This window comes from Clostridium sp. OM02-18AC (assembly GCF_003481825.1).
GTDB lineage: Bacteria > Bacillota > Clostridia > Lachnospirales > Lachnospiraceae > Brotaphodocola.
Genome location: NZ_QULW01000004.1, coordinates 115343 through 173013, shown reverse-complemented (window position 1 = coordinate 173013; position 57671 = coordinate 115343). Strand labels below are relative to the sequence as shown.

Annotated in this window: 48 protein-coding genes and 2 tRNA genes (2 of these 50 running past the window's edge); 43 read left to right on the top strand and 7 right to left on the bottom strand. The window is 50.1% G+C overall.

Annotated elements, in window-relative coordinates; genetic code table 11:
- The 7 genes from DXB18_RS04635 to DXB18_RS04605 all read left to right on the top strand — a co-directional run.
- On the top strand, positions 1-117 hold the 3' portion of the coding sequence (locus DXB18_RS04635; RefSeq protein WP_118541793.1) for an ABC-F family ATP-binding cassette domain-containing protein. The gene continues 1806 nt to the left of window position 1, outside the view; the window shows 117 of its 1923 coding nt (coding positions 1807-1923); the start codon falls outside the window, past its left edge; it ends in the stop codon at positions 115-117.
- A gap of 53 nt (positions 118-170) precedes the next feature.
- A complete protein-coding gene (locus DXB18_RS04630) occupies positions 171-944 on the top strand; it encodes a hypothetical protein (RefSeq protein WP_118706271.1) in 774 nt (257 codons plus the stop codon).
- A gap of 39 nt (positions 945-983) precedes the next feature.
- A complete protein-coding gene (hisH, locus tag DXB18_RS04625; protein ID WP_118706269.1) occupies positions 984-1589 on the top strand; it encodes an imidazole glycerol phosphate synthase subunit HisH in 606 nt (201 codons plus the stop codon).
- A 25-nt stretch (positions 1590-1614) separates the two neighbouring features.
- Positions 1615-2376 carry an imidazole glycerol phosphate synthase subunit HisF gene (gene hisF, locus DXB18_RS04620; protein ID WP_118706267.1) on the top strand — a complete coding sequence of 254 codons (762 nt, stop codon included), beginning with the start codon at positions 1615-1617 and terminating at the stop codon, positions 2374-2376.
- Positions 2377-2511: 135 nt separating this feature from the next.
- Positions 2512-3192, top strand: a complete 681-nt coding sequence (locus tag DXB18_RS04615) for a uracil-DNA glycosylase (protein WP_118706265.1) — start codon at positions 2512-2514, stop codon at positions 3190-3192.
- Between the two features lie 88 nt (positions 3193-3280).
- Positions 3281-4114: an undecaprenyl-diphosphate phosphatase gene (locus tag DXB18_RS04610; RefSeq protein WP_118541803.1), complete on the top strand. Its 834-nt coding sequence runs from the start codon at positions 3281-3283 to the stop codon at positions 4112-4114.
- Between the two features lie 11 nt (positions 4115-4125).
- Positions 4126-5412: a DUF1576 domain-containing protein gene (locus tag DXB18_RS04605; protein WP_118706263.1), complete on the top strand. Its 1287-nt coding sequence runs from the start codon at positions 4126-4128 to the stop codon at positions 5410-5412.
- A gap of 17 nt (positions 5413-5429) precedes the next feature.
- Here DXB18_RS04605 and DXB18_RS04600 read toward each other — a convergent pair whose 3' ends face one another.
- Together DXB18_RS04600 and DXB18_RS04595 are read right to left on the bottom strand one after the other, a co-directional pair.
- Positions 5430-5912 carry a GNAT family N-acetyltransferase gene (locus DXB18_RS04600; RefSeq protein WP_118541807.1) on the bottom strand — a complete coding sequence of 161 codons (483 nt, stop codon included), beginning with the start codon at positions 5910-5912 and terminating at the stop codon, positions 5430-5432.
- 92 nt (positions 5913-6004) lie between these two features.
- Positions 6005-6076 (bottom strand) — tRNA-Arg (locus tag DXB18_RS04595).
- Positions 6077-6179: 103 nt separating this feature from the next.
- On the opposite strand from DXB18_RS04595, the gene DXB18_RS04590 reads away from it, so the two are divergent.
- From DXB18_RS04590 to DXB18_RS04560, 8 genes are all read left to right on the top strand, one after another.
- A complete protein-coding gene (locus tag DXB18_RS04590; protein ID WP_118541809.1) occupies positions 6180-7196 on the top strand; it encodes a hypothetical protein in 1017 nt (338 codons plus the stop codon).
- 128 nt (positions 7197-7324) lie between these two features.
- A complete protein-coding gene (gene queA, locus DXB18_RS04585) occupies positions 7325-8353 on the top strand; it encodes a tRNA preQ1(34) S-adenosylmethionine ribosyltransferase-isomerase QueA (RefSeq protein WP_118706317.1) in 1029 nt (342 codons plus the stop codon).
- A 209-nt stretch (positions 8354-8562) separates the two neighbouring features.
- The gene (locus DXB18_RS04580; protein ID WP_118706261.1) at positions 8563-9330 is read left to right on the top strand and encodes a pseudouridine synthase; all 768 of its coding nucleotides are present in this window, start codon (positions 8563-8565) and stop codon (positions 9328-9330) included.
- 38 nt (positions 9331-9368) lie between these two features.
- Positions 9369-11432: an NAD-dependent DNA ligase LigA gene (gene ligA / locus DXB18_RS04575; protein WP_118706259.1), complete on the top strand. Its 2064-nt coding sequence runs from the start codon at positions 9369-9371 to the stop codon at positions 11430-11432.
- Positions 11422-12342: a homoserine O-succinyltransferase gene (gene metA / locus DXB18_RS04570; RefSeq protein ID WP_118541815.1), complete on the top strand. Its 921-nt coding sequence runs from the start codon at positions 11422-11424 to the stop codon at positions 12340-12342. The genes ligA and metA overlap by 11 nt, the downstream gene beginning before the upstream one ends.
- Before the next feature lie 77 nt (positions 12343-12419).
- Entirely contained in the window at positions 12420-12605 is a 186-nt protein-coding gene (locus DXB18_RS16040; protein WP_147355221.1) for a hypothetical protein, read from the top strand.
- Between the two features lie 13 nt (positions 12606-12618).
- Positions 12619-13245: a Maf family protein gene (locus tag DXB18_RS04565; protein WP_243103156.1), complete on the top strand. Its 627-nt coding sequence runs from the start codon at positions 12619-12621 to the stop codon at positions 13243-13245.
- Positions 13246-13259: 14 nt separating this feature from the next.
- Entirely contained in the window at positions 13260-14096 is an 837-nt protein-coding gene (locus tag DXB18_RS04560; protein WP_118706257.1) for a GTP pyrophosphokinase, read from the top strand.
- A 136-nt stretch (positions 14097-14232) separates the two neighbouring features.
- Here the strand turns inward: DXB18_RS04560 and DXB18_RS04555 are convergent, their stop codons facing one another.
- Both DXB18_RS04555 and DXB18_RS04550 read right to left on the bottom strand, forming a co-directional pair.
- A complete protein-coding gene (locus DXB18_RS04555) occupies positions 14233-15864 on the bottom strand; it encodes an oligosaccharide flippase family protein (protein ID WP_118706255.1) in 1632 nt (543 codons plus the stop codon).
- Between the two features lie 122 nt (positions 15865-15986).
- On the bottom strand, positions 15987-17975 hold the full coding sequence (locus tag DXB18_RS04550; protein WP_118541820.1) for a fructose-1,6-bisphosphatase: 1989 nt from the start codon (positions 17973-17975) through the stop codon (positions 15987-15989).
- Between the two features lie 237 nt (positions 17976-18212).
- On the opposite strand from DXB18_RS04550, the gene nifS reads away from it, so the two are divergent.
- From nifS to DXB18_RS04410, 28 genes are all read left to right on the top strand, one after another.
- Complete coding sequence (nifS, locus tag DXB18_RS04545; RefSeq protein WP_118541822.1) at positions 18213-19397, top strand: cysteine desulfurase NifS; 1185 nt, start codon at positions 18213-18215, stop codon at positions 19395-19397.
- Positions 19398-19491: 94 nt separating this feature from the next.
- A complete protein-coding gene (gene nifU / locus DXB18_RS04540; protein WP_118706253.1) occupies positions 19492-19929 on the top strand; it encodes a Fe-S cluster assembly scaffold protein NifU in 438 nt (145 codons plus the stop codon).
- Positions 19926-21020 carry a tRNA 2-thiouridine(34) synthase MnmA gene (gene mnmA, locus DXB18_RS04535; RefSeq protein ID WP_347560851.1) on the top strand — a complete coding sequence of 365 codons (1095 nt, stop codon included), beginning with the start codon at positions 19926-19928 and terminating at the stop codon, positions 21018-21020. The genes nifU and mnmA overlap by 4 nt, the downstream gene beginning before the upstream one ends.
- The gene (locus tag DXB18_RS04530) at positions 21017-22369 is read left to right on the top strand and encodes an N-acetylmuramoyl-L-alanine amidase (protein ID WP_182430473.1); all 1353 of its coding nucleotides are present in this window, start codon (positions 21017-21019) and stop codon (positions 22367-22369) included. Before mnmA ends, DXB18_RS04530 begins: the two co-directional genes overlap by 4 nt.
- A gap of 204 nt (positions 22370-22573) precedes the next feature.
- Positions 22574-23614: a M42 family metallopeptidase gene (locus DXB18_RS04525; RefSeq protein ID WP_118706251.1), complete on the top strand. Its 1041-nt coding sequence runs from the start codon at positions 22574-22576 to the stop codon at positions 23612-23614.
- 61 nt (positions 23615-23675) lie between these two features.
- The gene (locus tag DXB18_RS04520; RefSeq protein ID WP_118541828.1) at positions 23676-25262 is read left to right on the top strand and encodes an ABC transporter substrate-binding protein; all 1587 of its coding nucleotides are present in this window, start codon (positions 23676-23678) and stop codon (positions 25260-25262) included.
- A gap of 190 nt (positions 25263-25452) precedes the next feature.
- Positions 25453-26379 (top strand): nickel ABC transporter permease, encoded by a 927-nt coding sequence (gene nikB / locus DXB18_RS04515; protein ID WP_118541830.1) that lies wholly within the window; start codon positions 25453-25455, stop codon positions 26377-26379.
- A 12-nt stretch (positions 26380-26391) separates the two neighbouring features.
- Positions 26392-27267 (top strand): ABC transporter permease, encoded by an 876-nt coding sequence (locus DXB18_RS04510; RefSeq protein WP_118541832.1) that lies wholly within the window; start codon positions 26392-26394, stop codon positions 27265-27267.
- Positions 27268-27277: 10 nt separating this feature from the next.
- Positions 27278-28288: an ABC transporter ATP-binding protein gene (locus tag DXB18_RS04505; RefSeq protein ID WP_118541834.1), complete on the top strand. Its 1011-nt coding sequence runs from the start codon at positions 27278-27280 to the stop codon at positions 28286-28288.
- Positions 28281-29246 carry an ABC transporter ATP-binding protein gene (locus DXB18_RS04500; RefSeq protein WP_118541836.1) on the top strand — a complete coding sequence of 322 codons (966 nt, stop codon included), beginning with the start codon at positions 28281-28283 and terminating at the stop codon, positions 29244-29246. The genes DXB18_RS04505 and DXB18_RS04500 overlap by 8 nt, the downstream gene beginning before the upstream one ends.
- Positions 29247-29283: 37 nt before the next feature.
- Positions 29284-30327, top strand: coding sequence for a M42 family metallopeptidase (locus DXB18_RS04495; RefSeq protein ID WP_118706249.1), 1044 nt, complete (start codon positions 29284-29286; stop codon positions 30325-30327).
- A 188-nt stretch (positions 30328-30515) separates the two neighbouring features.
- A tRNA-Ser gene (locus tag DXB18_RS04490) sits at positions 30516-30603 on the top strand.
- A 144-nt stretch (positions 30604-30747) separates the two neighbouring features.
- Positions 30748-31734: a diaminopimelate dehydrogenase gene (locus DXB18_RS04485; RefSeq protein ID WP_118541840.1), complete on the top strand. Its 987-nt coding sequence runs from the start codon at positions 30748-30750 to the stop codon at positions 31732-31734.
- A gap of 643 nt (positions 31735-32377) precedes the next feature.
- Positions 32378-33160 (top strand): HAD family hydrolase, encoded by a 783-nt coding sequence (locus DXB18_RS04480; RefSeq protein ID WP_118706247.1) that lies wholly within the window; start codon positions 32378-32380, stop codon positions 33158-33160.
- A gap of 136 nt (positions 33161-33296) precedes the next feature.
- On the top strand, positions 33297-34835 hold the full coding sequence (locus DXB18_RS04475) for a DUF2130 domain-containing protein (protein WP_118706245.1): 1539 nt from the start codon (positions 33297-33299) through the stop codon (positions 34833-34835).
- Positions 34836-35040: 205 nt separating this feature from the next.
- Complete coding sequence (locus DXB18_RS04470) at positions 35041-35970, top strand: peptidylprolyl isomerase (protein ID WP_182430472.1); 930 nt, start codon at positions 35041-35043, stop codon at positions 35968-35970.
- A gap of 165 nt (positions 35971-36135) precedes the next feature.
- Positions 36136-36636 (top strand): DUF5721 family protein, encoded by a 501-nt coding sequence (locus tag DXB18_RS04465; RefSeq protein ID WP_118706241.1) that lies wholly within the window; start codon positions 36136-36138, stop codon positions 36634-36636.
- Between the two features lie 100 nt (positions 36637-36736).
- On the top strand, positions 36737-37864 hold the full coding sequence (locus DXB18_RS04460; protein ID WP_118706239.1) for a response regulator: 1128 nt from the start codon (positions 36737-36739) through the stop codon (positions 37862-37864).
- Positions 37861-39381, top strand: a complete 1521-nt coding sequence (locus DXB18_RS04455) for a sensor histidine kinase (protein ID WP_118706237.1) — start codon at positions 37861-37863, stop codon at positions 39379-39381. The genes DXB18_RS04460 and DXB18_RS04455 overlap by 4 nt, the downstream gene beginning before the upstream one ends.
- A 255-nt stretch (positions 39382-39636) precedes the next feature.
- Positions 39637-40716: an ABC transporter substrate-binding protein gene (locus DXB18_RS04450; RefSeq protein WP_118541854.1), complete on the top strand. Its 1080-nt coding sequence runs from the start codon at positions 39637-39639 to the stop codon at positions 40714-40716.
- Between the two features lie 205 nt (positions 40717-40921).
- On the top strand, positions 40922-42439 hold the full coding sequence (locus DXB18_RS04445) for a sugar ABC transporter ATP-binding protein (RefSeq protein WP_118541856.1): 1518 nt from the start codon (positions 40922-40924) through the stop codon (positions 42437-42439).
- Between the two features lie 2 nt (positions 42440-42441).
- Positions 42442-43503 (top strand): ABC transporter permease, encoded by a 1062-nt coding sequence (locus tag DXB18_RS04440; RefSeq protein ID WP_118541858.1) that lies wholly within the window; start codon positions 42442-42444, stop codon positions 43501-43503.
- On the top strand, positions 43503-44516 hold the full coding sequence (locus DXB18_RS04435; RefSeq protein ID WP_118541860.1) for a sugar ABC transporter permease YjfF: 1014 nt from the start codon (positions 43503-43505) through the stop codon (positions 44514-44516). Before DXB18_RS04440 ends, DXB18_RS04435 begins: the two co-directional genes overlap by 1 nt.
- Before the next feature lie 361 nt (positions 44517-44877).
- The gene (gene htpG, locus DXB18_RS04430) at positions 44878-46878 is read left to right on the top strand and encodes a molecular chaperone HtpG (protein ID WP_118706235.1); all 2001 of its coding nucleotides are present in this window, start codon (positions 44878-44880) and stop codon (positions 46876-46878) included.
- Positions 46879-47490: 612 nt separating this feature from the next.
- The gene (locus DXB18_RS04425; RefSeq protein ID WP_118706233.1) at positions 47491-49002 is read left to right on the top strand and encodes an SPFH domain-containing protein; all 1512 of its coding nucleotides are present in this window, start codon (positions 47491-47493) and stop codon (positions 49000-49002) included.
- Between the two features lie 13 nt (positions 49003-49015).
- Positions 49016-50107 carry a hypothetical protein gene (locus DXB18_RS04420; protein WP_118706231.1) on the top strand — a complete coding sequence of 364 codons (1092 nt, stop codon included), beginning with the start codon at positions 49016-49018 and terminating at the stop codon, positions 50105-50107.
- A gap of 16 nt (positions 50108-50123) precedes the next feature.
- The gene (locus tag DXB18_RS04415; protein WP_118706229.1) at positions 50124-50957 is read left to right on the top strand and encodes a TPM domain-containing protein; all 834 of its coding nucleotides are present in this window, start codon (positions 50124-50126) and stop codon (positions 50955-50957) included.
- 218 nt (positions 50958-51175) lie between these two features.
- Positions 51176-51604 carry a hypothetical protein gene (locus tag DXB18_RS04410; RefSeq protein WP_118706227.1) on the top strand — a complete coding sequence of 143 codons (429 nt, stop codon included), beginning with the start codon at positions 51176-51178 and terminating at the stop codon, positions 51602-51604.
- 136 nt (positions 51605-51740) lie between these two features.
- On the opposite strand, the gene DXB18_RS04405 is transcribed toward DXB18_RS04410, so the two are convergent.
- The 3 genes from DXB18_RS04405 to DXB18_RS04390 all read right to left on the bottom strand — a co-directional run.
- A complete protein-coding gene (locus DXB18_RS04405) occupies positions 51741-53318 on the bottom strand; it encodes a helix-turn-helix domain-containing protein (protein WP_118706225.1) in 1578 nt (525 codons plus the stop codon).
- 248 nt (positions 53319-53566) lie between these two features.
- Positions 53567-55978 carry a pyruvate formate lyase family protein gene (locus tag DXB18_RS04400; protein ID WP_182430471.1) on the bottom strand — a complete coding sequence of 804 codons (2412 nt, stop codon included), beginning with the start codon at positions 55976-55978 and terminating at the stop codon, positions 53567-53569.
- 258 nt (positions 55979-56236) lie between these two features.
- A protein-coding gene (locus DXB18_RS04390; RefSeq protein ID WP_118706219.1) for a helix-turn-helix domain-containing protein crosses the window boundary here: on the bottom strand, positions 56237-57671 show its 3' portion. 155 nt of this gene lie beyond the right edge of the window; the window shows 1435 of its 1590 coding nt (coding positions 156-1590); its start codon lies beyond the right edge, outside the window; the stop codon is at positions 56237-56239.

The following is a 57671-nucleotide window of genomic DNA, read 5'->3' as shown; positions in this document are numbered from 1 at the left end:
GCGGTGGCAGCTGCGAAAGCCCGGCAGGATGAGGCCTTTAGACGGTGGCATGAACAGTGCATGGCATGGCTAGGGGTGTATGAAGAAGTACACGGTGAGACAGATTTGAATGTGTGAGGGACTGCAGAAAAAGCAGCAGGATAAAACAGAAGATTTCAGGAGGATACAGGATGGATACAGAGATGATACGTGCGCGCCTTGCAGGCTGTCAGAAGCTTTTGATCGGACTGGGCGAGGAGTGGAAATGGAAACGCGGTGATGAAGCGCAGGAGGCGCAGCTGCGGGCGGCTTATGCAAATCTGTATGAGCTGGTGAAGGATAAGGATTATTTTATCATCACCATGGCCACAGACGCGCTGATTTTTGACACAAAGCTCGGAAGCGGGACTGAGACTGCGGTGACAGAAAAAATCCAGATGGAGGAGGTCTCCTGCCCGGCAGCGGATGAGCAGACCCAGGTTCTTATGGACCGTCTGTTCCCGGTACAGGAAAGGCCGAAGGACAAACGGATCCAGAGGATTGTAGCGCCCTGCGGCAACGAGACCTGGAAACAGTGCTCTGCGGGATGCACCAAAGACATCTGGGAACCGGATGAAATTCCGTCCGGTATCTGCCCGCACTGCGGTGCGCCGCTGACCGGGAATACGATCGAGGCGCATCCGTACATTGAGGAAGGGTATCTCCCGCAGTGGAACCATTATACCCAGTGGCTGGCCGGAACCTTCCGCAAGGATCTGGTGATCCTGGAGCTGGGCGTGGGCTTTGCAAATCCCGGCGTGATCCGATTCCCGTTCGAGAAGACTGCATTTTTTCATCAGGACTCGTTGCTTTTGCGGGTGAACCAGACCTTCCCGCAGACAACCGAAGAACTGAAGGACCGGGCACGGGGAGTGCATAAAAATTCAGTAGACTGGATGATAAAAAGTGATTATAATGTAGAATAAAAAAGAATCTGATAACCAGTAACTGCATGGAGGACACCAATGATTGCGATAATTGACTACGATGCCGGAAATATTCGAAGTGTGGAAAAAGCGCTGATCGCTCTGGGTGAGCAGCCGGTTGTGACGAGAGACAAAGACGCCATTCTTGCTGCAGATAAGCTGATCCTGCCGGGCGTGGGCGCCTTTGGAGACGCCATGGAGCGCCTGCACCAGTACGGCCTGGTGGATGTGATCCGGGAGGCAGTCAAGAACGGTACGCCGCTTCTTGGGATTTGTCTTGGACTGCAGCTGTTATTTGAGCGCAGTGATGAGAGCGACGGAGTGAAGGGACTTGGTATCTTAAAGGGCCAGATCTTAAAGATTCCGGACAGTCCGTGTCTGAAGATCCCGCATATGGGATGGAATTCCCTGGAGATAAAACCGGATACAAGGCTGTTTGCGGGAATCTCCAATGGAGCCTATGTATATTTTGTACATTCTTATTATTTAAAAGCAGAGGATCCAAAAATCGTGGCGGCCACCACGGAGTACAGCACTCATATTCATGCTGCAGTAGAGCAGGGCAATGTGTTTGCCTGCCAGTTCCACCCGGAAAAGAGCAGTGAGGTGGGACTTCAGATCTTGAAAAATTTCATCAGCCTGTAGCGGATAGGGCAGTTTGGAGGAGCATATGTTTACAAAGAGAATCATTCCCTGCCTGGATGTTCACAATGGCCGGGTAGTAAAAGGTGTTAATTTTGTAAATCTGCGGGATGCAGGTGATCCGGTGGAGATTGCGGCAGCATATGATAAGGCCGGTGCCGATGAACTGGTATTTCTGGATATTACGGCATCTTCCGATGCGCGAGAGACTGTGGTGGATATGGTACGCCGGGTGGCAGAAACCGTGTTTATTCCGTTTACTGTGGGCGGAGGCATCCGCACCGTGGAGGACTTCCGACGCCTTCTCCGTGAGGGTGCGGATAAGATTTCCATCAATTCTTCTGCCATCAATACGCCGGAGCTGATCAGTGATGCAGCAGACAAGTTTGGCCGTCAGTGTGTAGTCGTGGCCATTGATGCGCGACGGCGGGAAGATGGCTCCGGCTGGAATGTATACAAGAACGGCGGACGCATTGACACCGGCCTGGATGCGGTCGAGTGGGCCATGAAGGCAGACTCCCTGGGAGCCGGCGAGATCCTGCTTACCAGCATGGACTGCGATGGAACCAAGGCAGGTTACGATAATGAACTGACCTCCCTGATTGCGGAACATGTTTCGGTTCCGGTCATTGCTTCCGGCGGTGCGGGAACGAAAGAGCATTTTTATGATGCCCTGACGAAAGGAAAAGCGGATGCGGCATTGGCTGCATCTCTGTTCCATTATAAAGAACTGGAAATCCGCGATCTGAAAGCATACCTGCGGGAGCGGGGCATTTCCGTGCGGTTGTAAGGAAGAAACGCGTTTAGCAGCACGAAAAAAATGATGTTGTCAGAAAGTGCTTGGCAGCATCGAAAGAAATACAGATGAGAAAACCTGCTTTTGTGGAAGGCAGGAAAGAAACATCGAAAGGTGGAGGATGGAATAATGGGTGCCATCGCAAATGACTGGCTTGCCCCGTTAAGTGGGGAATTTAAAAAGCCATATTATAAGAAACTGTACGAGACGGTAAAGCATGAATATGAGACCAGACAGGTCTTTCCGGATCCAAACGATATTTTTAATGCGTTTGAATTTACCCCGTTATCTGAGGTAAAAGTGGTGATTCTGGGGCAGGATCCCTACCATAATGTTGGGCAGGCGCACGGGCTTTGCTTCTCGGTGAAGCCAGATGTGGAGATCCCGCCGTCCCTGGTGAATATTTACCAGGAGCTTCACGATGATCTGGGTTGTTACATACCAAACAATGGTTATCTGGTGAAATGGGCGAAGCAGGGTGTCATGATGTTAAACACCGTACTGACCGTGCGGGCACATGCAGCAAACTCCCATCACGGGATCGGCTGGGAAGAGTTTACGGATGCCGCCATCAAGATTTTAAATGAGCAGGACCGGCCAATCGTCTTTATTCTTTGGGGACGTCCGGCGCAGGCGAAAAAGGCGATGCTGAACAATCCGAAGCATCTGATCTTGGAGGCACCGCATCCGAGTCCGCTTTCTGCGTACCGGGGATTTTTTGGCAGCAGGCCATTCAGCAAGACCAATGCATTTTTGGAGGAGCATGGACTTAGTCCGATCGACTGGCAGATTGAAAATGTGGAGAAATAATGGTTTAAAGTCCGAGACTGCAGACAGTCCTGTTTGGCAGAAACGGGGCAGGATGCAGCGAAAAGACAAATAGAAATGAGGCAGAAATATGGATTTTATTGAATTTTTAAAGGTTCTGGTGCTTGGCATCGTGGAAGGCTTTACCGAATGGCTTCCGATCAGCAGCACCGGACACATGATTCTGGTGGACGAGATCATCCACTTAAATGTAACCGAGGCATTTATGTCGATGTTCCGCGTGGTGATCCAGCTTGGTGCGATCCTGGCGGTTGTGGTTTTGTATTTCAGGCGGCTGAATCCGTTTGATCCGGGAAAGACAAAAGCGCAGAAGATCGGAACGGTCAGACTGTGGATGAAGATCATCGTAGCCTGTGTGCCGGCTGCTGTGTTTGGACTTTTGCTGGATGACTGGATGGACGCGCATCTCTATAACGGTTATGTGGTAGCTGCTACGCTGATCATTTACGGTGTGCTGTTTATCATACTGGAGAATCACAATCAGTATACGGATTTTCCAATCCAGCGTACCAGCCAGATTTCTTACCAGACTGCACTGTTTATCGGACTTTTCCAGGTACTTTCCCTGGTTCCGGGAACTTCCCGCTCTGGTTCTACCATCTTAGGAGCTATGATCTTAGGATGCTCCCGCAGTGCGGCCGCAGAATTTTCCTTCTTTTTGGGAATTCCGGTCATGTTTGGTGCAAGCCTGTTAAAACTGGTGAAGTTTGGGTTCCATTTTACCGGACTGGAGCTGTTTTACCTGATCGCCGGTATGGTGATCGCGTTTGTAGTATCCGTGTATTCCATCAAATTCCTGATGGGTTACATCAGAAAAAACAACTTTAAGGTATTTGGTTATTACCGGATCGTGCTGGGCGTCATCGTGCTGTTCTATTTCGGGGTAACTGCATTTCTTGGATAATGGAGGAATCGATGAACCGATTTGGAATACAGAGACCACTTTCAAAAAACAAATGCTTTTTGATCCTGTCCCTGCTTCCGGCATATTTTATTGTGGCCGGACTGTTTATGCAGCCCATAGATGAGATTTTTCGGGGCATTGTGGAGATCATACGGGAGCCGGACTTTCTGATCACGGATTATTTCGTGATCGGAGGAGTCGGTGCGGCTTTTATCAATGCCGGTGTGCTGACGCTGATTTGTATCGGGATCATGTATGCACTGGATATGAATTTTGACGGACATACCATTACATCAACCTGCCTGATGTTCGGCTTTTCCCTGTTTGGAAAAAACCTGCTGAACATCTGGATGATCTTGCTTGGTGTATTTCTCTATGCAAAATACCATAAGACTACAGTAAAACGATACCTTTACGTGGGCTTTTATGGGACAAGCCTGTCTCCGATCGTGAGCCAGGTCATGCATATTGTGAATCTGCCGCTGCCTTTGAGATTTCTTCTTTGTGCAGCTACCGGTATCATCATTGGGTTCGTGTTGCCGCCTCTTAGTACCCATGTCCATTACTCCCACAAGGGATATTCCCTTTACAACGTGGGATTTGCAGGGGGAATCATTGCGACGGTGATCGTGTCGGTCCTGAAATCCTTTGGCGTCACCATTGAGTCCCGCCTGATCTGGTTTACCGGACAGAACCAGACCTTTATCATTTTGCTGTCGATCCTGTTTGGTGCCATGATCCTCTACGGCATTGTGACTGATCCGATGGCGTTGGAAGATTATCGCAGCATCCTGCGGTCCTACGGACTGGGAGGAACCGACTACTATGAGTCTGAGGGTGGTGCCGCTGTTATGATCAACATGGGTGTGAATGGTCTGGCGTCGATGCTGTTTGTTGTCATGGTAGGTGCGGACCTAAACGGTCCGACCATTGGCGGTATTTTTACGGTGGTCGGCTTTAGTGCGACCGGTAAGCATCTGCGCAATATTCTTCCGGTCATGGCCGGAGTGCTGATTGCCAGCGAGGCAAAAAGCTGGAACATCACCGACCCATCGGCGATCCTTGCACTGCTTCTTTCTACCACCCTGGCACCGATCGCCGGGGAGTTTGGAATCATCGCCGGTGTGATCGCAGGATTTTTACATTCCTCCGTAGCACTGAATGTGGGAATCGTATATGGAGGTATGAATCTTTATAACAACGGATTCGCAGGCGGCCTTGTGGCTATGTTCCTGGTTCCGGTGATCCAGTCGATCCGCGACCGGAGGGCGCGGGCACGGGGCGGACTGTCGCTGTAACAGCGTATTGTTTATTTTCAGAAGGTCAGCCGCATCTGATACCACGTCACATTGCCGTGCACGGATGCGGAAACACCTTCATTTTGAAAGCCGAATCTGGCGTAATAATGGATCAGTTTGTCTTTGCAGGTAAGTACCAGCCCTTTGCGGCCCTGGTCTCTGGCGTCGGCAATGGCGCGTCGGATGAGTTCTCCGGCATAACCATGATTGCGGTATTGCGGAATGGTGTTTACACCGAAAATCATCTGCCAGGCACCTTTTTCATCGTGCAGATCGGCACACTCATACATTTCATCGGTGAGGTCGGCGGCATCTGTCACCATACCGTCTACAAAAGCAATTAGTTTGTCCTCATCGAACATCAGCCAGAAATGGTTGGCGTAGTGGGAGAGACGTTTGGCAAATTCAGCGCGGGTAGCTGCTTCTGCTGCAGGAAAGCATTCGGATTCGACTGCTGTGACTGCGTCAAGATCGTTCATGGATGCGGTTCTGATCAACATGGGAAAATCCTCCTGAATTTTATGAAAAATGTGAAAAATCCAGTATTCAGACAAAGCGTAACAACTAGCCTGAATACTGGATTTTTAAATAATGCGTCTGATAGGAATCGAACCTACGCACGCGGCTCCGGAGGCCACTGCTCTATCCACTGAGCTACAGACGCATCTCTATCATGATACTATACTTTTTTCTAATTTGCAAGGGGATTTGTTGATTTTTTATTCCTCATTTGATATGATGTTAGTACTGATTGGAGGTCCTATTTTATGAAAGATAACTGGAATTCTTTTGGGAAAAAAGATACAGATACAGAGAAAAAGGCATTGCTTCCGGTTCTGGTTGTTCCGCTCGTAGTCATTGTACTCATGATCATCATTGTGCTTGCAGACTACGGGAAAAAGCGGGCAGCAGAACCGGCAGCAGCGACGGAAACGGTGGAAACAGAACCGTCAGAAACAGAGACAATGGCTGCAGAGCCGGAGAGCGATTCTACGGAGTTAGACACTGCGGATGAGTCTGCAGCAGAAGAGGAAACTTCCGGGGATGAAAACGGAGATCCTTATGCGACAGAGACCCTGATGCACGACAGTGTTCCGGAAGTACTGGATCTGATGAAAAAATACTTTGCAGCACGGGCCAGTGCGGATGCGGATACCATGAATGAGATTTATGGTATCTCTGGTCTTTCCTTTACGGAGCTGGAGCACGAGAAAACCCGCCTGCGCAGCAATTCCAAGTATGTGCAGGAGTTTGACAATATTACAACCTATGTGCGCGATGGCGCGACGGCAGACAGCTGGCTGGTCTATGCACTGGCAGATATTAAGTTTCATTCCGTAAAAACTGCGGCACCTATGATTATGTGGTGCTACGTGGAGAAAGACAGTGAGGGCAATTACCATATCATCCAGGATGAAAACCTTTCGGAAGAGGTTCTGCAGCTGATCGATGTTTCCAATCACTCGGAAGAGGTGAGAAAGCTTGCTTCCAGTGTGAATGTGAAATTGAAAGAAGCGTTGAATTCAGACGAGGATTTAAACAGCGTTTACGGTGTGCTGCGTGACGGCTCTCCGGTTTACGACAATGGGGACGAGCCGGAGGTAGTGATTGGAGACGGGGAAACCTCTGAGAGCGGGGAAGATGGTGCAGCAGCTTCTTCGGAATCGAGTGAAGGAAGCGTGCAGGAGACAGGTGCAGAAACAGCCGTGGAAACAACCGCAGGTTCCGAGGTAAGCATCGGTGCGGAGTCTGGTGACAGCACAGCAGCGGATACCGCAAATTAGAATGAAAGATAAGCAAAGCAAGAGCAAGGCGTAAAGCAAGAGCAAGGCACAAAGCGAGAGCAAAGAGCCAGGCAAGAAAAAACAAACAAAAAGTGAAGAAAAGAAAGAAGATAAGATAAATGGAAACCATGAATGTAAAAGACTTTGATTTTGACCTCCCACAGGAGCTGATCGCCCAGGATCCGCTGGAGGATCGTTCTGCCTCCAGACTCCTGGTGCTGGACAAGAACACCGGAGAGATGGAGCACCGCCATTTCCGTGACATTACGGAGTATTTAAGACCGGGTGACTGTCTGGTCATCAACAACACCAAGGTAATCCCGGCGCGTCTGTTTGGCGTGAAGGAGGATACACAGGCGAAAATCGAGGTGCTTTTGTTAAAGCGCCGTGAGAACGATATCTGGGAGACTCTGGTAAAGCCGGGCAAAAAGTGCAAGCCGGGCACGGTGATCGTGTTTGGCGAAGGTCTGTTAAAGGGTACCGTCATCGATGTTGTGGAGGAGGGCAACCGCCTGATCCAGTTTTCTTATGAGGGCATTTTTGAGGAAATCCTGGACCAGTTAGGACAGATGCCGCTTCCGCCATACATTACCCATCAGTTAAAGGATAAGAACCGTTATCAGACCGTGTACGCGGAGCATGACGGCTCTGCTGCTGCGCCGACCGCAGGTCTGCATTTTACGAAGGAGCTGCTCGCGCAGATCGAGGCAATGGGCGTGAAAATTGCCCATGTAACGCTGCACGTTGGTCTTGGCACGTTCCGTCCGGTTAAGGTGGAGAATGTGCTGGAGCACCACATGCACTCGGAGTTTTATATGGTAGAAGAATCCGAGGCGAAGAAGATCAACGACACGAAAGCAGCGGGCGGACGCGTGATCTGCGTTGGTACGACCAGCTGCCGTACCATCGAGTCTGCAGCCGGGGAAGATGGAATCTTAAAGGCTGGAAGCGGCTGGACGGAGATTTTTATTTACCCGGGTTATAAATTCAAGATCCTGGATTGCCTGATTACAAACTTCCATCTGCCGGAGTCGACTCTGGTGATGCTGGTTTCTGCGCTGGCAGGACGGGAACATATTCTGAATGCGTATAACGAAGCAATTAAGGAACGGTACCGTTTCTTTAGTTTTGGGGATGCCATGTTCATCCACGACTAAGGACGCGGGGAAGCAATACAGGCTATCTCCATGGTTTGGGGATAGCCATTTTCGGCTTATAAAAGGAGCCGGTGCATGATAAAAGAGACCTGTGCAAAAAAGGGATTGAAAAAGCCTGTGCATGCAAAGAAACCTGTGCAGAAGGTACGGAAAGGGTTACTGTATACTGTTTGGGCAACGCGTGAACAGTAACCGGAAAGGAAGCAAACATGGAAGAAATCCGTTTAAACAAATATTTGAGTGAGCAGGGAATCTGCTCCCGCCGTGAGGCAGACCGCCTGATCGAGGCAGGAAAGGTGACCATCAACGGCCGGAAGGCCCAGATGGGAGAAAAAGTAACAGGTCAGGAAGTGATCGTCTGTGATGGAAAGCCGGTTGGAAAGGCGGCGGGCGGCAAAAAAGTAAAACCGGTGCTTCTGGTTGTGAATAAGCCGCGTGGAGTGGTATGCACCACTTCCGATAAGGACCGTGCGATGAACGTTGTGGATCTGATCCAGTATCCGGCGCGTGTGTATCCGGTGGGACGTCTGGATAAGGATTCCGAGGGACTTCTCCTTATGACGAATCAGGGAGAACTGGCTAACGAGATCATGCATGCAGGCAATTTCCATGAGAAAGAGTATCTGGTCACGGTAGATCAGCCGTTCAATGCCGCATTTTTAAAGAAGATGCGTGAGGGTGTGGAATTAAAGGAGCTTGGAGTGACCACAAGACCATGTCAGGTGGAAGCAACCGGCTTGAAATCGTTTAAGATCATCCTGACACAGGGATTAAACCGCCAGATCCGCCGCATGTGCGCGGAGCTCGGCTACCGTGTGGTGACTTTAAAGCGGATCCGTATCATGAACATTCATCTGGGCAAATTAAATACTGGGGATTTCCGCCGGGTAACACTGCAGGAGATGGAAGAATTGGAATGGCAGTTGGAGCAGGCGCGTCTGGAGCGTGAGGAACTTCTGGAAGGCGGAGACGAGTAGAAAATGAATCCAAGACAGGAAAATGGCAGGTGACGAGAATGGATCAGAGAAAGAATGATGATAAGATCATGCGCATGAAAGAGCTGCACCGGCAGCTTTTGGCGGCATCCAGGGCGTACTACCAGGAGAGCCGCGAGATCATGAGCAATTTTGAATATGACCGGCTGTATGATGAATTGCTGCAGTTGGAAAAGGAAACTGGCATGGTATTGGCCGGAAGCCCGACCCAGAAGGTAGGTTATGAAGTATTGAGCGAACTTCCGAAGGAGGCGCACGAGGCACCGATGCTTTCTTTGGATAAGACAAAAGAAGTTCCGGTTCTTCAGGAGTGGCTGGGAACCCAGAAGGGACTTTTATCCTGGAAGCTGGATGGTCTGACCATTGTTCTGACATATGAGGGCGGTGAGCTGGTGAAAGCAGTCACCCGCGGCAATGGCGAGATCGGTGAGGTCATCACCAACAATGCGAAGGTATTTTCCAATGTGCCGCTTCGGATCCCGTATCAGGGACAGCTGATCCTTCGCGGGGAGGCAATCATCAAATATTCGGACTTTGCACGCATCAATGAAGAAATCGAGGATGTGGATGCGAAGTACAAGAACCCGAGAAACTTATGCAGCGGCTCTGTGCGTCAGTTAAACAATGAGATCACGGCGAAGCGGAATGTGAATTTTGAGGCATTCATGCTGGTGCGGGCGGTAAATCCGGCGGATACGCAGGCACCAGATGCAGCAAATGCAGATGGCGTGGATGCAATTGTGGACGATGGAACAGATCATGGTCGTTTCCACAATTCCCGCAAAGAGCAGTTCGAGTGGCTGAAGACACAGGGCTTTGATGTGGTGGAATACAAGGAAGTGACGGCTGCCACACTGCCGGATGCAGTGGCAGAATTTGCCGAGGCAATCCAGAGCTATGATATCCCCTCTGACGGTCTGGTACTTCTGATGGATGACATTGCCTACGGCGATGCGCTTGGCCGCACAGCAAAATTCCCGCGCAATTCCATTGCTTTTAAATGGGCGGATGAAATCCGCGAGACCACGCTTCGGGAGATTGAATGGAGTGCATCCCGGACCGGTCTGATCAACCCGGTGGCGATTTTTGATCCGGTGGAACTTGAGGGGACCACGGTAAGCCGGGCCAGCGTCCACAACATCAGCATCATGGAAGCGATGGAGCTGGGGGTAGGTGATACCATTACGGTATATAAGGCGAACATGATCATTCCGCAGATTGCCGAGAATTTAACTCGCAGCGGAACGATTGTGATTCCGAAGATCTGCCCGGTCTGCGGCGGCGAGACCCAGATCCGCCAGATGAATGATGTAAAATCCTTATATTGCACGAATCCGGACTGCCAGGCAAAGAAGATCAAGAGTTTTTCTCTGCTGGTGAGCCGTGACGCGTTAAACATTGACGGCCTTTCCGAGGCAACCCTGGAGAAGTTTATTGCAGCTGGGTTCATCCACAGCTATGCCGATATCTTTCATCTGGACCGCCATCGTGAGGCGATTGTTTCGATGGAGGGCTTTGGCGAAAAGTCCTACGAGAATCTGATGGCAGCCGTGAAAAAGGCTTCCCACACCAATCTGGTCCGTGTGGTTTACGGCATTGGTGTGGCAGGCATTGGGCTGGCGAATGCGAAGATGCTGTGCCGGTCTTTCGACTATGATTTCGAACGGATGCGCCATGCCACGGAGGAAGAACTGACTGCGGTTGATGGAATCGGCGCAGTTTTAGCCGATGCGTGGATCGCATACTTCGCATCTGAGAAAAACGCAAAGCTGGTGGATGATCTGCTTGCAGAGCTTACCATAGAGAAAGTTTCGGAAAATACAGAGGCAGCGGTATTTGCGGGGATGACTTTTGTCATCACCGGAACGGTAGAGCATTTTGCAAACCGGAAGGAACTGCAGGCGGCCATTGAGGCACGCGGCGGAAAAGCGACCGGTTCGGTCACCGCAAAGACTACGTATCTGATCAACAATGATGTGACTTCGAATTCGTCAAAAAATAAAAAAGCAAAAGAACTGGGGATCCCGATCATTTCCGAGCAGGATTTCCTGAACATGATGGGGGAAGAAAACAATGCCGATTAAAGTACAAAATGATCTGCCGGCCAGAGCCATTCTGGAATCGGAAAATATATTCGTGATGGACGAGAACCGTGCGATGAGTCAGGATATCCGTCCGCTTCAGATCCTGATCTTAAACCTGATGCCGATCAAGGAGGATACGGAAACCCAGCTTCTCCGGGCACTTTCCAATACACCCCTGCAGGTGGACTGCACCTTTTTGATGCTTTCCACGCACGTTTCCAAGAATACCTCGGCCAGTCATCTGAATAAATTCTATGTGACGTTCGATGAGATCCGCCGTCAGAAATTTGATGGTATGATCATCACCGGGGCACCGGTAGAAAATATGGAGTTTGAGGAAGTCAATTACTGGGACGAGCTGACGAAGATCATGGAGTGGAGCAAGACCCACGTGCATTCCACCCTTCATATCTGCTGGGGAGCGCAGGCAGGTTTATATTACCATTACGGCATTCCGAAATACAAAAGAGAAAAGAAATTAGCAGGAATCTACCGGCACAAGATCTTAAACCGCAAGATCCCGTTAGTCCGCAGCATGGACGATTACGTGATGGCGCCGCATTCCCGCTATACTGAGGTGCGCCGGAAAGACATAGAAAAGCATCCGGAGCTGACGATTGCGGCAGAGTCCCCGGAGGCCGGTATTTTCTTGGTACTTAACAATACCGGAAGCCAGATCTTTGTGCAGGGGCATCCGGAATATGACCGTATGACCTTAAATAACGAGTATCACCGTGATTTAAAGAAGGGACTGCATCCGGAACTTCCATGCAACTATTATGAGGACAATGATCCGTTCAATATTCCGGTCCTGTCCTGGAGAAATGCCTCGAATACCCTGTATGCAAACTGGCTGAACTTCTATGTATACCAGACAACCGATTATATTCTGACAACGGATGAAGAGTAAAGACAGCAGTTCACCGGCAGGAATTTTCGGAAGGGAAGATTCCATGTGATATCGTTTGGGGAGCAGATGTAAGGCTTTTGTGGCTTTGGGTAGAACGCTCATTTCGAAGGCATGGAGCCGAACCATACAATCCGGTGCGGAAGAACCGGATCTGCGCGACCATGATCCTGCATGTGCTTGGATTTGGGGAGCTGATCGGGCGTCAGGACTCGGAGGCAGCATTTACCATTTATGAAGAACTGGCAGGAACAGAGTATAAATAGGAGATAAAACAATATGAAAACACAGATGGAGAACCACTACCCGGTCGTGATCCTGGCTTCGGCTTCTCCGCGCCGCCTGGAGCTTTTGCGTCAGGCGGGCATAGAGCCGGTGGTAGAGCCGAGCCATGTCACGGAGGTGATCCGCAGCACAAAGCCGGATGAGGTCGTGATGGAGCTTTCCAGGCAGAAAGCAGAAGACATTGCTTTCAGACATACCGGTGAGAATGCTGTGGTGATTGGCGCGGACACGGTGGTGGCATTTGACGGAAACATCCTCGGAAAACCGAAGGATGAGGCAGATGCCATCCACATGATCTCATCCTTTCAGGGGAAAATCCACCAGGTATACACAGGCGTGACCCTGGTATTTTGTGGAAAACCGGGAGAAAATCCAAGCGAGCAGTGGAAAACCATAACCTTTGCGGAAAAGACCGATGTACATGTATGCCCAATGACAATGGAGCAGATCAAAGCATATGTCAGAACCGGGGAATCTATGGATAAGGCCGGGGCCTACGGAATTCAGGGACGTTTTGCGGTCTGGGTAGAAGGAATCCGGGGAGACTATAATAATGTGGTCGGGCTTCCACTGGGGCGCGTCTGCCGGACACTGCTTGAAAATATAGCAACACAGGAATGACATCAGGAGAATCTATGATCAAGAAAAAAGATTTTTTGAAAGAATATAACATTGAAAAAGAAACCTTGAAAAAGACAGGGATGAAGTGGGAAGAGCTGAATTCCATTTACGACAGCTACTGCCGCATTGAGCCGCAGTTAAAGAAGATCGGCAAGGATTTCGTTAACGATTATCTGTATGACATTGAGAAAGCAGGGATTCACTCTTACCGCTATCGGACCAAAAAGGCAGGGCATCTGCTGGAGAAGATCATCCGCAAAAAGAGCGAGCAGACGGACCAGTACAAATATATCAACCGGAAGAACTACTATAAGTATATGACGGATCTGATCGGAATCCGTGTCTTCTTCCTTTACCGGGAGGACTGGATCCATTTTCATAATTACATTACTTCGGTATTTGAGAATGATCCGGCCAATTATATTGAGGACCGGCTTCTGGACTTCGATGATGACCCGGACCATTACTACATCGCAGAACGGCCGAAGGTCTACCGCAGAACCGGTGATACCCGGATTTACGATAAAAAACTGATCGACATCAAGTCAGACGGCATTTACCGTTCCCTGCATTATATCATCAAGTACAAGGGCTACTATGTAGAGATCCAGGGCAGAACCCTGTTTGAGGAGGGATGGAGCGAGATCGATCACGATATCGTGTATCCGTATTACCAGAACGATGAAATGCTTTCCGATTTCTCCACACTGTTAAACCGTCTGGCCGGCATGGCAGACGAGATGAGTTCGTATTTCCGCCGCATCAAGCAGCAGCGTCAGGAACAGCTGGAAAGCGAGCATGCGGAGAAGGAAGTGCAGAAGAAGGCGGCTGCCAAAAAAACGGAATCGTAGGATTCAACAAGATCGCACAGTAGCGAACGAGGGGCGAAAGCTCCCGTAGCCGCCAGGCCTGGCGGCTGTGGGAACTTTCGCCCCTTTGACTTACTGTGCGATCTTGTTATTGATGTTTACGCGTTGCGAAAACGTTTCACCGCCTTAAAATATGTGCGTAGAGCAGCAAAATTCCGTAGCAAGAAGAGAGCAGCAGAATCTGGAGTGCGGTCTTAAAAAAGAGCGGCATGCTTCCGGAAACTTCCGGCAGCAAGCCGGACAGGGCATAATGGATGCCGGTTGCCAGAAATAACAAAAGAGCCGGTTTTAAGATCATATCCCAGGCGCTCCAGGTAAAGGCTACCCGCTTTTTCAGGGAGTACAGGTGCATCAGTGCCAGAAATATTTCACTGGCGAGCATTCCGCAGAGATAGCCATAGATTCCGAGGCGGGGAATCGCGGTCAGCACAAAGAACAGACGCAGAAGCATGGATGCAGTGTTTTGCAGAAAGGTAATCCTCGTACAGCCAAGTCCGTTTAAGATGCTGCCCATGGTCGTTGCGAGGTAGAGAAACGGACACAGCCAGGCAAGAATCTGCATATAGCGTCCTGCGTCCTCATTTTTAAAGACGCTGTCGCCGAGCGGAATGCCAAACAGCACAAAGATCCCAATGCAGAGGATGCCCATGTAGAGACTGTAGCGCAGGGCCATGGCGACACTTTGGGCGATGCTTTCTGCCTTCCCCTCTGCCTGGTCTTTCGCTACACTGGGGAGAAGGAGCACGGCAATGGAATTGGTGATGGCAGAGGGAAAGAGGATAAAGGGCAGGGCCATACCGGTCAGGACGCCGTAAACAGAAAATGCCCCGGCATCGCTTAGTCCGTATTGCTGGAGACGGTTAGGAATCCAGACTGCTTCGGCTCCGGCCAGCAGGTTTAGAACCAGGCGATTGCCCATAAGCGGCAGGGCAAGGGCCATGAGCGGGATGAGGCAGGAATCGGAAAGTAGAGTGGTATCCTGCGCAGTAGATGGAGTTGTGAACACGGAGTGTGCTTTTTCTGCCGGAGATGCAGACCGGGACGCGGAGGGAGTTGTCTGTACCGGAGCTTGGGACACGGAACCGGAGTTTTTTCGTATCCGCGGCTGCGGCGGAAACAGAAGCAGGCACAGGAAATTAAAAGAGGCGGCCCCGATCTCCCCGATCAGATGACCGTAAACAGCCAGGCGCACGGTAATCTCCTGACCGGCCGCGGTGCGCTCTGCAGCGATCAGAAAGACCAGAGTCATCCGGACGATCTGCTCTGCAACTTGAGAAAATGCCGGTACTCTGGATTTCTGGGCACCGTAGCAGTAGCCATTGGCGCAGGCATGGAAGGAGGCGAAGGGCAGGGAAAGCCCCATGACCGGAAGATAGGGGCTGCAGCGCGGCTCCATGAGGATGCGCTTGGCAATCCAGTCCGGATAACGGCAGATGAGAAAGGCCAGAAAGCCGGAGAGCAGCATGGAAACGCTAAGACCGGTGCGGAAAACACACTGCTCTTTTCCTTCGTGGGCAGCTATGTACTGGGAAAGCGCAGTTTGGATCGCGCCGCCGCAAAGCGCAAAGCAGATCCCGTAGACGGGATGAACCATGTTGTAGATGCCGAGTCCTTCGGCACCGATCGTGCGGGATAAAAAAATACGGTAGAAAAAGCCCAGAAGCCGGCAAAGAAACCCTGCTGCGGTAAGCAGCAGGGTGCCGGTGAGAAAGGCGCGTTTTTTTTCGGAAAGACCGGAATAAAAAGACATAAAGGCAACCCCCGGCCGGAAATCTTATTACAGGATATGTAAGTCCTGCGATAATCAGAACCGGGAACGGGGCTGCCTTTTTGGAAGATCGGATCAGAACCGGGGATCTGGTCGGGGTTCGTTTAGTTTTTTACATACCGCTCAACCAGAAGTCCGCTGTGGTAAGCCATGAGAAGCTGCTCCAGATCTGCAATCTTTTCGCGGAGCACGGCACCGGTGTCGGTATCGCCTACCAGCTTTCTGCGGTCTGCGTGGCGGACGATGACGCTGTCGGAATGAATGTCAATCTCGCGCTCAATGGCTGCTTCCGTAGATTCAAACGGCTCTAAGGCAGACAAGATCAGACCATAGGAGTTGTAGGTTAAGGTATATCCGGCAATGCCGGTCTCTTTCTGGTATGCCTTAGAGAAGCCGCCGTCGATGACCAGGATCTTGCCGCCGCATTTGACCGGGCTTTCGCCGTTTTTCGAGCGGACCGGGACGTGACCGTTGATGATGTGGCTGCCGGTCTCCGGAAGACCGAATTCGGTCAGAATGTGGTTCACCACGGTTTCATTTTCCAGATACTTGTAATACGGGTTTTTCTTTTCTGCATGGGTCTCTTTTTCGGCCAGGAAGTAGCGCTCAAAGGTAGCCATCTTATCCTTGCCAAAGAGTGGTGAGTCCTTATTCAGCCAGATGTACCACATGATGTCGCGGCCAAGGCGTTTTTCACGATCGGAAACTCCCATGAAAGCTTTGCGGATATAGCTTTCCAGAACATCGTAGAGTGCTCTGCCGTGGAAGTAGGAGCCGTTGATCTCTACTTCCTGGAAGGTTCCGTCCGGATTTAACGGGATGCAGCCGTGGTAGAGCAGGTTTCCATTGTAAATTTTGTAGAGGCTTCCCTTGGCGAGCAGGAATTTGACATGCTGCTGGAGTTTTTCACAGTTTAAAAACGCTTTGATCAAACGATCCATGATATCAGCCTCAATCGGGGTGTAAGCATATGGATCCTTCGGGTCGATGGTAGGGAAGTTGTTGTCTAACAGGGTGTAGGTGTGCGGGGTCAGATTCCCCTTTTCGTCCGGCATATCCAGGGTGATGGTGCCATGCTCGTAGTCGATGCGGTGCAGCAGGTTGCGGTGCTCCATGTGGTATTCCGGATGAGCTTTGATGAGCTGTCCTTCTGCCTTAAACTGGATGATGGAGATGGCCTTGTGCATTTTTAAGTTGACTTCCACTTCGTACTGGTTCAATTCATTGGAGCCTTTTAATTTAAAGCAGGTACACGGATCGTCGCTGTAGGTGTTTAAGGCAAACGTAGCAAGCGGCAGCAGGTTGATGCCGTAGCCATCCTCCAGAATGTCCAGATTTCCGTAGCGGGCACAGATACGGATCACGTTGGCAATGCAGCCTGGCTGACCGGCGGCAGCACCCATCCACAAGACGTCGTGGTTGCCCCACTGGATATCTACGGAATGGTAACTCATGAGCTTGTCCATGATCTTGTGCGGCCCCGGGCCACGGTCGAAGATATCCCCCACAATATGTAAGTGGTCAATGACCAGACGCTGGATCAGCTGGCTCATGGCAATGATGCATTCCCGGCCGCGGCCGACATGAATGATCGTGTTGACGATCGCATTGTAATAAGAGGCTTTGTCCACGCTGTCATCTTTCTCGGTGATCAGCTCCTCCAGAATGTAGGCGAAATCCGGCGGCATGGCCTTGCGTACCTTGGAACGAGTGTATTTGCTGGCAGCCCGCTTGCAGATCTCGATGAGGCGGTACAGGGTGATGCGGAACCATTCATCTTTGTCTTCCGTAACCTTTAAGATCTGGTCCATTTTTTCTCTTGGGTAGTAGATCAGTGTGGCAAGGGTCCGTTTGTCTTTGTGGGACAGGGTATTTCCGAATACTTCATTGACCTTGCGGCGCACGGATCCGGAACCGTTCTTCAGCACATGGGCGAAAGCTTCGTCCTCTCCGTGGATATCGGTCAGAAAATGCTCCGTTCCTTTGGGCAGGTTTAAGATTGCCTCCATGTTGATGACTTCGGTAGAAGCGGCTGCGATCGTGGGATACAGATCCGCGAGACGTTCTAAATAACGGATTTCCGGATAATTCATAAAAACCCTCCTTGTGAAAGAACATATTATATAGTAGATTATATCATAGATAAGGGAAAAAGCCGAAAAAGGGATTGTACTTTTTCGGAAAATCGAGAAAAATTTTCATAAATTCATTAATTCCTATTGAAATACTATGAAATAAATACTATAATAAGCCTGTCATAAAGACAGTCTGGCTGGCATAGCTCCCAGCTGGAATTTTATGTATATTTTCCAGAAAGGTGGATTTATATAATGAAGAAAACAATCTATTTGGATAATGCGGCAACAACCAAGACCAGACCGGAAGTCGTAGAGGCTATGCTTCCGTATTTTACCGAATTTTACGGAAACCCGTCCTCGATCTACAGCTTCTCCGACGAGCCGAAGAAGGCAGTCGCAGCAGGACGTGAGGCAATCGCAAAATCAATCGGTGCGAAGACCAACGAGCTGTACTTCACCGGCGGCGGCAGCGAGTCCGACAACTGGGCATTAAAGGCAACCGCAGAGGCATACAAGAGCAAAGGCAACCACATCATCACCAGCAAGATCGAGCATCATGCAATCCTGCATACCTGTGAGTGGCTGGAGCAGCACGGCTATGAGGTTACTTATATCGATGTAGACGAGAACGGTGTATTAAAGCTCGATGAGTTAAAGAAGGCCATCCGCCCGACCACCATCCTCATTTCTGTTATGTTTGCAAACAACGAGATCGGAACCATCCAGCCGATCAAAGAGATCGGTCAGATCGCAAAAGAGCACGGTATCCTGTTCCACACCGATGCGGTTCAGGCATACGGACATGTGCCGATCAATGTTGACGAGTTAAACATCGACATGATGAGTGCCAGCGGTCACAAGATCAACGGACCGAAGGGAATCGGTTTCCTCTACATCCGTACCGGTGTGAAGATCCGTTCCTTCATCCATGGCGGTGCACAGGAGCGCAAACGCCGTGCAGGTACCGAGAACGTTCCGGGCATCGTAGGCTTTGGCAAGGCAGCTGAGATCGCTGCAGCAAACATGGAAGAGCGTTCCAAGTACGAGAGCGAGCTGCGTGATTACCTGATGGACCGTGTCATTGCGGAGATTCCGTATGCACGCATCAACGGCGGCCGTGAGAACCGTCTTCCGAACAACGCAAACTTCTCCTTCCAGTTTATCGAGGGTGAGTCCATGCTGATCATGCTGGATGATAAGGGCATCTGCGGTTCCAGTGGTTCTGCATGTACCTCCGGTTCCCTGGATCCGTCCCATGTGCTCTTAGCCATCGGACTTCCTCACGAGATCGCTCACGGTTCCCTGCGTTTAACCTTAAGCGAGGAGACCACCAAAGAGGATATCGATTACACCGTAGAGAGCTTAAAGGCAATCGTCAGCAGACTGCGCAGCATGTCCCCGCTGTATGAGGATTTCGTAAAGCACCAGGCAAAATAAACAAAGACCTGTTTTAAAAACAAACGTATTAGCCAGACAAAAAGGCCGTGACCATAAGAAACCCGGTCCGGCTTTAGAAAAGGAGATAAAACATATGTATTCAGATAAAGTAATGGATCATTTCCAGCATCCGAGAAATGTAGGCGAGATTGAGAATGCCAGCGGTGTCGGCACCGTCGGCAACGCAAAGTGCGGCGATATCATGAGAATCTACTTAGACATCGACGACAACGGCGTGATCCGTGACTGTAAGTTCAAAACCTTCGGCTGCGGCGCTGCAGTAGCAACCAGCAGCATGGCAACCGAGATGGTAAAAGGAAAAACCATCCAGGAAGCACTGGAAGTAACCAACAAGGCCGTTATGGAGGCCCTGGACGGACTTCCGCCAGTTAAGGTACACTGTTCTTTACTGGCAGAGGAAGCCATTCATGCAGCTCTGTGGGATTACGCTGAGAAGAACGGCATCAAGATCGAAGGATTAGAGAAGCCGAAGAACGATATCAGCGAAGGCGAAGAGGACGAAGAATATTGATCCAGGCAGAAAACAAAAAGAAAGTAGTAGTAGGAATGTCAGGCGGCGTCGATTCATCGGTTGCCGCCTGGCTTTTAAAACAGCAGGGGTACGATGTGATTGGCGTTACCATGCAGATCTGGCAGGATGAGGAAGAGACCGCGCAGCAGGAAAACGGAGGCTGTTGTGGTCTTTCTGCCGTTGATGACGCAAGACGCGTGGCATGGCAGTTAGAGATCCCCTACTATGTCATGAACTTTAAAAAAGAGTTCAAGGACAATGTCATGGACTATTTTGTGGACGAGTATTTATGCGGACGGACTCCGAACCCCTGCATCGCCTGCAACCGCTATGTCAAGTGGGAGTCCCTGTTAAAGAGAAGTCTTGATATCGGTGCGGACTACATTGCGACCGGTCATTACGCGAGAGTGGAGCAGCTGCCAAACGGCAGATATGCGCTGAAAAAGTCCGCAACTGCGGCGAAGGACCAGACCTACGCCCTGTACAACCTGACTCAGGAGCAGCTTTCCCATACGCTGATGCCGGTGGGCGAGTATACCAAGGACCAGATCCGTAAGATGGCTGAGGACATTGGTCTGCAGGTGGCGCACAAGGCAGACAGCCAGGAAATCTGTTTTATCCCGGATCATGATTATGCGGGATTTATTGAGCGCGAAGCAGAGAACGTGCCGGGACCGGGCGATTTTGTGACGGCAGACGGTACCGTGATCGGCCGTCATGAGGGCATCACCCATTACACGATCGGCCAGAGAAAGGGCTTAAACCTTGCTATGGGACATCCGGTATTTGTAATGGAGATCCGCCCGGAGACGAATGAGGTCGTCATCGGCGGGGCAAACGATGTGTTTACCGATACGCTGGTCTGCAACAAGTTAAACTGGATGGCGATCGACGGTCTGCACGGTGAGCCGATGGAGGTCAGTGCCAAGATCCGCTACAGTCACAAAGGCGCTCCCTGTGTCATCGAGGAGATCGGAGAGAATCTGGTACAGTGCCATTTCTCAGAACCGGTCCGTGCCGTGACACCGGGGCAGGCAGTGGTATTCTATGATGGCGATTATGTAGTAGGCGGAGGAACGATCATCCGATGAGAAAGAAAACATTTGTATTTGCCATGGCGGCAGCTGCAGCTTTGATGACAGCAGGCTGCCAGTCAAAATATGAGAAAGTAGAAGTGCCGGGGAATGCGGCAGAAGCACCGGAGACTGCCGGGAAAAACCAGGCAGCGGACGGGGTAAATCCACAGTCAGACGGCAAAAACCAACAGAAAGGCGGAGCAGACAGTGCTGGACTTGCAGCAGATGGTGAAGCCGGAAACAAAAATCAGCAGGCGGAGGTCAGCGTGAACAAGGCAGAGCTGACCACAGAGTCTGCGCCTTCCATGGAAGCACGGGATGAGACTGTGTATGTGAAGGCAACCACATTGAACCTGCGTGTTGCTCCGGAGCCGGGCGCAGAAGTTGTGGCAGCACCGGTAAACGGAACACAGCTGAAACGGACCGGTGACAATGGAAACTGGAGTCAGGTGGAATATCAGGGTAAGACCTGTTATGCCGCATCTGCTTATCTGAGTACAGAGCAGCCAGAAGAACAGTCTGCTGCTTTGGCACAGCCGGCAGGAAATTCTGGTTCGGCAATGTCTTCTGATTCCGCAGCTTCTTCCGGATCGGCAGCATCCGTTCAGAATGCCGGTGAAGTGGGGCTGAACATGGATTGGAAATACGCTTCCCTGTCTAAGATCAACAGCGGAAAAGCGGTGTTGTACCGCTCCGAATCTGCTTCCCGCAAGAACAAAGTGGTCTGCGTCAATGCAGGACACGGAACAAACGGCGGCAGCAGTGTGAAGACCCAGTGCCACCCGGACGGAACCCCGAAGGTGACCAGCGGCACCACAAGTGCCGGTGCGACCACCGCGGTGGCAGTATCCGGCGGCATGACCTTTGCGGATGGAACCCCGGAGGCGAAGGTGACCCTGGCGATGGCGAAAGTATTGAAGGATAAGCTTCTGGCAAAAGGGTACGATGTCTTAATGATCCGCGAGAGCGATGATGTCCAGTTAGACAACATAGCCCGCACAGTTATGGCAAACAATCTGGCAGACTGTCACATAGCCCTTCACTGGGATTCCACGAAGAGCAACAAAGGCGCGTTTTACATGAGTGTGCCGAATGTGGCTTCCTACCGTGCCATGGAGCCGGTGGCATCGCACTGGAAACAGCACAATGCGTTGGGGGAGAGCCTGGTTGCCGGTCTGAAAAGTGCCGGTGTGAAGATTTTTTCCGGCGGCAGCATGGAGATGGACCTGACCCAGACTTCGTATTCTACGGTTCCGTCCATCGATATTGAGCTGGGGGACGGTGCTTCCGACCATTCCGCAGCAACGCTCGATCAGCTTGGAAATGGTCTTGTCGCAGGATTAGACCAGTATTTCGGGAACTGAACATAAGAATAACAGGTAAAATTACACAAAAATTGTGAAAATCAGCAGAAAAAGCGAAGAAAATGAATTTCTCTATAGCTTTTCTGCTGATTTTGTATTATACTGGCATCGTTGCACATGTCTTTCTGGGAAAGATATTTGTACGCGATTGTAAAAACAGAATCGTTTTTTGTGCAGCGAGTATGAGGGAAAGGAATCAAAACAATGAATCTTCAGTGGGATTGGGATTATCTGCTTGATACAATGAAAAAACTGATCGAAACACCAAGTCCGGTCAGCTACTTTGAACAGGTAAATCCGCTGATGGAGCAGCTTGCTGCTTCACTTGGGTATGAGGTGGAGTATGACCGCAAGCACACGGTTTACATTAAGGTACCGGGAAAAGACCGTACCAGAACTGTATGCGTCGGCGCTCACTTGGATACCCTCGGCCTTATGGTCAAACACATCGATAACGATGGAATGCTCCGTGTGAGAAATTTGGGCGGCATCAACTTTAACAGCATCGAAGGAGAAACGGTTACCGTATATGCAAGAAACGGAAAAACCTATACCGGTCTTGTGGCATGCCAGTCACATTCTGTTCATGTATTCGACGATGCAAAAACATTAGAGCGTAATGAGAACACCATGATCGTAATTCTGGATGAGAATGTACATTCCGCAGAGGAAGTACGTGCCCTGGGGATTGAGAATGGCGATATCCTGTCGATCGAGCCGCATTTTACCGTAACGGAGAAAGGGTTCATCAAATCACGCTTTATTGATGACAAAGCCTGTGTAGCCTGCAGTCTGGTTATGTTAAAGCTTTTAAAAGACCAGAACCTGACACCGCTTTGCGATACCTGGTTCGCGTTCCCGCATTACGAGGAGATCGGACATGGCGGCTCTTTTGTGCCGGAGTGTGTAAGCGAGTACCTGGCACTGGATATTGCCGTGATCGGACCAGACCACAATGGCCGGGAAGACCGCGTCAGCATCTGTGTGAAAGACAACTTCTCCCCGTATGACAGAGAAGTTACGGATCGTCTGGTAAGACTGGCAGCAGCCAATGAGTTAAACTACGCACCGGATGTATTTTACCGTTATGGCACCGACGGCGGCGCAGCAGTGCGCGCAGGAAACAACCTTGTTGCAGGCGCATTCGGCATGGGAACCTTCTGCTCCCACGGCATGGAGCGTACCCACCTGGACGGTGTGAAGAACACTGCAAAGCTTCTGGCAGCTTACCTGTTGGAAGAATAAAAAACGATGCCTGTGAAACACACAGGAACGAAAGGGAAAAGAAAAAAGGAGTACATATCTTATGAAAAAAACAGGAAAAATCCTTCTGGGATGCCTGCTTGCAGCTTCTGTCTTCATGACAGCCTGCGGCGGTTCCAAGAGCAGCAGCTCTGCAGACAACACACAGACCGAAGCTGGTAAAACGGAAGGCAGCGCGGCTGCAGGTTCCAGCGATGGCATCATCCGTGCAGCGATGAAGGCTGACATCACATCTTTGGATCCGCATGACCACAACGATGTACAGTCTTCTTACGTAACCCGCCACATCTACAGCAACCTGGTTCGTGTCAATGAGAACAATGAGGTTGTCGGCGATCTGGCAGAGAGCTGGGATTACGCAGATGACACAACCGTAAACTTCAAATTAAAAGAGGGTGTAACCTTCTCTGACGGCACTCCGCTGACCGCTGAGGATGTAAAGTTCTCCCTGGAGAGACTGAAAGCATCTGCAAAGGTTGGACATCTGGCAGCCATGATCGATTCCGTAGAAGTTGTGGATGACTTAAACTTCATCATCCATATGAATCAGCCGTCTAACGCACTGCTTACTTCCCTGGCTCACTCCGGCGGCGCAATCATGTGCAAGAGTTATGTGGAAAAACTGGAGAGCGAAGGCAAGAAGGTTGCAGACGCACCGATGGGAAGCGGTCCATACACGTTCGTTTCCTGGATGCCGGGCTCCAGCGTTGAGCTGAAGAAAAACCCGAACTACTTCGATGAAGAGCGTGCCGCAAAGAATGAAGGCATCATCTTAAAGGCAATCTCCGAGGAGACTTCCAGAACCATCGCATTGGAGAACGGCGAGGTTGACCTGCTCTTAGACGTTGGAAGCAACGATGCACAGAAGATCCGTGACAACGAGAACCTGGCTCTGGATGAGTATGAGTCTTCCCAGATCGAGATGATGAACTTAAATACTTCCAAGGCTCCGTTCGACAATGTTTTAGTAAGACAGGCCATGAACTATGCCATCAACAAGGAGGATGTTCTGATCGTTGCGATCAATGGCGAAGGTACTACCGTAGACGGTTACCTGGCACCAGGTGCGATCGGCTACAAGGATACCGCTGTAAAATACGAGTACAATCCGGAAAAGGCAAAAGAACTGTTAGCTGAGGCTGGCTACGCAGATGGATTTACCTTTACCGCATATCTCTCAAACGATACCCGTGCAAGAAGTGCAACTGCAGTTCAGGCAAACTTACAGCAGATCGGCATCACCATGAACATCGAGCAGATGGAGGCTTCCACATTCTTCGAGAAGACCGGTAACGGTGAGCACGATGCATGCTTTTCCGGCTGGGTAGCAAACGCAGAGCCGGATAACACCTACCGTCCGCTGTTCATGAGCACCAATGCAGGTGCAGGCGGAAACCGTGCATTCTACAAGAATCCGGATGTAGACGCACTGATCGATGATGCTGCAACCAACCGCGATGAAGCAAAGGTTGATGAGGATTACAAGGAGATCACCAAGACGATTTCCGAGGATGCGATCTGGGTTCCGTTATATTCCCAGACTGGCTTTATCGCAAGAAATAAAGATCTGCAGGGAGTTGAGATTTCTTCCTTCAGCATGCATGTTCTGTCCGGTGCACATTACGAGTAAGCACCACAGGAAAATTTGAATGAAATGCATGAAAAGCACATCCCGTATGGGTATGTGCTTTTCATGTTTTGTTGCTTTGCATATCAGAGAGGCGCCAGAGGTATCCTGGCTGATCCCTGCAATGGCAAAACGGCTACAAGGTTTTTATAGACCGCGAAATTTCGCAGAACAATAAGGAAGGAGTTGCGAAATGCATAAGTATATCATCAAGCGTCTGCTGATGCTGATCCCGGTTATCATCGGTGTATCATTTCTGGTGTTTTTTATCATGTCACTGGCTCCAGGTGATACTGCCCGCACCATTCTCGGTGAGACAGCCCCGATTGAGGCGGTAGAAGCTTTGCGGGAGGAACTGGGACTGAATGATCCGGTTCTGGTCCGGTATTTTCATTATATGGTAAATCTGCTTCACGGTGATCTGGGCGAATCTTATAAGTCCGGTCAGCCGGTATTCAATGAGGTTATGACACGTTTCCCGGCAACCATTAAGCTGGCTTTCTGGGGTATGCTGTTTGCTGTGGTATTATCCATTCCGGTGGGCATCATCTCCGCGACCAAGCAGTATTCCCTGACCGACAGCATCAGCATGGTCCTGGCTCTTTTGGGCGTTGCGACCCCGAACTTCTGGCTGGGCCTGATGCTCATCATTGGTTTTTCTTTGCATTTAAAATGGTTCCCGTCCGGTGGTGATGAGACCTGGCGTTCCCTGGTGCTTCCGGTCATTACACTGGGTACCGGCTGTATGGCGAGCATTACCCGTATCACCCGTTCCTCCATGCTGGAGGTCATCCGTCAGGATTACATCCGTACCGCGAAGGCAAAGGGTGTGAACCGCCGCGTGGTTGTGTACAAGCATGCGTTAAAGAATGCGCTGATTCCGGTTGTTACGGTCATTGGTCTGCAGTTTGGTTCCCTGCTTGGCGGTGCAGTCTTAACGGAGGCTGTATTCTCCTGGCCGGGTGTTGGTACCTATCTGGTAAACAGCATCAAGGCGAAGGACACCCCGGCGGTACTGGGCTGTGTAATCATCTTCTGTATCTGCTTTAGTATTGTAAACCTGGTGGTCGATATCCTGTACGGATACATTGACCCGCGGATCAAATCAAAATACAAATAGGAGGTGAAGAAGATGGTAAGAGTAGCAACGACAAATAAAAAACGCAGCATGGCAGCCGATGTATGGCACAGACTGAAACGAAACCGTATGGCTATGGTTGGTCTGGTTGTCTTGCTGATTCTGGTATTCATGGCTGTTTTTGCAGACGTGATCGCAGATTATGACACCAAGGTTATCGCACAGGATATCAAAAACCGTCTTCAGGGCCCGAGTATGGCACACTGGTGCGGCACCGATGAGTTCGGCCGTGATATTTTTGCCCGTCTTGTCCATGGCTCCCGTGTTTCCCTGGTCGTAGGCCTGATCTCCGTGAGTATTTCCCTGACCATCGGTGGTATGCTGGGAGCGGTCGCAGGTTATTACGGCGGCAAGATCGACAACATCATCATGCGTATCATGGATATCTTTCTGGCAGTTCCAAGTATCCTGCTGGCTATGACCATTGTTGCGGCACTGGGAACCAGCCTGGTAAACGTGATGCTGGCGATCGGAGTATCCGGTGTGCCGCAGTATGCCCGTATTGTGCGCGCATCCGTTATGAGTATCAAGGATCAGGAATTCGTTGAGGCATCCCGCGCGATCGGTGCGAAGAGCCCGACCACCATTTTCCGTGAGATCCTTCCCAACTGCCTGGCACCGATCATCGTTCAGGCAACTTTATCCGTGGCAAGTGCGATTCTTTCTACGGCATCCTTAAGCTTTATCGGCCTTGGCGTACAGCCGCCGTCTCCGGAATGGGGCGCAATGCTGTCCGGCGGACGCGGTTATTTAAGAGATGCCCTGCACTTAACGTTATTCCCGGGTCTTGCGATTGTCATTACGATCCTGGCACTGAACCTTCTGGGCGACGGTCTGCGTGATGCGCTGGATCCACGTTTAAAACAGTAGGAGGTATATCATGGAACAGAAAAATTATACTGTTGATATTGAAAACCTTTCCGTCCGGTATACCACATCCGACGGCGTGGTGGAAGCGGTCAACGGCATAGATTTAAAGATTGAAAAAGGAAAAACACTGGGACTGGTAGGAGAGACCGGTGCGGGCAAGACCACTACGGCGCTGTCCATTCTCCGCCTGATCCCGAATCCGCCGGGCAAGATCACCGGAGGCGTGATTCGTCTGGAGGGAAACAATATTTTTGAATACAGTGAAGACGAGATGGAATCCATCCGCGGCAAGCAGGTTTCCATGATCTTCCAGGACCCGATGACTTCCTTAAACCCGGTTATGACCGTAGGCGACCAGATCGCGGAGGAGATCCAGCTTCATGAGAAGAAGATGTCCAAGAAGGAAGCCATGGACAAGGCACGCGAAATGCTGGAAATGGTTGGAATCCCGGGACAGCGTGCGGATGAGTACCCGCATCAGTTCTCCGGCGGTATGAAACAGCGTGTTGTCATTGCAATGGCTCTGGTCTGCAACCCGGATCTTCTGATCGCGGACGAACCAACCACGGCACTGGATGTGACCATTCAGGCACAGGTGCTGGATCTGATGCAGAAATTAAAAGAGCAGTATCAGACCTCCATGCTCATGATCACCCATGATCTGGGTATCGTGGCAGAGGTATGTGATGAGGTCAGCATTATGTACGCAGGACAGATCGTGGAGCACGGCAATCTGGTAGATATTTTTGAGAATACCGCGCATCCGTATACCGAAGGTCTGTTTGGCTCCCTGCCGGATATCGAAAACCGTGAAGAAGAGCTTCACCCGATTCCGGGACTGATGCCGGACCCGACCAATCTGCCGAGTGGCTGTCCGTTCCATCCGCGCTGCAAATATGCAACGGAGCTTTGCAAAACCAGAAAACCGGTTCAGACGAAGCTGTCTGAGACCCATATGGCTGCATGCCTGGCATACGAAGAGGGAACCGGAGTTGTAGTAGGAGGAAAGCACAATGTCTGAGCCGATCTTAGAAGTCAAAAACCTGAAAAAATATTTTAATACCCCGGGCGGTGTACTCCATGCAGTCGATGACATCAGCTTTACTCTGGAAAAAGGAAAGATCCTTGGCGTGGTAGGCGAGTCCGGCTGCGGAAAATCCACGATGGGTCGTGCTATTCTCCGTCTGCATGAGCCGACCTCCGGCGAGGTAATCTTTGATGGACGCGATATCACGAAGGTTTCCTTAGAGGAGATGCGCAAACTCCGCTCCGATATGCAGATCGTATTCCAGGATCCGTTTGCATCCCTGAATCCGAGAAAATCGGTCAGCGAGATCATTGGAGAGCCGCTGCGCCTGCACCATATTTACCGCACCAAAGCGGAGCGCGAAAACCGTGTACGCGAGCTGATGGAAGTCGTAGGACTGGCAGAGCGACTTGTGAACAGCTATCCGCATGAGCTGGACGGCGGACGCCGTCAGCGAATCGGAATTGCCCGCGCGCTGGCACTGAATCCGAAGTTCATTGTCTGCGATGAGCCGGTATCTGCACTGGACGTATCCATTCAGGCACAGATCTTAAACCTGCTTAAGCAGTTAAAGAAAGAGATGGGACTGACCTACATGTTCATCACCCATGATCTGTCGGTTGTCAATTACTTCTCCGATGATATCATGGTTATGTATTTAGGAAAGATGGTTGAGTACGCACCGTCTGCAGAACTCTTCCAGAATCCGACCCATCCGTATACCAAAGCGCTGTTATCTGCAATTCCGCTTCCGCGCCTTGGCGAGAAGAAAAAACGAATCCTGTTAAAAGGTGAGATCACTTCCCCGATCAATCCGAAGCCGGGCTGTCGTTTTGCACCGCGCTGCATGTATGCCGAGGACCGCTGCTTTGCGGAGTCTCCGGAGTTAAAAGACATGGGCAACGGACACAAAGTAGCCTGCCACTTCTGCGAGAAGTTTTATCAGAAATAAAAGCGGCCGCACAGACCGCTGCAAAGGAGATACAACGATGGAAATCAGAATCGACAAACAATTTATTGGTGACTGTTTCCGGGACTTTGTCAATGTACCAAGCCCGGTCAGCTACTATGATGAGATTCTGCCGCTGATCGAAGAGTACGCCGCAAAGTTCGGCCAGACTGTGACCTACGACAGAAAAAACACTGCTTACATTACGTTAGACGGTGAGGATAATTCCAAAACGGTTATGATCGGTGCCCATATGGATACGCTTGGTCTGATCGTGAGAAAGATCGAGAAAGACGGTACCCTGCGGGTACGTCAGCTTGGCGGTGTGTCGTTCCAGAGCATTGAGGGCGAGACGGTAACCGTGCATGCAAGAAACGGGAAAAAATATACGGGCCTTTTTGTCTGCCAGTCCCATTCCACCCATGTATTTGATGATGCCAGAACCCTCGAGCGCGATGAAAATACCATGATGATCAGCCTGGATGAGAAGGTTGAGAGCAGAGAAGATGTCCTGGCTCTTGGTATCCGCCACGGCGATGTGGTATCGTTTGAGCCGCATTGCAATATCCTGGACAATGGCTATGTGAAGTCCCGTTTCATCGATGATAAGATGGCGGTTGCAGCTGTATTTGCAGCCCTGAAATTCATGACGGAGAATGGTTTCAAGCCAAAATACCGGACCCTGCTTTCTTTCCCGTTCTACGAGGAGATCAACCACGGCGGTGCTTATATCCCGTCTGAAGTAGAGGAGTTTGTAGCAATCGATATCGGCCTCATCGGACCGGATTACGATGGAAATGAGCATGCAGTCAGCATCTGCGTAAAAGATAATTTCTCTCCGCATGACCGGAACTTAACCGGCAAGATCATCGCGGAGGCAGAGGCGAACGGTATCAACCATGCGATCGATATTTTCTATCGCTATGGTACCGACGCCAATGCAGCTGTACGTGCCGGAAACAATGTCCGCGCAGCAGCGTTCGGCATGGCATGCTACTGCAGCCATGGCATGGAACGCACCCATTTAGACGGGGTTGTGGAGACTGCGAAACTGGCCGTCGCTTACATGATGGAATTAAAATAGTCAAACTGGCTGCTGCCTGCGAAATGCAGGAACAGCAGCGAAGTGAGAAATGCGAGAAAAAGTGAGATAAAAAAGTAAGATAAAAATACAGGATTACAAATGGCGGATATTTACAATTTGCTGATTTTCGTGTATACTATAAAAGCTGTTTTGCATGTTGCGGAATTCCGCATGCAGGACAGCTTTCAGGAGATATACCCAAGTGGCTGAAGGGTCCGCACTCGAAATGCGGTAGGTCGGGCAACCGGCGCGAGAGTTCAAATCTCTCTATCTCCGTATAAGACCGGAATTCCCCGGATAGAAAACGGGAGTTCCGGTCTTTTTGTATTTCCGCAGGCAGCAAGTCAACGTTCATGCTTGTATGAAGCTTTGGCGCCTGCCGCGATCCCCCATATCCAGAAAACAAAGGAGAACAAACTTATGAGCATCAGAGTTGGTATTTTAGGTTACGGTAACTTAGGAAAGGGCGTTGAGAGCGCAATTGCCCAGAACGCTGACATGGAGCTGGCAGCAGTCTTCACCCGCAGAAACCCGGAGAGCGTGAAGGTCCGCACCGCAGGTGTGAAGGTTCTTCATGCAGATGAACTTTCCCATATGCAGGATGAGCTGGATGTCCTGATCCTCTGCGGCGGCAGCGCAACCGATCTTCCGGTTCAGACTCCGCAGTACGCTTCCATGTACAATGTAGTAGACAGTTTCGACACCCACGCAAGAATCCCGGAGCATTTCGCAGCAGTCGATGCAGCAGCAAAGAAAGCCGGCAAAGTCAGTCTCATCTCCTGCGGCTGGGATCCAGGTATGTTCTCCTTAAACCGTCTGTACGCAAACTGCGTTCTGCCGGAAGGCAAGGATTACACTTTCTGGGGCAAGGGCGTCAGCCAGGGACATTCTGACGCAGTACGCCGCATCGAGGGCGTAAAGGACTGCAGACAGTACACCATCCCGGTAGAAAGCGCCGTTGAGGCAGTCAGAAGCGGTTCCAATCCAGAACTGACCACCAGAGAAAAACACACCAGAGAGTGCTTCGTAGTCGCAGAGGAAGGCGCAGATCTTGCGAAGATCGAGAACGAGATCAAGACCATGCCGAACTACTTCTCCGATTATGACACCACTGTACACTTCATCACCGAGGAGGAGATGAAGCGTGACCACAGCGGACTTCCGCACGGCGGCATGGTGATCCGCACCGGTGTGACCGGCATGGAGAAAGAGCACAAGCATGTGATCGAGTACAGCTTAAAGCTGGATTCCAATCCGGAGTTTACCGGTTCTGTCATCGTGGCTTACGCAAGAGCAGTTAGCCGCATGAACAAAGAGGGCATGAGCGGATGCAAGACCGTATTTGATGTTGCACCGGCATACCTTTCCCCGAAGAGCGCAGAAGAGCTGCGCGCACATATGCTGTAAAATATAACAGTTTAACACAGTAAATATCAATAAGTCCGAAAGCCCCCGCCCCGCCATGCGTAACCGCATTCACGCGAATTTTCGCCCGTTTTGCTCCGCCGCCTATTGACCGTTCCTCCGCTAACTCGCTCACTGCGTTCGCTCAGACAGAGCTCCGAAACGGTCACTATGCTCACAAAACGGGCAAAATTCGCTAAAAGAATGCGCTTACGCATGGCGGGGCTGGGGCTTCCTACTATACTGGCTCCATTACATATAAAAAACCTGCAACCATTACTGAAACGGCGAAAATAGGATAACTATCGGCAAAATCAGTAATGGTTGCAGGCTTTTTCGTACGCAGCGGTGCCAAAAAAGTAGGGCGTGTATGAGTCTGACTTCTGGAATTTTCAGCATATCAGTTGTTTCGCCTCTTGAGCACACATGTCCGAATGCAGCGGATGTAAATCCGATGCAGGCGAACATGTGTCAGCGAAAGCAAGCGAACAACGATATGTGAAAATGGAGGAAGTCAGACTCGTACACGCTCGGACCTTCTATTTGTTACTGTGCGATATTGTTTAAATAAGACTTTATCGGATCTGGAAAGTGTGATAAGATTTTCCGTAGACAGGATTAAACGTAGAAGGAGGACTGGACTTCCATGATCAAACTGGTGGTATCAGATATAGATGGAACGTTGTTAGAGGACGGAGGACATGAACTGAATCCGGAGCTGTTTGAGGTGATTTTGAAGCTGCGGGAGAAGGGCATGCAGTTTGCGGCTGCCAGCGGCAGACAGTGGGCGAGCATTGAGCAGGTGTTTGACCCGATCAAGGAAAAGATTTTTTATCTGTCTGATAATGGTGCTTATGTGGGGTGTCATGGAAGACAGTTGTTTGTGCATCCGATCGAGCGTTCCCTGGTGGAAGAATTGGTGAAGGATATTCGGAAAGCCGGTCTTACGGTTATGGTAGGCGGACCGGATGTGGCTTATATGGAAAATCCGGATCCGGAGTTTGAGGACTGGATCTTGAATGGCTACAAATTCCAGGCAAAGAGTGTGGCAGATGTGCTGGTCGTGGATGACCAGTTTATTAAGGTGTCGGCATACCGCAAGACTGATATTGAAGCGCATACAAAAGAACTGCGCGAAAAATACGGAGACCGTTTGAAGATGACCATTTCTGGTGATATGTGGCTGGATTGTATGGCAACCGGTGTGAATAAGGGCGAGGCAGTGAAACTGCTGCAGGAGAGTCTGGGCATTTTGCCGGAGGAGACCATTGCGTTTGGTGACCAGTTAAACGATATCGAGATGCTGGGACGTGCTTATTACAGCTTTGCCATCGGAAATGCAAGACCGGAGGTAAAGGCAGCCGCCCGGTTTGAGGCCGATACCAATGTGCGGGACGGTGCGCTGAAAATTTTGAAGCTGTTGTTGTAAATGGTATCCTATGTGTGGGTGAGAAAGTGACACATGAAAGAACATGGAAAAGTTATGCCAGACAGGTCAAAATGGTTGTTTGAAAAAAGTGTACCGGTAACGGTGTTGCTATGAATATAGAAGGATTTCGATAAATATGGAAAAGAAACTGGTATGTCCCAATTGCGGGGAGCCCTTTGAAATCGATGAAAAGGGCTATGCGGCGATCGCAAAGCAGGTGCGGGACAGGGAATTTAAGGAAGAACTGAGCCGCCAGCAGGCTTCGTTTGAGTCGGAAAAGAAAACGGCGCTGGAACTTGCAAAGGCGCAGACCGCAGAAAATTATGAGAAGCAGCTGGCAGCACGAGAGGCAGAAATACTGAAGCTGAAGGCTCAGAGTGAGCAGGCAGGGAAAGCACAGGAACTGGCAGTCACAAAGGCTGAGGCAGCAATAAAGGAACAGCTGCAGGAACAGATTCAGAGTCAGCAAAAGGAGCTTACAGAGCTGAAAGCACAGGCAGAACTTGCAAAAACGCAGGCGGAGCTGGCTGGAAAGCAGGCTGCGAAGCAGGAGCAAACGCTGCGGGAGAGTTATGATGTGCGGCTGAAGCAGCAGCAGGAAAACTACGGCATGCAGCTGAAACAGCAGCGGGAAAGCTATGCCGTGCAGTTGGAGCAGCAGAAGGAGAATTATGGAGCACAGCTCAAACAGCAGCAGGACTCCATGGCGGAGCTGAAAGCGCGTTACGAGGAACAGTTAAAGCAGCAGGAGCAGGCCATGAAGGAACGCTACGAGGCGGAGCAAAAACTTCAGGAACAGGCTGTGAAAGAGCGGTATGAGATCCAGCTGAAAGACAAGGAAGAGATGATCGAATACTACCGGGACTTAAAGGCGAAGCAGTCTACGAAGATGGTGGGTGAGACTTTAGAGCAGCATTGTGAGGTATCCTTTAACCAGGTGCGCGCGATCGGCTTTCAGAACGCTTATTTCGAAAAAGACAATGAAGTCTCAAAGAGCGGCAGCAAGGGCGATTACATTTTTCGTGATTACGATGAAAATGGATTGGAATACATCTCGATCATGTTTGAGATGAAGAATGAGAACGAGACCACTGCGACCAAGCATAAAAACGCAGATTTCTTAAAGGAACTGGACAAAGACCGGAAAGAAAAGGGCTGCGAGTATGCGGTTCTGGTGACTTTGCTGGAGGCGGACAATGATTTTTACAATACCGGGATTGTGGATATGTCCCACAAGTATCCGAAGATGTATGTGATCCGCCCGCAGTTTTTTATCCAGATCATCACGATCTTACGCAATGCGGCCATGAATTCGCTGCAGTATAAGCGGGAACTGGAGGCTGTGCGCAACCAGAATCTGGATATTACCCATTTTGAGGAAAAGCTTCTGGATTTTAAGGATAAGTTCGGCCGCAACTACACGCTGGCGAGCGATCGCTTCCAGAAGGCGATCGACGAGATTGATAAGACCATCGATCACTTGCAGAAGGTGAAGGATAATCTGCTGGCTTCGGAAAACAATCTGCGTCTGGCAAACAACAAGCTGGACGATCTGACCATCAAGAAGCTGACCTGGAAGAATCCGACGATGCAGGAGAAATTTGCTGAGGCACGGGCGGAAAGACTTTCTGAGCGTGAAGCAGCATCCGGGGAACAGCAAAGCGGGCAGAAATAGAAACAGAAGTGGAATGGAAAGTATGACAGATCAAAACATAGAGCGAACGGCTCAGAAAATAGAGAAAATAACCCAGAGAACAGAGACAGACTGGGAACAGCGAAGCATACAAAACAGAAAAAACAGAACAGACAGAAAAAACAGAACAGGCAACTGGAACGCAGGCAGGTGTACAATCAGAAAATGGCTGGCAGCGATTCTGGCAATGATTCAGATTTTTCTTCTCACAGCCTGCAGCGTAAATCTTCCCATGGTTTCAGACAGCACCGAGACAGATGGTTACAGCGATGCACAGACCATGCTGATCATTGCCACGGAGCGCAACCGCTATCGCCAGGTTTACACGGACCAGATCTGGAATGTGGAGATCAGTGATGCCAAGACGCCGTTCCAGACGTATCTGCTGGATCAGATCCGCAGCTTTTTAGGAGAAGTGAAAACCATGAATCTTCTGGCAGATGAGCAGGGCCTAACGCTGAACAGCCAGGAGCGGGAGCAGTTAAAGCAGCTGGCAGACGATTATTATGATACGCTTACCGATGCGGATAAGGCTTACACCAAGGCAACCCGGGATGATGTCTATACGATGTATGAGGCATACCATCGTGCAAACCGGATCGTGGACGAGTTGACGAAGGACGTCAGTCTGGAGATCAGCGACAGCGAGGCGCGTGTCATCCAGGTACAGGAGATCGCGGTCAGCGAAGAAAGCAAAGCACAGGAACTGTATGACCAGTTGACCAACAGTGGAGCAGATTTTGCAGCCACAGCAAGAAAGGAATCGGAAAATCCGGACATTGAGATTTCTGTGGGACGGGGAGAACGGGAAGCTTCCTATGAAGAGCCTGTTTTTGCTTTGGAAAGCGGACAGATCACCGAGCCATTTTCCTACCAGGGAAAGTGGTATCTGGTGAAATGCGTGAATGATTTTGATGAGGAAGCAACACTGGAGCGGAAAAACAAGCTGGCGCTGGAGCGGAAAAATCAGGCCTTTCATAGCATTTACGATTCCTTTGCCGCGGAACATCCTGTGGAAATCCAGGGAAGCATCTGGAATAAGGTTTCGTTAAGTGATGGTGCGGACTGCACCACGTCGGACTTCTTTGAGCGGTACCAGGAATCGATGGGCCAGTAAGAAAATCCGTAACACAGAAACAAGGCAGCAAAACAGAAACACAGGATCAGTAAAACAGAAACAGCAAAAACAGAAACACTGGATCAACAAAACAGAAACAGCAAAAGCAGAAACAGCAAAAGCAGAAACAGCAAAACAGAAACAGCAAAACAGGGGGATTTGCGGATGATCGCATTAAAAATAGAAGATTTGAAAAGCTTCACGGCACAGCTGTTTATGGGGGAAACATTCGATGGCTGGCTGGTGCGGGAGGCGAACATTGTTACATTTAACAGCTTTACCATAGACGGGCATATTCGCCAGGGCTATTACTCAGACGAAGAACTTGAGGCAAACCGCGTGGAAGAGTTTTCTTCCTGGAAGATGCTTCGTCCCATCTGCTATTCCCTGATCAAGGGGAAGCGGCTTCCAGAAAGCTTTCAGATCACGCTGCAGCTTTCCCCGGAGGAAAACGAGAAGTTCCTAAGACGTGTGAAGCCGGATTTTCCGGTGGACCAGCTGGCGGCTTTGTATCTGAATATCCGCTATGAAAACCATGCAGCGTCCTGCGTGACCGGGACGTCGCTGAACGTTTTTACGCTGGACAGGCAGATCGAGCATGAGTGGGACGATACGGTCCGCAGATATTTCAAAAAGCTGCAGATCCCGTACGTATCTGCCGAGTAGTGAGATGGTTCATGCAGTGCAAATAACAACAGGCTGATGCTGGTGCAGCGCATGAACCGGCTGTTACGGGGAAATGTGACCGAAGAGGGGGAAAACGGGTATGGTGAAGGTATTTCTTGTGGAGGATGAAGCAATCATACGACGCGGCATCAAAAAAAATGTAGAGTGGGAGAAAAATGGGTTTACCTTTGTCGGGGAAGCCGGTGACGGGGAGTATGCGTATCCGCAGATCTTAAAGACGGAGCCGGATATCCTGATCACGGATATCAAGATGCCGTTTATGGACGGGCTGGAACTCAGCCGTCTGGTGAAAAAGGCACTTCCCGACACAAAGATCATTATTTTGAGTGGCTACAATGAATTTGATTATGCAAAAGAGGCAATCACGATCGGGATCAGCGAATATCTCTTAAAACCGGTCACGGCAGCCAGCCTGACGGCGGTACTCCGGAAGGTGAGGGAGGAAATCCGGGAGGAAAAAGAGAAATCCAGGCTGTTAGAGCGCTATTTTGTGAGCTATGAACAATACAATGAGTTTCTCGATAAGACCGATTATACCGGAGTGAACCGGAAACTGATCGAGGATTTCTTAAAGCTTGGCTCCGCAGGAGAAGAGGGCCTTTTTGTGGACGAATATTTTGCCGCTGTGGGAGAAAATAATTATAAATCGTTATTGCTCCGCCAGTATATGACGATCGATATTTTTTATTGTGTCCAGGAATTTTTAAAGGGACTTCATGTCAGCATGGATGAGCTTGCGCCGGAGTTTGGGGACATTAAGTATATCCCGAAGATTGCCGGAAGCGTGGAAGAAACGATGCATTACCTGAAGAAGCTGTTTGAGACCGCTTTGGCCGAACGGGACAAGGTATCTGGAAACCGCTATGGTTCCCTGATCGATACGGCCAAGCAGTATCTGAAGGAGCATTTTGAAAGCAATGAGATCTCGCTCAATACGGTTGCCGCAGAGGTCGGTGTCAGCAGCAGCTATTTTTCTTCTATTTTTAAGCAGGAGACCGGGCAGTCCTTTGTGGAGTATCTGACAAAACTCCGGATCGACAAGGCCTGTGAGCTTTTGCGGTGTACGACACTGCGGAGTGCCGAGATCGGGGAGCGCGTGGGCTACAATGACCCGCATTATTTCAGTGCGACCTTTAAAAAAGTGACCGGGGTATCGCCAAAAGATTATAAAAACGGCAGTCAGGAACCGGAAAGAAGGGATGTATGAAGGCGGGAGCGTGGATCGCCAGAAAGGTATCCTTAAGAAACCGGCTGCGTCTTCTGATCATCCTGACGGTCATTCCGCTTACCATGATGGTGCTGGCGATCGCAGGCATGATCCATAATTACTCCAGCTCCTACAATAAGATCATGAATAACTTAAAGGTCATCAACACCTACAACATGAATTTTAAATCCGATATGGAATATTCCATGTACCGGGTTATGATCGGTCTCATCAACACGAGAAAGTTTGATGCGGGGGATATCATCGAAGGCCAGACGCAGTATGCCACAGTGGTAAAGAACCCGTTCCACATGATCGAGGATGCCCGGTACGATATGGAGTACAGAATCACAAGAAAACCGGGGACAGACGGGGACATTAACATCAAAGGAATCCTGTCATGCCTGGATTCTCTGGAAAAAGCGGTGCAGAAGATGATCGAAAATTCCCATAAGGCCGGAAGATACGATGAAAACCAGGCAATCTGGGAAAATGATGTCCAGGGCCTGTGCTCGATGATTCAGGATTACATCAATAAGTACATTTACTATGAGACACATAATATGGAAGAACTGCAGCAGGATCTGGAGCAGCAGACCAACCAGATCGTCTATGGATTTCTGGGACTTCTGGGGGTGATCCTGGTAACGGGAATCTTCTTTTCTACTTTGCTTACGAATTCGGTGACGAGACCGATCAACAGCCTGAAGATGACGGCAGAGCGTCTTGGAAGCGGAGACTGGGATGCCCGGGCCGAGCTTGGCAGTCTGGAGGAGATCAATGTCCTGGCCCGCACGTTTAACCAGATGAGCGGGGAGATCGCCGGACTGATCGGGCGGATCCGCAAGGAGCAGAAAAATCTGCATATTGCGGAAATGAAGCTGTTGCAGGCGCAGATCAACCCGCATTTTCTGTATAATACTCTGGACTCGATCGTCTGGATGGCGGAGGACGGCGATAACCAGAAGGTCGTGGAAATGACAGCCGATCTAAGCGATTTTTTCCGTACTGTCTTATCCGAGGGACGCGATTTTATCACGATCAATGAGGAAAAGCGGCATATCGAAAGCTATTTAAAGATCCAGAAGATCCGTTATGAAGAGATTCTGGATTACCGGATCAGTATCGATGAGCGGATCGGACAGAAACAGATCCTGAAGATGATCCTGCAGCCGGTCGTGGAAAATGCACTTTATCATGGCATTAAAAACAAGCGGGGCGGCGGCATGATCACCATACGCGGCTATGAGGATAAAAGTGGTCTGGTGTTTGAAGTGGAAGACAACGGGCGTGGAATGGATACCGGCACCTTAAAGCGTCTGCGGGAAAAGGTAAGCGGCAGTGATGCAGCGCAGGAGGTCAGTGAAAAAGGCGGGTTTGGCATGTCAAATGTGGCGCAGCGGATCCGCATGTATTATGGCGGCGATGCGGCGATCACAATCGAATCGGAAGAATATGTGGGCACCTGTGTAAAGATTTACATCGGACATGGACGTCCGAATGGAAAAACGGAATGAAAAAGAATGTCCGGACCGAGATCCTGAACGCGAAAAAAACACAAAGAAATGGATAAAATCCAAAGAAAACACACGTCTGGTGAAAAAAAACACACCGATTTGCCTGAAACGGGAAAAAATTTCAAAAGAACCGGAAAAGACAGTAAAATAATCCCATTTTTTCAAAAAATGCTCTGTTTCAAAAAACAGGGCTTTTTTTTATAATGAAATTACGATATGGATACGAAAACATATTCAAAAAGGAGGAAGGTATTTATGAAAAAGCAACTCACAGCAATCGCACTTACAGCAGCTATGGTAGGTTCTCTTACCGCTTGCGGCGGCAGCAAGCCTGCTGAGACAACCGCAGCTCCGAAGGAAGAGGCTAAGACCGAGGCACCAGCAGAGACTGAGGCGAAAGCAGAAGAATCTAAGGAAGAGGCAGCAGCAAGCGGAGATTTGATCACCGTTGGTTATGCACAGGTTGGTGCAGAGTCTGACTGGAGAACTGCAAATACGGAGTCTTTCAAATCTACCTTTACCGAAGAGAACGGCTATAAGCTGATCTTCGACGATGCACAGCAGAAACAGGAAAACCAGATCAAGGCAATCCGTTCCTTCATTCAGCAGGAAGTTGACTACATCGTAGTAGCACCGGTTGTAGAGACTGGTTGGGAAACCGTTCTGGAAGAAGCAAAAGAAGCAGGAATCCCGGTTATCCTTTCTGACCGTCAGATGCAGCTTTCCGATGACTCCCTGTATGAGGCATGGGTAGGCGGTAACTTCGTAAAAGAAGGCGAGACCTGTGGTGACTGGCTTGCAAAATATCTGGAAGACCAGGGACGCGGCGAAGAAGAGATCAACATGGTAACCATTCAGGGTACCATCGGTGCTTCTGCACAGGTTGGCCGTACCGAAGGTATGGATAACAAGTTAAAAGAGCACTCCAACTGGAAGATGTTAGACAGACAGTCTGGTGAGTTCACCCAGGCAAAAGGTCAGGAAGTTATGGAGTCCTTCTTAAAGAGCTACCCGGATATCGACGTTGTCATCTGTGAGAACGATAACGAGGCATTTGGTGCGATCGATGCGATCCACGCAGCAGGCAAGACCTGTGGTCCGGAAGGCGACATCATCGTAGTAAGTTTCGACTCTGTTAAGGCGGCATTTGAATCCATGATCAAGGGCGACTTAAACGCAACCTTCGAGTGCAACCCGCTTCATGGACCGCGTGTAGCTGAGATCATCCAGAAACTGGAAAAAGGCGAGAGCGTAGAGAAGATCCAGTACGTAGACGAGGCATATTTCGATACCTCCATGGATCTGGAAAACATTCTGAAAGACAGAGCATATTAATTAGAAACACCCATCCGGAATTGAGCGGAATGGCAAAAGAAACGTGAGTTCCGTCAGGAAGAATACAAAGTGCGGAGCCGGAGGCGTAGGCTTCCGGTTCTGCACTTTTTGACTTTATGGGATTGGAAATAGGGCTGTTCGTTTTTCGAGGAGTAGTAACAACGTTTGGAGCAGGCAAGATGAAATGATAGGAGGCAAAGCTTTTATGGAACAAGGATCAGTTCTTGAAATGAGAGGGATTTATAAAACATTCCCGGGCGTAAAAGCTCTGCAGAATGTGGATTTTACACTGAAAAAGGGTGAGATCCACGCACTCATGGGGGAAAATGGTGCGGGAAAATCTACCCTGATCAAGGTATTGACAGGCGTGGAGGAATTTGAGACAGGACAGATCATGATCGACGGATTCGATCAGCCTGTAGTAAACCGGAGCCCTCAGGAGGCACAGCAGAGAGGAATCAGCACGGTATATCAGGAGGTAAACCTCTGTCCGAACCTTTCCGTCGCAGAGAATCTTTTTATCGGCAGAGAGCCGAGAAAGGGCGGTCTGATCGACTGGAAGACCATGAATAAGAGAGCAGGAGAGCTGTTGAAAAGTCTGGATATCAATGCCGATGTCACACAGACGATCGACCATTATTCCATCGCAATCCAGCAGATGATCGCGATCGCGCGGGCCGTGGATATGTCTGCGAAGGTCCTGATCCTGGATGAGCCGACCTCTTCCCTGGATGACAATGAGGTAGAAAAGCTGTTCGTTCTGATGCGGAAATTAAAGAGCGAAGGCGTAGGAATCATTTTTGTCACGCATTTCCTGGAGCAGGTCTATGCGGTCTGCGATAAGATCACGGTACTTCGAAACGGACAGCTGGTCGGACAGTTTACGACTGCAGAGCTGCCGCGTTTCCAGCTGGTAGCAAAGATGATGGGCAAAGACTTCGACGATCTGGCTGCGATCAAGCACAGCGGAGAAGAAGAACGAAACTTCGATGGCGCTGACATTGTCATCAAAGCGGCAGGTGTCGGAAAGAAAGGCTACATCAAGCCGTTCGATCTGGTCATCCGCAAAGGCGAAGTCATTGGTCTGACCGGACTGCTTGGTTCCGGACGTTCCGAGACCGTCCGCGTGATCTATGGCGCAGAAAAACCGGACACCGGTGAACTGGAAGTAAAAGGAGAGAAACTGATCTCCAGACATCCGCTGGATTCCATGAACCGTGGAATGGCATACCTGCCGGAAGACCGGAAAAACGAAGGCATCATCGCTGATCTGTCGGTAAGGGAAAATCTCATTATCGCACTTCAGGCAAAGCAGGGAATCTTCCATCTGTTAAGCAGAAAGCAGCAGGAGGAATACACCGACAAATACATCGACATGCTTCAGATCAAGACAGCCAGCCGGGAAACACCGATCAAATCCTTGTCCGGTGGAAACCAGCAGAAGGTAATCATCGGCAGATGGCTGCTGACCAACCCGGATTTCCTGGTTCTGGACGAGCCTACACGAGGCATCGATGTCGGAACCAAGACCGAGATCCAGAAGCTGGTCGTGGAACTGGCAGAAAAAGGAATGGCAGTTGTATTCATCTCTTCCGAGGTAGAAGAAATGCTGCGTACCTGCGACCGCATGATCGTCCTGCGTGACGGCGCGAAGGTCGGAGAACTGAGCGGCGCGGAGATGAACCAGGCTTCCATTATGACAACGATCGCAGGGGGGCAGTAACTATGAAAGAATTCAATATCAAAAAACTGACATCGCAGAGATTGTTTTTGCCGATCTTCTGCCTGGCGCTCGTTCTTTTCGTCAACGTCATGACAACGCCGGACTTCTTTGCAATCTCAGTCCGTGACGGCGTTCTTTACGGCTATATCATTGATATCATCAACCGCGCATCCGAGCTTGTGATCCTGGCGATCGGCATGACCCTGGTGGTATCGGCTTCCGCAGGTACCGATATTTCTGTAGGTGCGATCATGGCAGTGAGTGCAGCGGTATGCTGTAACCTTCTGACTGGCGGTGAGCGCGCGGCAACCGAATATGCATGCCCGCTGATCCTTGGTTTCCTCGCAGCCCTTGTGATCGGCGCATTGATCGGATGCTTTAACGGTGTCCTGGTTGCAAAATTAAAGATCCAGCCGATGGTGGCAACCCTGATCATGTTCACAGCAGGCCGCGGAATCGCACAGCTGATCACCGACGGTCAGATCACCTACGTGCGTGTGGAAAGTTACAAGGTATTAGGAAGCTTCCTTCCGCATGTTCCGGTACCGACCCCGTTCATTGTGGCGATGCTTATGGTGATCGTGACATCGCTGATTTTAAAGAAGACGGCGCTCGGCCTGTATATCCAGTCTGTCGGCATCAATGCAAAGGCTTCCAGGCTGGTCGGCATCAAATCAACGATGATCGTCTTCCTTACATATGCATTCTGTGGAATCTGCTCCGGTCTGGCCGGTCTGATCGCTTCCAGCCGTATCTACTCTGCAGATGCAAACAACATCGGTCTGAACATGGAGCTGGATGCGATCCTGGCCGTAGCGATCGGCGGGAACTCCTTAGGCGGTGGTAAATTCTCACTGGCAGGCTCGATCATTGGTGCTTATACGATCCAGGCGCTGACGACCACCCTTTACGCCATGCACGTTTCATCGGACCAGGTTCCGGTCTACAAGGCAATCGTGGTAGTCATCATCGTGGCCCTTCAGTCCCCGGGCTTTGCGAAATGGCGTAAGTCCCTCGCACAGAAAAAAGACGCGCAGATGAACGCAGGAAAGGAGGCTGCATAATGAAACAGAAAAAAAAGCTGAACCAGACCAGCTTCCTTTTGCTGATCACGATCGTATTGTTCTTTGTTATGTATGCCATCGGATGTATTGTTTTTAAAGAGCAGGGCTTTGCAAAGACCCAGAACTTCTTAAACCTGTTTATCTCCAATGCCGGACTGATCGTCATTGGTGTCGGCATGACCACCGTCATGATCACCGGTGGCATTGATATCAGCGTCGGCTCGTTTGTAGCGATGGCCTGCATGATGCTGGCCTGGATGATGGAGCGTGCACAGATCGGTGCAGTCCCGGCCGTCATCATCGTGCTGGTAACCGGTATCGTATTTGGACTGGTGCAGGGATTTTTAGTAGCTTATATGGATATCCAGCCATTCATTGTGACCCTGGCCGGAATGTTCTTTGCCAGAGGTATGACCGCGATCATCTCCAAGGACATGATCAGTATTACCAATGAAACTTTCATGGCATGGGCAAAAGCCAAGATCTACCTTCCGTTTGGCGGCTACGTAAACCGGAAGGGCGTCATGATCTATCCGTACATTTACCCGACCGTTGTGATCGCGCTGATCATTCTGATCCTTGCGTTTATCATGCTGCGTTATACCAAATTTGGCCGCAGCATCTACGCAGTCGGCGGCAATGAGCAGTCCGCCCTGATGATGGGCTTAAATGTACGCCGCGTGAAATTAAAAGCGTATGTGCTGGACGGATTCCTCTGCGGAGTCGGCGGTATCCTGTTCTGCTTAAATACCCTGGGCGGCTTCGTGGAGCAGGCAAAAGGCTTTGAGATGGATGCGATCGCATCTTCCGTTATCGGCGGCACCCTCTTAACCGGTGGTGTCGGCAACGTGATCGGAACCCTGTTCGGTGTTCTGATCAAGGCAACGATCGAGGCATTCATTACCTTCCAGGGAACCTTATCCTCCTGGTGGACCCGTATCACGATCGCAGCACTCCTGTGCTTCTTCATCGTGCTGCAGTCCGTACTTGCTATGATTAAAAAGAAAGATTAAACGATAGGTGAATGATATGATGGCGGCCGGTTTCTGGTGAGAAATCAGAAACCGGCCGCTTGGCTTTCCTCGTATATCGGGAAATCTACCTACTTTTCACGTTGAATTGAGTTTGGAGAAAAATAAAAAAAGTATAAATTATTAGCACTCAACACAAATGAGTGCTGATTTTTTATTGACTTTTCGATTCTAAGGTATTAAAATACCGTTATGACAAGGGCGAAAACAGGAATGGAATTCCGACTTTTCGTTGCCGGGCACGCATGCGTGGACAGGAACGAATTATCATCCCATGTGCCGGGAACTTTCGGAGCATGGAACCAAAGATGCCCTGCTTTAGAATGGAAAAGGAGTGTTAGCTATGAGCAGAACAGGTAATTTATCGATTAACAGTGAAAATATATTCCCGATCATTAAAAAGTGGCTGTATTCCGACCACGACATTTTCTATCGCGAGCTGGTTTCCAACGGCTGCGATGCCATCACCAAGTTAAAGAAACTGGAACTGATGGGCGAGTACACCAAGCCGGAGAATATGGAGTACAAGGTACAGGTTACCGTAAACCCGGACGACAAGACCATTGCCATCACCGATAACGGTCTTGGTATGACTGAGGCTGAGGTAGAAGAGTACATCAACCAGATCGCATTTTCCGGCGCACAGGATTTCCTGGAGAAATACAAAGACAAAGCCAATGAGGACCAGATCATCGGTCATTTCGGCTTAGGCTTCTATTCCGCATTCATGGTAGCGGACAAGGTGACCATTGATACCCTTTCCTACAAAGAGGGCAGCAAGCCGGTTCACTGGGAGTCCGAGGGCGGTTTTACCTTTGAGATGAAGGACGGCGAGAAAGCAGAGCAGGGAACCACCATTACCCTGTACTTAAATGAAGACAGCTATGAGTTTTCCAACGAGTACCGCGCAAGAGAGGTCCTGGAGAAATACTGCTCCTTCATGCCAGTGCCGATCTTCTTAAACAACGAGAAGGCAGAGCCGCAGTATGAGACCATCGAGAAGGACGAGCTGACGGACAAGGACACCATCATCGAGACCATTGTAGAGCCAGCCAAGACTGAAGAAAAAGAAAACGAGAACGGCGAGAAAGAGACCGTTGAGACCGAGCCTGCAAAAGAGAAATACAAAATTCTCAAACGCCCGGTTGCATTAAACGACACCACCCCGCTTTGGAGCAAGCATCCGAACGAGTGCACCGACGAGGAGTACCGCGACTTCTACCGCAAGGTTTTCCACGACTACAAGGAGCCGCTGTTCTGGATCCACTTAAATATGGATTATCCGTTCAACTTAAAGGGTATCCTGTACTTCCCGAAGATCAACACCGAGTACGATTCCATCGAGGGAACTATTAAGCTGTACAACAACCAGGTATTCATTGCCGATAACATCAAGGAAGTCATTCCGGAATTCTTAATGCTGTTAAAGGGCGCCATCGACTGCCCGGATCTGCCACTGAACGTTTCCAGAAGTGCCCTGCAGAACGATGGATTTGTAAAGAAGATTTCCGACTACATCACCAAGAAGGTAGCCGATAAGTTAAGTGGTATGTGCAAGACCGACCGTGAAAACTACGAGAAATACTGGGATGACATCGCTCCGTTCATCAAATTCGGCTGCATCAAGGATGAGAAATTCGCAGAGAAGATGAACGACTACATCCTCTTTAAGAACCTGGACGGCAAGTACTTAACCTTAAAGGATTGCCTGGAGGCGAACAAAGAGAAGCATGAGAACACCGTCTTCTATGTAACCGACGAGAAGGAGCAGAGCCAGTACATCAACATGTTCAAGAAGGAAGGCCTGGACGCTGTCATCCTGCCGCACAGCATCGACAGCCCGTTCATTGGTCACTTAGAGCAGAAGAACGAGGGCTTAAAGTTCCTGCGTATCGATGCAGACTTAAACAGCACCTTCAAGGAAGAAGTTAAGGAAGATGACGAAGAATTCAAGAAAACTTCCGAAACCCTGACCGAGACCTTCAAGAAAGCACTCGGCAACGACAAGCTGGAGATCAAGGTGGAAAAGCTGAAAGATGAGAACATCTCCTCCATGCTGACTGTATCCGAGGAAACCCGCCGTATGCAGGATATGATGAAGATGTACAACATGTACGGTATGGATCCGTCTATGTTTGGCGGCTCAGGCGAGACCCTCGTCTTAAACGCAAACAACAAGCTGGTACAGTATGTCCTGAATCACGGAGACGGCGAGAACACCAACAAGATCTGTGAGCAGCTCTACGACTTGGCTCTGCTGGCACACGGCAGCTTAAGCCCGGAGCGCATGACCGGATTCGTGGCACGCACCAATGAGATTATGATGATGCTCGCTGAGAAGTAACAATTTAGCACAGTAAGTCGATTAGAAGGTCCGGGCGTGTACGAGTCTGACTTCCTCCATTTTCCCATATCGTTGTTCGCTTGCTTTCGCTGACACATGTTCGCCTGCATCGGATTACATCCGCTGCATTCGGACATGTGTCCTCAAGAGGCGAAACAACTGATATGTTGAAAATTCCAGAAGTCAGACTCATACACGCCCTACTTTATTGACACCGCTGCGTACGAAAAAACCTGCAACCATTACTGATTTGGCCGATAGTTATCCTATTTTCGCCGTTTCAGTAATGGTTGCAGGTTTTTTATATGTAATGGAGCCAGTATAGTAGGAAGCCCCAGCCCCGCCATGCGTAAGCGCATTCTTTTAGCGAATTTTGCCCGTTTTGTGAGCATAGTGACCGTTTCGGAGCTCTGTCTGAGCGAACGCAGTGAGCGAGTTAGCGGAGGAACGGTCAATAGGCGGCGGAGCAAAACGGGCGAAAATTCGCGTGAATGCGGTTACGCATGGCGGGGCGGGGGCTTTCGGACTTATTGATATTTACTGTGCGATATTGTTTATATGGGAGAAGTTATGGTAGAATGAAGAAAACAGATTGCGGAAGGAGATACGCGTATGGGACTGATCAGAGCAGCATCGGAGGCATTTAGGGGAAGCATGGCAGACCAGTGGAAGGAATTTTTCTACTGCGACGCCCTGGAGAAAGATATTCTGGTGAAACGGGGGCAGAAACGCACATCTTCCCGTTCTTCTAATACAAAGGGAAACGATAATGTCATTTCCAACGGCAGCGGCATTGCGGTGGCAGACGGTCAGTGCATGTTGATCGTGGAGCAGGGAAAGGTAGTAGAGGTTTGTGCAGAGCCGGGCGAATTCACGTATGACAGCTCTACCGAGCCGAGTATTTTCACCGGAAACCTGGGAGACAGCATCAAGGAAACGTTTAAGCTGATCGGCAGGCGTTTTACATACGGCGGCGATACAGCAAAGGACCAGCGGGTGTACTACATCAACACCAAGGAACTTGGAGAAATTCTGTTTGGAACGGCAACCCCGATTCCGTTCCGCGTGATCGTGAGTGAGGAGATGGGCTATAAACTGTCAGTGGACATTCGCTGCAATGGTCTGTTTACCTATAGGATCTGCGATCCGATCCTGTTTTACACGAATGTGTGCGGAAATGTGACAGATACTTACGACAGCGACGAGATCGCGGCCCGCTTAAAGAGCGAGATGATGAATGCCCTGCAGCCGGCGCTGGCAAAGCTTTCTGCGCAGAGGATCCAGTATTACGAGATTCCGGCGCACACCATGGAAATTTCGGATGCGTTAAATGAGGTCCTTTCCAGCAGCTGGCGGCAGAAACGTGGCATTGAAGTTTATTCCGTCAATATCAATTCCCTGAGCATTCCGGATGAGCAGAGAAAGAAGCTGACCGAGTGGGAGGAGAATGCCATGACGACCAACCCGAACACGGCGGCAGCCCGTCTGGTCGGCGGTCAGATCGATGCCATGAAGGCGGCAGCAGCCAACAGCGGCGGTGCCATGACCGGATTTATGGGCATGGGTATGGCGATGAATGGTGCAGGCGGCACAAGTGCGCAGAATCTGTTTGCGATGGGGCAGCAGGGACAGTATCAGCAGTTTGGAGGTGGACAGCCGATGCAGGGACAAGCGTTTGGCGCTGGACAGAACGGACAGCAGTTCGCTCCAGGACAGCAGCCTGCAGCCAGACAGTCTGCACCGGCGGGCGCATCAGATACATGGACTTGTACCTGCGGAGCAACCGTAAGCGGTAAATTCTGCCCGGAGTGCGGCACGAAGAAGCCAGAGCCGAAGATGCAGCCTGCCGGAAGCTGGACCTGCGCAAAGTGCGGCACTGTGGCAACGGGCAAGTTCTGTCCGGAGTGTGGTTCTCCGAAGCCTGCAGATGCAGACGGATGGACCTGCTCCTGTGGAACATTGAATAAAGGAAAATTCTGCAGCAACTGCGGTGCAAAGAAGCCAGCAGGCGCATTGCTTTACAAGTGCGATAAGTGCGGCTGGGAACCGGAAGACCCGGCACATCCGCCGAAATTCTGCCCAGAGTGTGGAGATGTGTTTGATGATGGGGATATCGTGAGATAAGAAAGGAACCTACATGGGAGAACTACAGGAATACAAGTGTCCCTGCTGTGGCGGTGGAATCCGCTTTGACAGCAAGGCGCAAAAGCTGAAATGTCCGTACTGTGACACGGAATTTGAAATTGAAGCATTGCAGCAGTACGACACGACCCTGAAAGAAGAAAAGACCGATGATATGCAGTGGGAAAAGGCAGAGGGCAGTACCTGGCAGGAAGGCGAGGAGCAGGGACTGAACACTTACCACTGCGAATCCTGCGGCGGTGAGATCGTAGCAGACGAAAACACGGCGGCATCGACCTGTCCGTTCTGCGGAAATCCGATCGTGTTGTCGGGAAAGCTTTCCGGTGACCTGCGCCCGGATGTTCTGATTCCGTTTAAACTGGATAAGAAGGCGGCCAAGGCCGGGCTCATGAAGCATCTGGAGGGAAAGAAGCTTCTGCCGAAGATCTTTAAGGACCAGAATCATATCGATGAGATCCGTGGGATCTATGTTCCGTTCTGGCTGTTCAACACTGAGGCAGATGCGGATATCCGTTACCGCGGAACCAGAACCCGTTTCTGGAGTGACAGCAAATACGATTACACAGAGACCAGTTATTTCCTTATTAACAGGGGCGGCACCATTGGATTTGAAAAAGTGCCGGTCGATGGCGATTCCAAGATCCCGGATGATCTGATGGAATCCATTGAGCCGTATGACTTAAAAGAGGCCGTTCCGTTCCAGACTGCATATCTGGCCGGATACCTGGCCGACCGTTATGATGTGGATTCTGAAAAAAGTGCGCCGCGGGCGAATGAGCGTGTGAAAAAGTCGGTAGAGCGGGCATTTGAGGAGACCGTGATCGGTTACAGTACGCTTGTGGCTGAAAACAGCAGCGTGCAGCTGCATGACGGCAGTGCCCAGTACGCCTTGCTTCCGGTATGGATCTTAAATACCACGTGGGAAGGAAAGCATTATCTGTTTGCCATGAACGGCCAGACCGGAAAATTTGTGGGTGATCTTCCGGTCGATAAGAACGCGGCACGAAAGATGACCATGAAGCTTACGGTGATCATTACAGTGGTAGTCTATATCCTGCGTCTGATCTTGTGGATGTTTGGAATTTAACGGGAGGAAACGGAAGATGAAAAAGAGAAAAACATATGCAGCCGTTATGTTTGCGGCAGGTCTCCTTTCCCTTTTTGCCTGTGTCCCGGCATTTGCAGATACGGAAGGGTTTTCTGAAGAATACAGTCGTTTCCAGAATCCGGATGGCCTGATGGATGAGGAAGATGCAAACCAGCTCAATGAAGAACTCGACGAGATCAGCCACAACCGGAATTTTGATGTGACGGCCACGTTGGTAAACAGTCTGAACGGACAGTCTCCAGAGGCTTATGCAGATTATCTTTATGATGTTTGTGATTTTGGTTACGGCGATAACCGTGACGGAGTCCTGCTTTTAGTAAGCCTGGAGGACCGTGACTGGTATTTATCTACATCTGGTTATGGCATTACTGCCTTTACGGATGCTGGTATCCAGTATATCGGGGAAGAAATCACATCACAGCTTGCGGACGGGGAATATCTGGAGGCTTTTGAAAAGTACATAGAATTGTGCGATGATTTTATAGATGCGGCGAATAACGGAGAGGTCTACGATACGGACCATATGCCGAGAAAGCCGCTGTCCGCGATCTGGCTTGGCATTTCCTTTGCTGTGGGGCTTGGCGGCGCACTTTTGTTGGTTGGAGTCAATAAGAGTGAACTAAAGAGTGTCAGAATGCAGGAGGAAGCAAAAAATTATGTTCGTCCGGGCAGCATGAAGGTGACGAAGAGCGGAGATTTCTTCCTATACCGTCATGTGACCAGAACGGAAAGACCAAAGGCGAATCCGAAGAGCTCTGGCGGCGGTGGAAGCAGTACACATACCTCTTCCTCCGGTCGGACTCATGGCGGAGGTGGCGGAAAATTCTAAATTTCGCTGCTGTTCACGCTTGCGTGCCTGGCAACGGGATTTTCAGTTCAGAACATTCCTACCTGTGAACAGCAACTTCCATACAATATGTCATATGTCCTGAAAAAAGAACAGGAATCTTACTTGCCAAATTTTGTCATTTCCTTATAATATATAAAATAAACATGCGTTGTGGACGCAGTATACAATCTTAGGTTAGACAAGAGGTAAGAAGACAGATGTACAAAGGCATAAAGAAATTAGCAGAACTGATTTTGGAATCCGAAGAAAAATTTCTGACAGGCCAGGACGAACAGGAAATCTGCCTGGGCAGTCTTTTACAGACCCAAAGCACAGATGAAATCTGGGTAAGCGAAGATGGGGAATATCATACCGTGATGATCGGCAATAAAGAAACGCAGGAGAGCAGCATGCAGGTGTGCCATGAGGCAGAGCATCCGGTATGTCTTCCGAAATTACTGTGGGTTGCCAATGCACTTCAGAAACTGCTGGAGCAGGCGAACGGTAATCTTCCGATCGAGGAGAATGAAAATCCGGAGCTGATCCGCTATGCAGCTGAGATCATTCGCAAATACGCGGACGGACTTTCCCACGATGCACGCAGTGCGAAGGAAATCTGTGCAGACGGCAGTCAGAATATCGCGTAATTTTATAACAAATCGTTTTTATAACAAGAAGTCTTTTGAACAAAAGTCTCTTATGTTCCGGTGAAAATGATACACCGGCATAAGAGACTTTTTGTTATTGATTGTGCAACACTCGAGCAGTAGCACGTTTGATTTTCTACAGCCGGATGGTCAGCCCCAGATAATCCTCATAATACCGCATGATCAGGCAGGACATGATCATCCGATGGCGGGTATAGCCGTCTTCCAGCGGAATTTCCGTGATCTCATTGATCTTGTTTAACTTGTTCAGTACAGTATTGCGGTGCATATACATGGCAGCAGCTGTTTTATTCAGGCTACACCCGCAGAGCAGATAATAATACAGGACATCGCGCAGATTGGAGCGGTGTTCGGCATCATAGCGGCAGATCTTGATGATCGAAGGGTGGATCAGGTAGATCAGATCGTTATGGTGATGGGTTTCGATGTATTTGGTGGCGCACAGGTCAATGATGTAATACATGCTGTAATCTTCATAGGAAAAGACATGTTCTTCGTCGGAAAAACGGTGCAGCTTGCATCCAAGACGTATGGTAGCGGATGCGATGGAGTATAAGGTGAACAGCCGCACCCGTTGTCTGGAAGCATTGCTGACCCCGGCATGGGCATGAAATTGTTCCATGAGCGCAGACAGACGGTCGTAATTGAAGTCTAATTTTCCCTGTGGGCGCTCTTCCTGGGAAAAGAGGATCACAATGTCGCTTCCGCAGATGGCCATATTGGTTTCCGGGAAAATGGTCTGCAGCCGCTGCATAAAATAGCTGAGCTGGCTGCTGTGCTCCGGCGGTGTTTCCGGGCGGACCAGGACAAAGGCGCAGAAAGCCTTTACCGGGTAGGCCAGCATGGAAAGCCGTTTCCGGATCTCGGTGTCATCGGTCAGAAATCCTTCGGTCAGATCCTTGAAAAATTCTGCGCAGACGGTATCCTGGTTCAAGAGCAGTTCCAGACTTTCCCTTAAGGTATGTGCGACGATATCACAGAAATCCAGTAAGAGATGCCGGTAATCGATCTGTTCCATTTGCGGATTTACAGCAAGAAGGGCGGTTACAGCGTGCCGGTCGTCTGTGTGGATGCGGCAGGCAAAGAACAGCCCTCCTTCTTTTACGGAAAAACTGCAGCAGTCTTCTTTCGGACAGGCAGAAAAGGCCTCCTGGATCTGGCTGGCATGCTCAAATGAGAGGCTTCCCTTTTCTGCCAGTTCCAGTCCGATGGGATCATCGAAATAATGACCGGAGTTTCCGACGATCAGCTTAAAACCGGAGTTTAGAAGATAAATCTGCGACTGGATCATTTCAGAGGCCGTGTTTAAAAGCTGCGGCAGGGTAAGACCGTCGCACAGTGCTTCGCGCAGGGTGCTGCTCCAGTGCCTGTAGTTGCACAGGATGATATTGATGCGGTTGTACAGTTCAAACAGATCCAGCGCGGAGACAACGACATTGTGGTTTTTACAGTCGGAGAGCCGGGTCTGGTTGATGTCTTCCGCGGAAAGAAACATCGTGATGGGGCGGTCTGCCGGGCACTTTTTTAAGAGCCGCATGCCATCGGAATACCGGCCGACATAAAGATACTCCTCCAGAAGTTTTGACTGGTCTTTTAAAAGAATGATGCCCTGAAATTCCCGGTCCGTGCAGGTGCCGGTATGCTGTTCCAGGATGGTTTTTTCCAGAGTCTGTAGGATGTACATGATGTCCATAAAGCAGGTAGTCCTTTCTTTTGTTTGTTGCAGTGCACCTTTGTCTGGGTGCAGCTGAGATTGATTGTTTTCTTTGCCTTTTTCGTTCTCAAAAGCAATTCCATTTTATAAAAAAGAAATTAAAAAATCAAGATATCTGCAGGGTGAGCTGAAGATATCTTGATTTTTGCAGTGTTTGACTATTTTACAGTTACTACTTTTTTGCGGTTATGGTCGGATCAAACATGGTCAGATCAGACAAAAGTACTTTACAGATCGTGGTCCATACGGTTGATGACTTCGTCCTGAATGCCAGGGGTCAGTCTGGTGAAGTATGCGCTGTAGCCGGCTACGCGCACGATCAGCTCCGGATGATCTTCCGGATGTTCTTTTGCGTCAACCATTTCTTCCTTATTTACTACGTTGAACTGAACGTGTTTTCCACCGTGGGTTAAATAAGTCTGGATCATGCTTCCAAGTTTTTCCAGATCGGATTCGCTCTTTAATGCGGAAGGGTGGAATTTCATGTTCATCAAAGTTCCCTGGTATGGATCCTGGTCTACCTTCATCGCACTCTGGAAGACTGCGATCGGACCGTGGGTGTCGGTTCCGTGAGCCGGAGACAGGGATGCGTCGGCTAAGATCTCGCCGCCCTTTCTGCCGTCCGGGGTTGCGCCGGTTACTGCGCCGCCTGGCTGGTGAGCGGAAATTGAGATTGCGTTCGGCTTTAAGGTGTCGCCGTATACACACGGAAGACTTAAGCAGGTGTCAGCATGTAGCTTGTACATGTCAGCTACAAATGCATCGACTTCCGGAATGTTGTTGCCGTATTTTGGCTGGGAAGCAAAATCAGCACGCATCTCGTCGTAGCCTTCCCAGTCAGCATCCAGGGCTTCCATTAACTGTGCCATGGTATATTTCTTCTCATCAAAGATGAGTTTCTTGATCGCATACAGACCATTTCCGGCATTGACTGCGCCAACAGCGCCAAGTACGGCACCGTTCTCAAATTGGAAGCGGCGGTTGAACATATCTTTTCCGACTTTTACGCCGTCTTTCATCAGGCTGGAGCGGAATACATCCGGGAACAGATCACGCTCTGCGATCATCTCTACGTTGATGCGCTCGTTTGCCATGCGCATGAGGTGGCGGATTTCATCGAAGACAGCTTCTTTGATCTCGTCAAAGGTTTCCATCTTTGTGACATCGCCGACTTCCTTGCCGACCATTTCTTTGGTGTAGCGGCAGTAGCCATTGTGAAGGGCGATATCCATTGCCTGCGGGATGATGAAGAAGCAGGCTACCTGGGTACGGGTCTGTGCCTGAACGTTGCCATCTACACAACCGGTGCAACACCAGTCACGGGCATCCTCGATCGGGAGGCAGTTGGTCGGGCTCTGTTTTGCGAAGAAGTTAATATAGCTTTCATCGCCGACAAAGGCCGGCATGCCGATACCGCTGCGGACACATTCCAGTGCTTTGATCATCAGCTTCATCGGGGTGTTCTTATGAACACGGACGGTTACGGTATGGTGTGGCAGGTGGGTATCCTGCGCTGCTTCCAGAAGCAGGTAAGAGAGTTCGTTGGTCGCATCGCTGCCATCTGCCTTCACGCCGCCGATGGTCCAGTTGTACCATTTTGCCATACCTGCATTCTTGGCGCGGTTTGCCTTGCCGGATACACGGTTGATCTTCATGCACTTGCAGCGCATGATCTCTAACAGCTCTAAAACCTCATCATCGGTGATGATGCCGGCTTCGATATCTTTTTTGTAGAACGGATACATGTACTGGTCAAAACGGCCTGCACTGGTGGTCGGGCTAGGGCAGCACATTAAGAATGTGAACCAGAAGCTCTGCAGTGCCTCGCGGAAGGTATCAGCCGGCTCGTAAGGAACCTTGCGGCAGATGCGGGCCATTTCTTTTAACTCAGCAGCACGTTTTTCATCTTTTTCTTCGGCAGCCATTTTTTCAGCCAGGTCTGCATAGCGGTTTGCGAAGCGGACCCATGCCTCGAATACGATGATGACGCCTTCCCAGAAATCACGTTTTTCGATGATGTCCGGGCTTTCATAGCGCAGATTCTTTAAGCATTCCTTTGCTTCTTCGATAATGCTCTTTGCGCCTTTGTTTAAAATTTTTGCGTAATCCACGGCAACCAGGGAGAAGCCAGGTCCAAGGCCATATCCGGACATTGCGAAGCCGCCGCCGGAACCGCCGGTCTTATCTTTCCATGGCGGAAGGATGGTGCCGGATTTCATAAACGGCCACAGACGATCGTTCTGTCCTAAAGATTTGCCCATGGTTTCTACCAGGTTGGAGTTTGCGGTGTTGCCGGCGAACTGCTCGTTTAAGCGGTAAAGTTCTTCCTCATCTTCCGGGGTGATGGTGTAGATCTCGCTCTTTAAGCTCTCGACCTCATCCTTGGTCCAGACACCATACTCGTACTGCATTTCCAGGCCAAACGGTTTGGATGCGCCGGAACCGCACAGCAGATCCTCCGGCTCAATGAAGATGGTGATATTGTCTAAGATATTGGCATGGAGCTTGGAACGGCGCAGCAGCATCGGCTCGCCTCCGGTTTTCTCCAGTGATTCATTTGCAAGGCGGAACAGTTCTACACACAGCGGATATTTGCTGATGCGGAGACTTTCTTTCATGCGTTTTACGCGGTCTGTCATATTCATAAACCTCCTTGATCATCTCTGATAAAAAGGTAACATTATCGGGGGTGAGAATGCAAGAAAATGGGAAAGATTCGCGGAAAGTTGTAAGAGATGCACAGTGGAACGGAGGGAATCTGTGCGAAAATCACAAGACAATTTCAGAAAAACAGGAAGGAACGAAGAAAAACAGGAAAGAAAACAGGAAAGCCGGAAAGCAGAAAAACAGGGAAGCAGAAGAGCCGAAAGGAAAAAACGAAGTGCCGCGGCAGGCATCTAGTGTGCCGGCCGCGGTTTTACTGCGCTGAGCTTGGAGAAGGAAACGCCCTCGCGCTGATAGAGCTCCCGGTAACGTAAGAGGAGACAGGAAAAGATCAGGGCGTGGCGCAGATAAGGGTCGTCCATCGATTCGCCGATCAGTTCTTCGATCTTTTTGATCTTGTAGATCAGGGTATTGCGGTGCAGAAACATTTCCGCGCTGGTACGGGCAATGTTGCGGTCGTTCATCAGGTAATAGAACATGATATCGCGCAGGTTGGTGCCATTGGCTCGGTCATAGCGGGTCAGGTTGACCACACCCGGATGCGTCAGGATGACGATATCACTTCCACCATACAGCGATGCGATGGAGCGTGCACAGATGTCGATGACATTGTACTGGGTGTAGCGTCCGAAGGACATGCAGCGTTTCTCATCCGGCTGCTTTACCGTCATGGCAATGGGGAAGAGGCGTTCGCACATGCGGCAGGTGACCCGCATGGACATGATCGAGGTAAACGGATTGCTCAGGATGGCAATAGCCTTCTGTTCTTCCAGAACCTGTTCGAAAGATTCTGTGTCGATCGGGAGCGGGCAGTAAGCCGTATCGGAAGAGAGCAGTACAACCAGTTCCGTGGCGGTTACAGCCAGGTTTGCTTTTGGAAAGCAGCGGCTGATCGGTTTTACCAGATAATCCAGGGAAAGGCGTGTGCTTCCTTCCGGACAAAGCTCAGAACGGATCAAAAGCAGGCGCATGTTCTTTTGCGGTGGATTGGCAATGCTGTGAAGCATGATCATCAGCGCATCGTCTGAGTTCCCGCTTTCTGACATCAGACGAGAAAAGAAAAGCGGAAAGGAAAGACCGTGTTCGGTTGATACTTTGGTGCGCCCGGAAAGCAATGGTTCGCACTGATCCCGGAAAATCATGGCTGTGAGGCAGACTGCAGGATTATCGGAATCTGCACAGCAGAGCAGGTAATTGTCCGGGTTTCGAAGAAACGGTAAGAGCAGAACCGTGCGGTCGGCACCGGACTGTGCAGCGGTGCGAAAGAGCGGGGTATCCGGGTAGGCGGCTATGCCGAACAGGTCGCGGACCAGCTCATGGAGCGGCTGCTTTTTCTGGATGAGCGGCGCAAAAAAGTCATTATCCTCCAGACGGATGCTGTCATAGAGAAAGGAAGAGCTGCTGTCCAGGATCGCGAAAGAGGCATCGGAAATCTGGTGTGCCAGCTGGATCAGATGACTGAGCTGGTACGGGGATGTCTGGGATAGTTCGTTTAAGATCCGGTTCTTCTCAAACAGCATACTGTTTAACAGATTGTTCAGTGCAATGGCAGACAGATCGGTAACAATCAGGCACATCTGCTCCGGGCAGGAGAGACGGAGCAGTTCTTCAGAGCTTCCGGCGCTGATGAGACAGCCCTGTTTATGTGTTGTTAAAATGGAAGCGGAA

What these genes read in the sequence shown, in the direction of transcription:
- DXB18_RS04465 (WP_118706241.1), top strand. Translation starts at nt 36,136, where the DNA reads ATGATCGCATTAAAAATAGAAGATTTGAAAAGCTTCACGGCACAGCTG.
- hisF (WP_118706267.1), top strand. Translation starts at nt 1,615, where the DNA reads ATGTTTACAAAGAGAATCATTCCCTGCCTGGATGTTCACAATGGCCGG.
- DXB18_RS04615 (WP_118706265.1), top strand. Translation starts at nt 2,512, where the DNA reads ATGGGTGCCATCGCAAATGACTGGCTTGCCCCGTTAAGTGGGGAATTT.
- metA (WP_118541815.1), top strand. Translation starts at nt 11,422, where the DNA reads ATGCCGATTAAAGTACAAAATGATCTGCCGGCCAGAGCCATTCTGGAA.
- nifU (WP_118706253.1), top strand. Translation starts at nt 19,492, where the DNA reads ATGTATTCAGATAAAGTAATGGATCATTTCCAGCATCCGAGAAATGTA.
- DXB18_RS04470 (WP_182430472.1), top strand. Translation starts at nt 35,041, where the DNA reads ATGATTCAGATTTTTCTTCTCACAGCCTGCAGCGTAAATCTTCCCATG.
- DXB18_RS04435 (WP_118541860.1), top strand. Translation starts at nt 43,503, where the DNA reads ATGAAACAGAAAAAAAAGCTGAACCAGACCAGCTTCCTTTTGCTGATC.
- ligA (WP_118706259.1), top strand. Translation starts at nt 9,369, where the DNA reads ATGGATCAGAGAAAGAATGATGATAAGATCATGCGCATGAAAGAGCTG.
- DXB18_RS04415 (WP_118706229.1), top strand. Translation starts at nt 50,124, where the DNA reads ATGAAAAAGAGAAAAACATATGCAGCCGTTATGTTTGCGGCAGGTCTC.
- DXB18_RS04530 (WP_182430473.1), top strand. Translation starts at nt 21,017, where the DNA reads ATGAGAAAGAAAACATTTGTATTTGCCATGGCGGCAGCTGCAGCTTTG.
- DXB18_RS04460 (WP_118706239.1), top strand. Translation starts at nt 36,737, where the DNA reads ATGGTGAAGGTATTTCTTGTGGAGGATGAAGCAATCATACGACGCGGC.
- DXB18_RS04510 (WP_118541832.1), top strand. Translation starts at nt 26,392, where the DNA reads ATGGTAAGAGTAGCAACGACAAATAAAAAACGCAGCATGGCAGCCGAT.
- DXB18_RS04400 (WP_182430471.1), bottom strand. Translation starts at nt 55,978, where the DNA reads ATGACAGACCGCGTAAAACGCATGAAAGAAAGTCTCCGCATCAGCAAA.
- nikB (WP_118541830.1), top strand. Translation starts at nt 25,453, where the DNA reads ATGCATAAGTATATCATCAAGCGTCTGCTGATGCTGATCCCGGTTATC.
- DXB18_RS04455 (WP_118706237.1), top strand. Translation starts at nt 37,861, where the DNA reads ATGAAGGCGGGAGCGTGGATCGCCAGAAAGGTATCCTTAAGAAACCGG.
- DXB18_RS04560 (WP_118706257.1), top strand. Translation starts at nt 13,260, where the DNA reads ATGATCAAGAAAAAAGATTTTTTGAAAGAATATAACATTGAAAAAGAA.
- DXB18_RS04520 (WP_118541828.1), top strand. Translation starts at nt 23,676, where the DNA reads ATGAAAAAAACAGGAAAAATCCTTCTGGGATGCCTGCTTGCAGCTTCT.
- DXB18_RS04600 (WP_118541807.1), bottom strand. Translation starts at nt 5,912, where the DNA reads ATGTTGATCAGAACCGCATCCATGAACGATCTTGACGCAGTCACAGCA.
- DXB18_RS04420 (WP_118706231.1), top strand. Translation starts at nt 49,016, where the DNA reads ATGGGAGAACTACAGGAATACAAGTGTCCCTGCTGTGGCGGTGGAATC.
- nifS (WP_118541822.1), top strand. Translation starts at nt 18,213, where the DNA reads ATGAAGAAAACAATCTATTTGGATAATGCGGCAACAACCAAGACCAGA.
- DXB18_RS04425 (WP_118706233.1), top strand. Translation starts at nt 47,491, where the DNA reads ATGGGACTGATCAGAGCAGCATCGGAGGCATTTAGGGGAAGCATGGCA.
- DXB18_RS04500 (WP_118541836.1), top strand. Translation starts at nt 28,281, where the DNA reads ATGTCTGAGCCGATCTTAGAAGTCAAAAACCTGAAAAAATATTTTAAT.
- DXB18_RS04450 (WP_118541854.1), top strand. Translation starts at nt 39,637, where the DNA reads ATGAAAAAGCAACTCACAGCAATCGCACTTACAGCAGCTATGGTAGGT.
- DXB18_RS04580 (WP_118706261.1), top strand. Translation starts at nt 8,563, where the DNA reads ATGGAAGAAATCCGTTTAAACAAATATTTGAGTGAGCAGGGAATCTGC.
- DXB18_RS04550 (WP_118541820.1), bottom strand. Translation starts at nt 17,975, where the DNA reads ATGAATTATCCGGAAATCCGTTATTTAGAACGTCTCGCGGATCTGTAT.
- DXB18_RS04410 (WP_118706227.1), top strand. Translation starts at nt 51,176, where the DNA reads ATGTACAAAGGCATAAAGAAATTAGCAGAACTGATTTTGGAATCCGAA.
- DXB18_RS04495 (WP_118706249.1), top strand. Translation starts at nt 29,284, where the DNA reads ATGGAAATCAGAATCGACAAACAATTTATTGGTGACTGTTTCCGGGAC.
- DXB18_RS04630 (WP_118706271.1), top strand. Translation starts at nt 171, where the DNA reads ATGGATACAGAGATGATACGTGCGCGCCTTGCAGGCTGTCAGAAGCTT.
- htpG (WP_118706235.1), top strand. Translation starts at nt 44,878, where the DNA reads ATGAGCAGAACAGGTAATTTATCGATTAACAGTGAAAATATATTCCCG.
- DXB18_RS04405 (WP_118706225.1), bottom strand. Translation starts at nt 53,318, where the DNA reads ATGGACATCATGTACATCCTACAGACTCTGGAAAAAACCATCCTGGAA.
- DXB18_RS04440 (WP_118541858.1), top strand. Translation starts at nt 42,442, where the DNA reads ATGAAAGAATTCAATATCAAAAAACTGACATCGCAGAGATTGTTTTTG.
- DXB18_RS04565 (WP_243103156.1), top strand. Translation starts at nt 12,619, where the DNA reads ATGAAAACACAGATGGAGAACCACTACCCGGTCGTGATCCTGGCTTCG.
- DXB18_RS04610 (WP_118541803.1), top strand. Translation starts at nt 3,281, where the DNA reads ATGGATTTTATTGAATTTTTAAAGGTTCTGGTGCTTGGCATCGTGGAA.
- DXB18_RS04445 (WP_118541856.1), top strand. Translation starts at nt 40,922, where the DNA reads ATGGAACAAGGATCAGTTCTTGAAATGAGAGGGATTTATAAAACATTC.
- DXB18_RS04475 (WP_118706245.1), top strand. Translation starts at nt 33,297, where the DNA reads ATGGAAAAGAAACTGGTATGTCCCAATTGCGGGGAGCCCTTTGAAATC.
- DXB18_RS04555 (WP_118706255.1), bottom strand. Translation starts at nt 15,864, where the DNA reads ATGTCTTTTTATTCCGGTCTTTCCGAAAAAAAACGCGCCTTTCTCACC.
- DXB18_RS04525 (WP_118706251.1), top strand. Translation starts at nt 22,574, where the DNA reads ATGAATCTTCAGTGGGATTGGGATTATCTGCTTGATACAATGAAAAAA.
- DXB18_RS04485 (WP_118541840.1), top strand. Translation starts at nt 30,748, where the DNA reads ATGAGCATCAGAGTTGGTATTTTAGGTTACGGTAACTTAGGAAAGGGC.
- DXB18_RS04505 (WP_118541834.1), top strand. Translation starts at nt 27,278, where the DNA reads ATGGAACAGAAAAATTATACTGTTGATATTGAAAACCTTTCCGTCCGG.
- hisH (WP_118706269.1), top strand. Translation starts at nt 984, where the DNA reads ATGATTGCGATAATTGACTACGATGCCGGAAATATTCGAAGTGTGGAA.
- DXB18_RS04480 (WP_118706247.1), top strand. Translation starts at nt 32,378, where the DNA reads ATGATCAAACTGGTGGTATCAGATATAGATGGAACGTTGTTAGAGGAC.
- DXB18_RS04605 (WP_118706263.1), top strand. Translation starts at nt 4,126, where the DNA reads ATGAACCGATTTGGAATACAGAGACCACTTTCAAAAAACAAATGCTTT.
- queA (WP_118706317.1), top strand. Translation starts at nt 7,325, where the DNA reads ATGAATGTAAAAGACTTTGATTTTGACCTCCCACAGGAGCTGATCGCC.
- DXB18_RS04590 (WP_118541809.1), top strand. Translation starts at nt 6,180, where the DNA reads ATGAAAGATAACTGGAATTCTTTTGGGAAAAAAGATACAGATACAGAG.